This is a genomic window from Azohydromonas sp. (assembly GCF_035325925.1).
In the GTDB taxonomy this organism is placed as follows: domain Bacteria; phylum Pseudomonadota; class Gammaproteobacteria; order Burkholderiales; family Burkholderiaceae_C; genus Calidifontimicrobium.
The window spans coordinates 1-49294 of record NZ_DAOKZA010000030.1 but is presented as its reverse complement, the minus strand read 5'-3'; the positions used below and the strand labels follow the sequence as shown (position 1 = coordinate 49294).

The window sequence follows — 49294 nt, the reverse complement described above, 5'->3', positions numbered from 1 at the left end:
GCGTGATCCGGGAGGGGGTGCTGCGCGAACCCACGCGCGGCGGGCAGGTGTACTCCCTGCACAACGAGGTCGAGACGATCCTCAACCGCCGCGACAAGCTCGCCGAGCTGCTGCCCGAGGCTCGCATCGGCGTCGCGCACGGCCAGATGCCCGAGCGCGAGCTCGAGCGCGTGATGCGCGACTTCGTCGCGCAGCGCCACAACGTGCTGCTGTGCTCGACGATCATCGAGACCGGCATCGACGTGCCGACCGCCAACACGATCGTCATCAGCCGCGCCGACAAGTTCGGGCTGGCGCAGCTGCACCAGTTGCGCGGGCGCGTCGGCCGCAGCCACCACCAGGCCTACGCCTACCTGCTGGTGCCCGACCTGGAAGGCCTGAGCAAGATCGCGGCGCAGCGGCTCGACGCGATCCAGCAGATGGAGGAGCTGGGCAGCGGCTTCTACCTGGCGATGCACGACCTCGAGATCCGCGGCGCCGGCGAGGTGCTGGGCGAGCACCAGAGCGGCAACATGCACGAAGTCGGCTTCCAGCTGTTCAACGAGATGCTCGCCGAGGCGGTGCGCGCGCTGAAGGCCGGGCGCGAACCCGACCTGCTGGGTCCGCTGTCGGGCGTGTTCGGCAGCACCGAGATCAACCTGCACGCCCCCGCGCTGCTGCCCGACAGCTACTGCGGCGACGTGCACGTGCGGCTGTCTCTCTACAAGCGGCTGGCCAGCGCCGACAAGCCCGAGGCGATCGACGCGATGCTCGAGGAGGTCACCGACCGCTTCGGCAAGCTGCCCGCGCAGGGGCAGACGCTGTTCGACACGCACCGCCTGCGCGTGCTGGCGAAGCCCTACGGCGTGGTCAAGGTCGACGCCGGGCCGCAGGTCATCGTGGTCACGTTCCGCCCGAACCCGCCGGTCGACGCGATGAGGATCATCGAGCTGGTGCAGAAGAACCGCGCGATCAAGCTCGCCGGCAACGACAAGCTGCGCATCGAGCGTCCGCTGCCCGACCCGGCGGCGCGCGCGCAAATGGTGCGCGACGTGCTGCGTGCGCTCGGCACGCCGCGCACCGAGACCGCCGCCGCCTGAACGCCGCCGCCCGGCCCTGGCGTGAGTGCGGTTTGCGCTGGCGCAAACCGCTTTACACGCCGGCAACGTGGCCTTGACGAGGTGCACAAGCGCCGTGCGCATCGTCGATGCGTTCTCTCACCACGAGGTCTTCGATCGTGAAACTGCAACGTGAATGGGCCACGCCGCTGGTCATGGGCGCCTTCCTGCTGTCGGCCGTCACCGGCGTGCTGATGTTCTTCCACGCCGACAGCGGATTGAACAAGGTAGTGCACGAATGGCTGGGCTGGGTGTTGCTCGGCGGCGTCGCGCTGCACGCCACCGTCAACCTGGCCGGTGTCAAACGCCATCTCGCCACCGGCGTCGGGCGCGCGGTGATCGCCGGCTTCGCGCTGCTGCTGGCCGTGAGCTTCGTGCCCGTCGGCGGTGGCGACGAGCCGCCTTTCGTCGCTCCCGTGCGCGCGCTGGCCGCCGCGCCGCTGCCGGTGCTCGCGCAGGTCGCCGGCACGACCCCCGACGAACTGCAGCGCAGGCTGGCGACCGCCGGTTACCCCGCCGACGACGCGAGTGCCAGCGTCGCGCAACGCGTGGGCGGCGACACGCGCCGGCAGATCCGTGTGCTGGCCGCCGTGCTCAAGCCGGCCGGCGGTTAACATCCTCGCCCGCCGTCGACCTTGGCAGACGGGCCGCCATGACGATCGAACGCGAACTCACCCCGGGGTTGTTCATCCGCGGCATCGCGCCGCCGCTGCGGCTCGCCGACTACCGGCTGATCGCGTTCGACATGGACTCGACGCTGATCAACATCGAGTGCGTCGACGAGATCGCCGACGCCGTCGGCCGAAAGGCCGAGGTGGCGGCGATCACCGAAGCCGCGATGCGCGGCGAGATCACCGACTACAAGGACAGCCTGCGCCAGCGCGTCGCGCTGCTCGCGGGCGCGCCCGCCGAGGTGCTCGAGCAGGTCTACCGCAACCGGCTGCAGATCAACCCCGGCGCCGACGAGCTGGTCGCGGCCTGCCGCGAAGCCGGACTGGACACGCTGCTGGTGTCGGGCGGCTTCACCTTCTTCACCGATCGCGTGCGCCGCCGGCTGAACCTGGGCTGGTCGCGCGGCAACGTGCTCGAAATCGCCGACGGCCGGCTCACCGGCCGGCTGGTCGACCAGTACTGGGGCGACATCGTCGACGGCGCGATGAAGCGCGCGACGGTGTTCGAGACCTGCTTTCGCAACGGCTACGAGCCGTCGCAGGTGGTCGCGGTGGGCGACGGCGCGAACGACCTCGAGATGATGGCCGCGGTCGGACTGAGCGTGGCCTACCGCGCGAAGCCGAAGGTGCGCGCGCAGGCGCACGTGGCCATCGACATGGGCGGGCTCGACCGGCTGCTCGAGGTGTTCGCGCCCGCATGACGCGGTGCGCCTTCGCCGCGCCATGGCCGCTCGCGTGGGCGTGGCTGCCGGCGCTGGTGCTGTGAACGGCGGCGCCGACGCAGCACGACGTGGACGCGGCCTGGCGTTGCGTTCACCTCGCCCTGACCATCGTCCGCCACGTCTTCGACGACGCGCTGACGGTCACGCCGGCTCGGGCACGCTCGGCAGCCCGGCCAGCGCCATCGCCAGCTCCTTCTCGTCGTACGACTCGTCGGTCAGCTCGCCGGTGAAGTACTTCTGGTACGCCGCCATGTCGAAGTGGCCGTGGCCGCACAGGTTGAACAGGATGGTGTCGGCGCGGCCCTCGCGCTTGCAGCGCAGCGCCTCCTCGATCGCCCCCTTGACCGCGTGGTTGGCCTCCGGCGCCGGCACGATGCCCTCGGCGCGCGCGAACGCGACGCCGGCGGCGAAGCATTCGATCTGCGTGTACGCGGTGGCCTCGATCAACCCGAGCTGCCTCAGGTGCGACACCAGCGGCGCCATGCCGTGGTAGCGCAGGCCGCCGGCATGGAACGGCGGCGGCGTGAAGGTGCTGCCCAGCGTGTGCATCTTCGTCAGCGGCGTCATGTGCGCCGTGTCGCCGAAGTCGTAGGCGTACTTGCCGCGCGTCAGCGACGGGCACGCCGCCGGCTCGACGGCGACGATGCGCGGCTTGGCGCCGCCGCGCAGGCCGTGGCCGATGAACGGGAACGCGATGCCGGCGAAGTTGCTGCCGCCGCCGGTGCAGCCGACCACGACGTCGGGCCAGGCGTCGGCCATGCGCATCTGCTCCATCGCTTCGAGGCCGATGATGGTCTGGTGCATCAGCACGTGGTTGAGCACCGAGCCGAGCGCGTACTTGGTGTCGTCGCGCTGCGCGGCGATCTCCACCGCCTCGCTGATCGCGATGCCCAGGCTGCCCGGGTGGTCGGGGCGCTGCGCCAGCACCGCGCGGCCGTACTCGGTTTCGGTCGACGGCGACGGCAGGCAGCGTGCACCGTAGGTCTCCATCACCGCGCGGCGGTACGGCTTCTGGTCGTAGCTCACGCGCACCTGGAACACCGTCACGTCCATGCCGAACAGCGACCCGGCGAACGCCAGCGACGTGCCCCACTGGCCGGCGCCGGTCTCGGTCGTCAGCTTCTTGACGCCGGCTTCCTTGTTGTAGAACGCCTGCGGCACCGCCGTGTTCGGCTTGTGGCTGCCGGCCGGGCTGACGCCCTCGTACTTGTAGAAGATGCGCGCCGGCGTGCCCAGCGCCTTCTCCAGGCGGTGCGCGCGGTACAGCGGGCTCGGGCGCCACAGGCGGAACACCTCGCGCACCGGTTCGGGGATCTCGATCTCGCGCTCGGTCGACACCTCCTGCGCGATCAGCGCCATCGGGAACAGCGGCGCCAGGTCGTCGGGGCCGATCGGCTTGAGCGTGCCCGGATGCAGCACCGGCGGCAACGGCTTCGGCAGGTCGGCCTGGATGTTGTACCAGTACTTCGGCATCTGGTGCTCTTCGAGCAGGAACTTGGTCTGCATGCTCATGGCGCGGGTCTCCTCGGTGCGAAGGTGGCTGTGGCGGTGGCGCCGGCGTGGCCGGCGCGGACACGCAGTGTCCGGGCACCGCGCAGCGCGCGGCATCGGGAACACCCGCAGCGGCGCGGCCCTCGCGTTGCGCCACGTCAACGCCCGCGCAGATTCGGCGCCGGCGCGCGCGCCGCCGGCAGGCCCCCGACGGCCACGCACAATGCGCCGATGCAGCGCCGCCTCGTGCTCCTGGTGCCCGGGTTCTTCGGCTTCACGTCGGTCGGCGCCGTGAGCTACTTCGAACGTGTCGAGCACACGCTGCGCGCGGCACTGCGCCGCCGCGGCGTCGACGCCCGCATCGTGCGCTGCCGCACGCAGCCCACGGCGTCGATCCCGCGGCGCGCCGATGCGCTGCGTCGCCAGGTGCAGCGCGCCGGCGGACTGCAGGCGACCGAGCTGCATTTCGTCGGCCACTCGACCGGTGGGCTCGACGTGCGCATGCTGCTCGCGCCCGGGGCACGCCTCGGCGACGCCACGGCCACGGCGCGCATCGCCGAGCGCACGCGCAGCGCGACCTCGGTGGCCACGCCGCACCACGGCACACCGCTGGCCAACCACTTCGTCAGCGTGCAGGGCCAGACGTTGCTGCTGCTGCTCAGCGGGCTGGCGACGTCGAGCCAGGGGCGCGGCACGGTGGTCGCCGCGGCGCGTGCACTGTCGGTGGTCGCGCGTCTGGACGACTGGTTCGGCCGCCCCGAGGGCCCGCTCGACCGCATCGCCGAGCAGCTGCTGCGCCACGTGCGCCTCGACCGCAGCGACCCGCTGTGGCGCTACCTCGGGCAGATCGAGCGCGACCAGGGCGCGGTGCTGCAGCTCACGCCCGAGGGCATCGAGCTGTTCGACGCCGCGGTGGCCGACCGGCCCGGCGTGGCCTACGGCTGCATCGTCGCCGGCGTGCCCCGTCCTCGCGAGCGCCTGGCCGGCAAGGATCTGCTCGACCCCGAGTACGTTGCGCTGCGCGCGCTGTTCAGGCTGCTGCACGCGCTGACCGGCCGGCCGCACCCGCGTTACCCGTACCCGAAGCCGGGCACCGAGACGCAGCGCGCGCTCGACCGTGCGCTGGGCTTCAAGGTCACGGCGTCGACGAACGACGGCGTCGTGCCGACGCTGAGCCAGCTGCACGGCCGCGCGCTGCACGTGGCGCGCGCCGACCACCTCGACGTCGTCGGCCACTACACGCTGGCCGGCGGGCGCACCGCCGACTGGCTGCCCTCGGGCGCGGGGTTCACGCCCGAGGGCTTCGATGCCACGTGGGACGCGGTGGCCGCGTCGATCGCGCGGCCGGCCTGAGCGGCCCGCCGCCCGTGCCTACGGCGCGACCGCTTCGGCGGTGTCCCGCCGTGGTGGCGCCGCGACCGCTGGCGCCGCGTGCGCTGCGCCGCCACGCAGTCGGGCCACGACCTGCGCCACCGCGGCGCGGTGCGTGCGGGCGTCGGGGCACTGGGCCGCAGCGACGGCGGCGGCCGGACCGACGAGTCGGGCGAGCGCGTGCGCGAGCGGCGCGGCTTCGGCGGGGATCGAGCTGCGGTGGATGGTGGACATGAGGCTCTCCGTTGGCGAGGAATCGGCGGTCGGCCCGCCCCGCACACGGTCCGGCGCGGCGGCCCGAGGCGTACGATCGGCGCGCGGCGTGTGCGGGGCGTGTGCGGCGCGTGTTCGGGGCGTGCATCGGGCGCGGATGCCGCGTGCGGCAAGCGTCGCGGCGCGCCACACTCGTGACACGGAGGTCGCGATGCGGGGTTTGCATGTGCTGCTGCTCGGGCCCGGCCGCATCGAGCACGACGGCCAGGCGTTGACGCGCGTGCTCGCGCCGAAGCAGCAGGCACTCGTGTTCCTGCTCGCCGAAGCCGGCCGACCACTGCCGCGCGCGCGGCTGGCCACGCTGCTGTGGGGCGGGCTCGACGACGCCGCCGCGCGCGGCAACCTGCGCGGCGCGCTGTACCGGTTGCGGCGCTGGCTGCCCGGCGTGCTCGCGGTCGACGGCGCCGGCGTCGGTTTCGCGCCTGGCGTTCCGCTGCACGTGGACCTGCACGAACTGACGTCGGCGCTGTCGGCACCGTGGCCGCACGGCCGGCGCATCGCGGCCGCGGCGGCGTGGCGCGGCCCGCTGCTCGACGGCTTCGAGGTCGGTGACGCCGACGGATTCGAGGCCTGGCTGTCGACAGCGCGCCGGCGCGCGCTGCACGCCGCGCAGGCGCTTCGCCGCGCACTGCTCGACGAGGCCGAGGCCGGCGGCCGGCACGACGAGGCGCTGGAACACGCCCACGCGCTGCTCGAACTCGACGACGCCGACGAACCGGCGCACATGGCGGTGATGCGCCTGCTTGCCGCACGCGGGCGACGCACTGCCGCCCTGGCCCAGTACGAGGCCTGCCGCGCGGCGCTGCTCGAGCGCCTGGGTGCGCGCCCGTCGGCCGACTGCTACGCGCTGTACACGCGCATCCACGCCGACGTTGCGCCGCCGGCGGCCACCGTCCCGGCGCCGATGGCCTCACGCATCGCTCCCGCCCAGGATCCCGCACTTGCGCTGATCGGTCGCGACGACGACCTCGCGCTGCTGCTCGAGCGCCTCGACGACCCGTCGTGCCGCTGGTTGACGATCGTCGGGCTCGGCGGTGTGGGCAAGACGCGGCTGGCGCTGTGTGCTGCCTCGGCGCGTGCCGCGCGCCACCGCCACGGCGTGCTGCACCTCAGCGCGCGCGACGATGCCGGCGGCGCGCTGCTCGACGCGGCGACGCTGCTGCAGCACGTGACCGGGCGCACCGGCGCCGACCGCGACCGGCCCGGTGCCTTGCTGCTGGTGCTCGACGAGCTCGAGGCGCTGCCGGCGGCGCGCGAACTGGCGCCGGCGCTGCGCGAGCGCGCACCCGGCGTGCAGGTCCTGGCGACGTCGCGCACCCGCATCGGCGATGCGCGCGAGTGGCTCCTGCCGCTCGACGGACTCGCGACCCAACCCCGGCACGCCGACGACCCGTGTTCGTCGGACGCCGCGGCGTTGTTCGTGGCGACGGCGCGGCGGCTGCAGCCGCGCTTCGAGGCCGCCGCGCAGGGCGCGGCGATCGCGCGGCTGTGCCGCCAGCTCGGCGGCCTGCCGCTGGCGCTGGAGCTGGCTGCGCGCCGGGCCTGCGACGCCGGCGTCGACACCGTGCTCGCGCAGCTCGACCGGGGTCGACTGCCGGCCGACACCGATGCCGCCGACGCACGCCACCGCAGCGTCGAGCAGGTGCTCGCCGAGTCGTGGGCGCGGCTGGGCGACGCGGCGCGCGACGCCGCGCTGCGGCTGGCGTGCTTGCCTGCGGGCGTCGACGCCGCGCTCGCCGAGACGGTGGGCGTCGACGCGCAGGCGCTCGCGACGCTGCGCACGCACTGCTGGTTGGCCGTCGACGCGTCGTCCGAGGCGACGATCGACGCCACGCCCGGCGTGCAGCGGCTGGCGCTGCACCCGCTGCAGCGACGCATCCTGCGCGCGCAGCCACCCTGCGCTGCGCTCGAACCTGGGGTGCTCGACGCGCTGGTGCGCCGGCTCGACGAGGTGCTGCCCGTGGTGCCGGCCTTCGGCGGCCTCGCCGACGTCGACGATGCGACACGCTCGCGTGCCGCGGCCGTCGTTGCCGCCAGCATTGGTACCGCGTCGACGCTGGCCGACGCGGCGGCGCGCGCCTGCGAGCGACTGCCGCCACCGCAGCTCGCACCGTGGGTCGACCGCGCCGCGCTGGCGCTCGAGGCCGCCGACCGCCAGGCCGAGGCTGCGGCGCTGTTCACGCGCGCGCTGACGCGCACCGACCTGCCGCCTTGGCTGGCCGTCGCCTGGACGCTTCGGCGCGCCGAGAGCCTGATGGGCGCCGGCGACTCGCGCGCCGCGCTGCGCGACTACCGGCACGCCTACGCGACGCTGGGAATGGCCCCGGAGCACATCGAGAGCGCGCCGTGGGCCGGGCTGGCCACCGCCGCGCTGCGGGTGGCGACGCTGCGCGACTGGCCGGCGGCGGGCCCCGCGCGCGACGCTTTCGCCGCGCTGATGTTGCGCAGCGGCGGCGGCTTCGGCGAGATGCTCGCGTTCTTCCCCGACCCGCAACCCTGGACGCGACACTGGCTGGTCAACACCTGGCTGCTGCGGCGCCTCGGCGCGGGTGCGACGCTGCGGCGCCTGTGGACGGCGATGGCGCTGGGCGGCGCCGGCCGGCTCGGGCTGATGCGCCGGGCACACCGCCGCGCGCAGCGCCTGGAGCGACCGGTCGGAGGGCTCGAACACGCGATGGCCGAGTACGCGCAGGGCATGATCCTGATGCAGCTCGGCGACTGGCGCGGGCTCGTCGCGCGCCTCGACGCGGTCGCCGACGCCTACGGACGCTGGCACGCGCGGCGCTACGAGCTGGGGGTGCGCGCGCTCGCCGGCAAGCTGCTGTTCTTCCAGGGCCGGCTCGCGGAGGCGCATGCACGCTTCGCGCAGCTCGCCGAGATCGCGCTGGCCCGCCCGGGCGACGCCTGGCGCGCCTGGGGCCCGGTGGGCTTGGTCGAGATCGGCCTGTGCCTCGGCGTCGACGACCACACGCTGCAGCGGCAGTACCGACGCGCCGCCGACGCGATGACCGAGATCGAGAACATCGACGCCGCGTACACGCTGCGCCGCCATGGGCTGGCGGCGCGGCTGGCATGGCGGCGTGGCGACGTCGACGCGGCCTGGGCCGCGGTGCGCACCGGCGTCGCGTCGTCGGCCCGCATGCGCTGCGGCTGGTGGGGCCACGAAGGTTACGCCGCCCTCGGCGACACCCTGCTGGCGCTGCAGCGCCATGCGGCGCAGCGCGGCGAGCGCACCGACGTCGCCGACGCCGCCTGGGCCGAGTTCGAACCGGCGCTCGGGCGGCAGGTGCGTCTGTTCGCGCCGGCTGCAATCCTGCGCGCGCGACTGCAAGGCCAGCGCGCCTGCCTGCAGCAGCGCCATGCCGAGGGCGTGCCGCTGCTGCAGCGCGCGTTCGCGCTCGCCGAGGCGCAAGGCATGGGGCTGGAGCAGGCGCGCGCCGCCGAGGCCCTCGCGCAAGAGGCCGCAGGCGACTGGCCCGAGCGTGCCGGGCGGCTTTGGGCGCGGCTGCGCACTGCGCCCGCATGAACCCCGTTCAGCCCTGACCGGTCGACCCGAACCCGCCCTCGCCTCGATGCGACGCGTCGAACGCGTCGACGCGGCGGAAGCGCGCCTGCACCACCGGCACGATCACCAGCTGGGCGATGCGCTCGAGCGGCTCGACGACGAACGGCGCGTGGCCGCGGTTCCAGCAGCTGACCATCAGCGGGCCCTGGTAGTCGCTGTCGATCAGCCCGACCAGGTTGCCGAGCACGATGCCGTGTCTGTGCCCCAGCCCCGAGCGCGGCAGGATCATCGCCGCCAGGTGCGGCTCGCCGATGTGGATCGCGATGCCGGTGGGGATCAGCGCGGTCTGGCCGGGGTCGAGCTTGAGCGGCGCGTCGATGCAGGCGCGCAGGTCCAGCCCGGCGCTGCCCGGTGTCGCGTAGGCCGGCAGCGCGTCAGCCACCCGCGCATCGAGCACCTTCAGGTCGATGGTCGTCACCGCGCCGCCCCCGCGGCCGGCAGCCGGCGCGCGATCTCGACCACCAGCCGCCGCGCCAGCGCCAGCTTGTGGCCGTTGCCGATCTCGTGCTCGCCGTCGGCTTCGACCAGCAGCAGCGCGTTGTGGTCGCGCCCGAAGGTGTCGGGCCCGACGTTGCCGACGATCAGCGGCACGCCCTTGCGCTGGCGCTTTTCGCGCGCGTGGCGCACCAGATCGTGGCTTTCGGCGGCGAAGCCGACGCAGTACGGCGCGTCGGGCAGCCGCGCGACGGTGGCCAGGATGTCGGGGTTCTCGACCATGGCGATCGCCGGCGCGACGTGGCCGTCGGCTTTCTTCAGCTTGTGCCCCGCCGCCTGTGCCGGGCGCCAGTCGGCCACCGCCGCGGTGGCGACGAACACGTCGTGGCGCGGCGCCAGCGGCAGCACGGTGTCGTGCATCTGCTGCGCGCTGCGCACGTCGATGCGGCGCACGCCGCGCGGCGTGGGCAGCGCCACCGGGCCGGCGACCAGCGTGACCTCGGCGCCGGCGTCGGCCGCGGCGCGCGCCAGCGCGAAACCCATCTTGCCGCTGCTGAGGTTGGTGATGCCGCGCACCGGGTCGATCGCCTCGTAGGTCGGCCCGGCGGTGACGAGCACGCGGCGACCGGCGAGCAGCTTGGGCTGGAAGTGCGCGATCAGCGCGTCGCGAAGCTCCTGCGGCTCGAGCATGCGCCCGTCGCCGACCTCGCCGCAGGCCTGGTCGCCGGCCGCGGGCCCCAGGAGCACCGCGCCGTCGGCGGCGACCTGCGCGGCGTTGCGCTGCGTGGCCGGATGCGCCCACATCTCGCGGTTCATCGCCGGCGCCAGCAGCAGCGCGCAGCGCTCGATCGGTCGCGCCAGGCAGGCCAGGCTGAGCAGGTCGTCGGCGCGGCCCTGCGCGAGCTTGGCGACGAAGTCGGCGCTGGCCGGCGCGACGAGGAGCGCGTCGGCGTCGCGCGTCAGGTTGATGTGCGCCATGTTGTTCGGCGCGCGCGCGTCCCACTGGCTGGTGTAGACGGGGCGGTTCGACAGCGCCTGCATCGTCACCGCGGTGACGAACTGCCCGGCGGCCTCGGTCATCACCACCTGCACGGTGGCGCCGGCCTTGACGAGCTCGCGCGCCAGCTCGGCCGACTTGTAGCAGGCGATGCCGCCGCTCAGCCCGAGCACGACGTGGCGGCCGGCCAGTTCGGCGTCGTCGGCGGGTGGGGTCGTCGCAGCGGCGCTCATCGTGGCGCGCACTCTAGCAGCACGCGCCGGCCCTCACCCCGCGCCGGCGCCGCAGCACTTCTTGTACTTGCGGCCGCTGCCGCACGGGCACGGATCGTTGCGCCCGGGCCTGGGCGCGACGCGGATCGGCGCGTGCGTCGGCGCGTGGTCGAGCCAGTACACGCGCAGGTCCTGCACGCAGTAGCAGGCCTCGTCGATCAGGTCGTCGCGATCAAGCGTCTGCCCCGGGTAGCGGTCGGCCAGGTAGGCGTCGAGGTCGGCGCCGGTCAGCGTCAGCGCGATCACGCCCATCAGGCAGTCGTCGTAGAAGCGGCCGTGTTCGGTGGTCCGGTCGGGCTCGGGCCAGTCGCCCGCAAAGGCCTCGAGCGCGTCGACGAAACCGTCGGCCCACACCGTGCCGTTGGCCGGCAGCTGCGCGATCTCGTCGTCGGTGAACCGGCCCTCGGCGGCCAGTTCGGCGCGCACCTCGTCGCTGTAGTCGACGATCAGCGGCGACAGCCGCAACGCCTCGGGGTCGTCGAGCAGGGCCTCGGGGTCGAGCTGGCGCGCGATCACCTGCCAGCGGCCGACGAGGGCGTCCAGCGCCTGCCGGCGGTCGTCGGGGTCGGCGAAGGCGCGGTCGAAGGCGTCGTCGAGCATCGCCGGCAGCCACTGCTCGGGCGGCACCCGGCGCGGGCTGGCGAGCAGCGCGGTCATGAAGCCGTCGACCCACTCGAGCGAGACGTCGTGCTTGAACCCGGCCAGCCGCCGGCACAGCGTGTTCAGGTGCTCGATCTCGGCGTCGCTGCTGTGGGGCACAAGGGCCGTCGCCATGGCGCAGTGTCGCACGCACCGTCACCCCGGCGACGGCCGCGGCGGGTTCGGGTGCAGCCGGGCCATCGCGTGCGCGTCGACGTAGACGCCGTCGCGCAGCGCGTACGCGCGGTGCGTGCCCTCGTGTTCGAAGCCGTACTTGCGGTACAGCGCGATCGCCGGCGCGTTGTCGACGTACACCGTCAGCTCGAGCCGCAGCACGCCGAGCCAGCGGTCGGCGTACTCGCACAGCGCCGCCATCAGCGCCGAGCCGACGCCGCGGCGCTGCCACTCCGGCGCCACGCTGATCCCGAGCATCATCGCGTGGCGGCGCCGCACCGCCGGGCCGACCGGGTCCTCTCCTGCGCTGCCGGCCATCTCGCCGCCGACCTCAGCGACCAGGTGCAGCTCGGCCACCGCCGGACCGCCCGGCTCGGCGAGCCGGGCGCGCCAGAAGTCCGCGGTCGTGTACGGCAGCTGCATCAACCCGGCGTGGACTTCGGGGCGGTTCATCATGCGCTCGAAGGCCTCGGCGTCGCTCGGCCTGGCACGGCGCAGCGTGATCTGCATCGACATGGTCTTCCTCGTGGCCGGGATATGCTGTCACGGTGAGAGGCCTGCTGTCCATCCTCCGCTCGATGCGCCGCCGCGTCGCCGCGGCCCTGCTGCTCGCGGCCGGCGTCGCCGACGCCGCGGTGCTGATCTTCGGCGAGCTGCACGACCAACCCGACCAGCAGCGGCAGGTCGCCGACGAAGTGCGCCGCCGCGCCGAAGCCGGCACGCTCGCGGCCGTGGTGCTGGAGATGGCCGAGCGCGGTCGCGACACCCGCACGCTGCGCGCCGACGCCGACGAGACTCGCGTGCGCGATGCGCTGGGCTGGCGCGGCTGGCCGTGGGAACCCTATGCCGCCATCGTGATGCACGCCGTGCGCGCCGGCGTGCCGGTGATCGGCGGCAACCTGCCGCGCGAAGCGATGCGCGAAGCGATGCGCGACGACACGCTCGACGCGCGCGTCGCGCCGCCGGTGCGCGACCGCCTGGCGCAGGCGGTGCGCGACGGGCACTGCGGCCTGTTGCCGCACAGCCAGGAGCCCGGCATGGTGCGCATCCAGATCGCGCGCGACCTGGCGCTGGCCGCCACCGTCGCCGAGGCCCACGCGCGCGCCGCGCCGGGGCAAGACGTGCTGCTGCTGGCCGGCGCGCAGCACGCGTCGCGCGACCGCGGCGTGCCGCTGCACCTGCCGGCCGACCTGCCGGTGCAGGTGGTGCTGTTCGGCACGCCGGCGGCGGGCCTGCAGGGCGACGACTGGCGCGGCTATGCACCCACGCCGCGGCCCGACCCCTGCGATGCGCTGCGCGAGCAGCTGCGCCGCCGCGCCACCACGCCCTGACCGCGCCTCGGCAGGCCGGCCGCTCAGACCCGCTCGCCGACCCAGCGCGCGACGGACGCCAGCGCGCGCGGCAGTGCCGCGGCGTCGGTGCCGCCGGCCATCGCCATGTCGGGCTTGCCGCCGCCCTTGCCGCCGACCTGCTGCGCGACGAAGTTGACCAGCTCGCCGGCCTTGACCTTGGCGACGCTGTCGGGGGTGACGCCCGCGGCGAGCTGCACCTTGCCCCCGTCGACGGTGGCCAGCACGATCGCGGCGGACTTGAGCTTGTCCTTGAGCTTGTCGAGCGTCTCGCGCAGCGTCTTCGCGTCGGCGCCTTCGAGCGTCGCGGCGAGCACCTTCAGCCCCTTCACGTCGACCGCCTGCGCAAGCAGTTCGTCGCCCTGGGCGCTGGCCAGCCGGCCCTTCAGCGCAGCGATCTCCTTTTCCAGCGCCCGCACCTGCTCGAGCACCGCGGCGACGCGCTGCGGCGTCTCGTCGGGCGTGACCTTCAGCGCCCCGGCCACGCCGTCGAGCGTGCCCTCGAGGCGCTGCAGGTAGGCCAGTGCGTTGTCGCCGGTCACCGCCTCGACGCGGCGCACGCCGGCGGCGATGCCGGTTTCCATCACGATCTTGAACAGGCCGATGTCGCCGGTGCGCGCCACGTGCGTGCCGCCGCACAGCTCGCGGCTCGAGCCGATGTCGAGCACGCGCACCGTGTCGCCGTACTTCTCGCCGAACAGCATCACGGCGCCCAGCTTCTGCGCTTCGTCCATGGCCACGACGCGCGCCTGCGTGGCGGCGTTGGCCAGGATCTCGGCGTTGACGATGGCCTCGACCTGCGCGACCTGCGCCGCCGTCATCGGCGCGTGGTGGCTGAAGTCGAAGCGCGTGCGCTCGTCGTTGACGAGCGAGCCCTTCTGCTGCACGTGGCCGCCGAGCACCTCGCGCAGCGCCTTGTGCATCAGGTGGGTCACGCTGTGGTTGCGCATCGTCTTCGCGCGCCGCTCGGCGTCGACGCGCGCGACGAAGACGTCGCCGAGTTCGACCTCCCCCTCGACGATGCGGCCCTGGTGGCCGTGCACGCTGGCCTGCACCTTGACGGTGTCGTCGACGACGACGCGCGAGCGCGCGTTGCGCAGCTCGCCGCGGTCGCCGACCTGGCCGCCGCTCTCAGCGTAGAACGGCGTGTGGTCGAGCACGATCACGACGTCGTCGCCGGCGCGCGCCTTCACGACCGGCGTGCCGTCGACGTAGATCGCCGTCACCTTGCTGTGCTCGCACATCAGGTGCTCGTAGCCGTGGAACGCGGTGGCATCGCCGCTGTAGTCGAGGCCGGCGGCCATCTTGAACTTGGCAGCCGCCCTCGCCTGCTCGCGCTGGCGCTGCATCGCCGCGTGGAAGCCCGCCTCGTCGACGGTGACGCCGCGCTCGCGGCACACGTCGGCGGTCAGGTCAAGCGGGAAGCCGAAGGTGTCGTGCAGCTTGAACGCGAGTTCGCCGTCGAGTCGCGTTGCGTCGCGCGCCAGCTCGCCCTCGAGGATCTCCATGCCGTTGGCGATGGTCTGGAAGAAGCGCTCTTCCTCCTGCCGCAGCACGTCGGTGATGCGAACCATGTCGCGCCGCAGCTCGGGGTAGGCGTCGCCCATCTCGACCGCGAGCGGCGCGACCAGCGTGTGGAAGAACGGCTTGCGCGCGCCGAGCTTGTAGCCGTGGCGGATCGCGCGCCGGGCGATGCGGCGCAGCACGTAGCCGCGGCCCTCGTTGCCGGGAATCACGCCGTCGGCTACCGTGAAGGCGCAGGCGCGGATGTGGTCGGCGATCACCTTCAGGCTCGGGCTCGCCTTGTCGACCTGCCCGGCGCCCGGGCCGGCGAACTCCACCGCGTTGCGCGCCGCCGCCAGCAGGCGCACGAACAGGTCGATCTCGTAGTTGCTGTGCACGTGCTGCAGCACCGCCGCCAGCCGCTCCAGGCCCATGCCGGTGTCCACGCTCGGCTTCGGCAGCGGGTGCATGACGCCGTCTTCGGTGCGGTTGAACTGCATGAAGACGTTGTTCCAGATCTCGATGTAGCGGTCGCCGTCCTGCTCGGCGCTGCCCGGCGGGCCGCCGGCGACCTCCGGGCCGTGGTCGTAGAAGATCTCCGAGCACGGGCCGCAGGGGCCGGTGTCGCCCATCATCCAGAAGTTGTCGGACATGTAGCGGCCGCCCTTGTTGTCGCCGATGCGCACGATGCGCTCGGCGGGCAGGCCGATGTCCTTGAGCCAGATGTCGTAGGCCTCGTCGTCCTCGGCGTAGACGGTGGCCCAGAGCTTGTCGGGCGGCAGCTTGAAGTGCTCGGTCAGCAGCTCCCAGGCGTAGCGGATCGCGTCCTTCTTGAAGTAGTCGCCGAAGCTGAAGTTGCCCAGCATCTCGAAGAAGGTGTGGTGGCGCGCCGTGTAGCCGACGTTCTCCAGGTCGTTGTGCTTGCCGCCGGCGCGGATGCACTTCTGCGCCGTCGCCGCGCGCGTGTACGGCCGCTTGTCGAAGCCGAGGAACACGTCCTTGAACTGGTTCATCCCGGCGTTGGTGAACAGCAGCGTCGGGTCGTCGCCGGGCACCACCGGCGAGCTGGCGACGACGGCGTGGCCCTTCGACTCGAAGAACTTCAGGAACGTGGTGCGGATCTCGGCGGCTTTCATGGGCGGTCGCGGGCGGGCGGCGCGTGAATGGGGCGTGCCCGGCACGGGCGCGCAAGCGGCGAATTCTAGGCGGCGTGCCCCCCTCGCGCGCCTGCGCCAGAATCGGCCCGAGGCCCGCGGCGGCGCGGGCGCCGGGAACACCACATGCACGACGGCAGCCCCCGCATCCTCGGGTTCGGCACGGCGCTGGTCATCGCGATCGCGGTCGCTCTGGCCGGCTTCGCGGTCGGCCAGGGGCTCGAGCGCTTCCGCATGGCCGACCGCTCGGTCACCGTCAAGGGGCTGGCCGAGAAGGACGTCGACAGCGACTACGCGACGTGGACGCTGGCGTTCCGCCGCGGCGGCAACGAGTTCGGCGCCGTGCAGAAGGCGCTCGCCGACGACCGCGACCGCGTCGTCGCGTTCCTGCGCGACCAGGGTTTCGCCGCTGCCGAGGTCGAGGTGCGCCCGCTGCAGGTGCAGGACCTGTTCGCGCGCGAGTACGCGCAGGTCAACCAGCCGCTGCGCTTCAACGGCGTCGGCCGCGTCGTCGTCAAGACGGCTCGCGTGAGCGCCGTCGAAGCCGCCGCGCTCGCCGTCGATCCGCTGATCCAGGCCGGCGTGCAGCTCACCGCCAACGACGACAGCGGTGCCGCGGGCCCGCGCTACCAGCTGCGCGGCTTCAACGACGTCAAGGCGCCGCTGCTGGCCGAGGCGACGCGCAACGCGCGCGAGCAGGCCGAGAAGTTCGCCGCCGAGGCCGGCGCGAAGCTCGGCGCGCTGAAGAGCGCCAACCAGGGTGTGATCACGATCAGCGCCGGCGACGCACAGGGCTACGACGACGGCACGTCGCGCACGAAGCGGCTGCGCGTGGTCAGCACCTTCGAGTACGAACTGCGCTGAGGCGCTAGAGTGCCGCCTTGGCAGGAGAACCGACGATGGATATGAAGACCTCCCCGCTGTCGACGCTGGCCGACCCGACGCTGCTGAAGACCGACGCGCTAATCGACGGCGCCTGGGTCGCCGGCCGGGCCCGCTTCGACGTCACCGACCCGGCGTCGGGGCACCGTCTCGCCGACGTCGCCAACCTCGGCGACGCCGAGGCGCACGCCGCGGTCGCCGCCGCCGACAAGGCCTGGCCGGCGTGGCGCGCCAAGACCGCGAAGGAGCGCGCCGCGATCCTGATGCAGTGGTTCCGCCTGCTGCACCAGCACGCCGACGACCTCGCTCGCATCATGACCGCCGAGCAGGGCAAGCCGCTGCCCGAGGCGCGCGGCGAGGTCGTCTACGGCGCCAGCTTCCTCGAGTGGTTCGCCGAGGAGGCCAAGCGCGTCTACGGCGAGACGATCCCGACCACCGATGCGACCAAGCGCTACCTGGTGATCAAGCAGCCGGTGGGGGTGTGCGCGGCGATCACGCCGTGGAACTTCCCGATCGCGATGATCACGCGCAAGGTGGCGCCCGCGCTGGCCGCCGGCTGCCCGGTGGTGATCAAGCCGGCCGAGCAGACGCCGCTGTCGGCGCTCGCGGTGGCCGAACTGGCGCAGCGTGCCGGCATGCCCGCGGGCGTGCTCAACGTGCTCACGGCCGACGGCGTGAACTCGGTCGCGATCGGCAAGGTGCTCTGTGCCAGCGACGTCGTGCGGCACCTGAGCTTCACCGGCAGCACCGAGGTCGGGCGCATCCTCGCGGCGCAGTGCGCGCCGACGGTCAAGAAGATCAGCCTCGAGCTCGGCGGCAACGCGCCGTTCATCGTGTTCGACGACGCCGACCTCGACAGCGCGGTCGACGGCGCGATGATCAGCAAGTACCGCAACGCCGGCCAGACCTGCGTGTGCGCGAACCGGCTGTACGTGCAGTCCGGCGTGTACGACGCCTTCGTCGCCAGGCTCGCCGAGAAGTCGAAGACGATCAAGGTCGGCAGCGGCTTCGAGGCCGGCGTCACCCAGGGCCCGCTGATCGACGACGCCGCCGTCGCCAAGGTCGAGGCGCATGTGGCCGACGCGCTGGCCAAGGGTGCCACCGTCGTCGTCGGTGGCACGCGCGCCCCGGGCATGGGGGGGCGCTTCTACACCCCCACCGTGCTCGCCAACGTGACCGGCGACATGCTGTGCGCGCGCGAAGAGACCTTCGGCCCGGTCGCACCGGTGTTCCGCTTCGACACCGAGGCCGAGGCGATCGCGATGGCCAACGCCACCGAGTTCGGCCTCGCGAGCTACTTCTACAGCCGCGACGTCGGGCGCATCTTCCGCGTCGCCGAGGCGCTCGAGTACGGCATGGTCGGCATCAACACCGGGCTGATCTCGACCGCCGAGGTGCCGTTCGGCGGCGTCAAGCAGTCGGGGCTCGGGCGCGAGGGCTCGCACCACGGCATCGACGACTACGTCGAGATCAAGTACCTGTGCCTCGGTGACCTGAACCGATAGCCGCCGCGTGCGGCCGCCCCGACGACGCCCTGCTCAGGCGTCGTCGTTCGCGGCGGTGGCGGCGCCGCGTTCGACGCGGGTCGCGAACCCGGCACGGCCGACGCTGGCCGTGCTGGTGGCCTGGCCGATCGCGCGGCGCAGCAGCGCATCGGCGTCGCGCCCGTGCTCGGGGTAGTCGCTGATGCCGACGCTGACGGCCAGTGCCGCGGTCGTGCCGGCCACCGTGAACGGCTGCTGCAGCGCGGCAGCGAGCTTCTCGGCGACCAGCGCGCCGGCCGCGCGGTCGTCGATCCAGGCCAGCAGCACTGCGAAGGTGTCGCTGCCCATCGACGCGACGACGTCGCTCGCGCGCAGCCCGGCGCGCAACCGCACCGCGGCCTTGCGCCGCAACACGTTGGCCGCCTCGGGCCCGAGGTTCGACGCCACGGTCGCCAGCCCGTCGATGCGCAGCGCCAGCAAGGCCATCGGCGCCGGCTCGCGCTCGCGCAGCGCCAGCAGGTGCGTCATGTGCTCGAGCAACTGCGCGTGGTTCGGCAGCCCGGTGGCGAGGTCGGTCGCGTAGGCCCGGCGCGCGGTGCGCTCGATCGCCTTGCGTTCGATCGCCAGCCGCACCGAGCGCGCGAGCGCCGCCGGCGACAGTGCGTCGCGGCCGATCACGTCCTGCACGCCGCGCGCCAGCAGCTGGGTGGCGCAGGCCGGCGTCGGAGCGGCGCACACCACGACCACCGCGGCGTCGAGCACCGCCTGCGACAGCGCCGGCCAGTGCAGCAGGCGCTGCGCGTCGTCGTGGCCGGCAGTGGCCAGGCACACCGCGTCGAACCCGCGCTCGCCCAGCGCCAGTGCCGCGCCGTCGAGGTCCGCGCAGGCGTGCAACTCGAACGGCCCCCACTCGGCGGCCCGCAGGTCGACCTCGTTGCCGACCATCAGCACCTGGAAGCTACGGTTCACCGGCGTTCCCCGGCGCGGCGCTGCGCCGACGCCGCGCATAAAGGAAGGGCCGCCTGCGGCGGCCCTCGATAGCTGGAGCGGGCGAAGGGAATCGAACCCTCGTATGAAGCTTGGGAAGCTGCCGTTCTACCATTGAACTACGCCCGCGCTGCGTTGCATTTTAGCGCCGTCGCGCCGCCTTGCCGATGCGAGGCATCCCCGATGCCGATGGCGCTAGACTGGTCGCGACTCGACTCGGGAACGACGAAGATGCGCAGGCGGCAATGGTGTGGACGCGGCGTGGCGGCGCTGGCCGGCGTCGCCGCGGCGGGCTGGCTGGCCGGCTGCACGACGGTCGGGCTGCGCGAGCCGGTGCGCGTGAACCTCGTCGCCCTCGACCCGCTGCCCGGCGAGGGGCTGGAGCTGCGGCTGGCGGTGAAGCTTCGTGTGCAGAACCCGAACGACACCGCGCTCGACTACGACGGCGTCTCGCTGACGCTCGACGTGCGCGGCACGACCTTCGCCACCGGCGTCAGCGCAGAGCGCGGGCAGGTGCCGCGCTTCGGCGAGGCGGTGCTGACGGTGCCGGCGTCGGTGTCGGCGTGGGCCGCGGTGCGGCAGGTGATCGGCATCGCCACCGCCGAGGAACTGCCACGCATCGACGTGGCGCTGCGCGGGCGGCTGCACGGCGTCGGCCTCGGCGGCATGCCGTTCGAGTCGTCGGGCGAGATCGACCTGCCCAAGGCGCTCGGCCGCCGATGAGCCCGGCGCCGACCACCCCGCCCGCCCGAAGCGCGCCGCCGCGACGGCCGGTGCGCAGCTTCGTGCTGCGTGCCGGGCGCATCGGCAGCGGCCAGCAGCGCGCGCTCGCCGAACTCGGCCCGCGCTTCGTGCTGCCGATGCGGCCCGGGCCGATCGACCCGCAGGCCGTGTTCGCACGCCGCGCGCCGCTGGTCGTCGAGATCGGCTTCGGCATGGGCCAGGCCACGGCGGCGATCGCCGCCGCGATGCCCGACCACGACTTCGTCGGCGTCGAGGTGCACCCGCCCGGCGTCGGCGCGCTGCTGCGGCGCATCGACGAGATGGGGCTGACCAACGTGCGCATCGTGCAGCACGACGCCGTCGAAGTGCTGCAGCACATGATCGCGCCGGCGTCGCTGGCCGGCGTGCACGTGTTCTTCCCCGACCCCTGGCCGAAGAAGCGTCACCACAAGCGCCGGCTGCTGCAGCCGCCCTTCGTCGCGCTGCTCGCCGAGCGACTCGCCCCCGGCGGCATGCTGCACTGCGCGACCGACTGGCAGCCCTACGCCGAGCAGATGCTCGAGGTGCTGTCGGCCGAGCCGCGGCTGGTCAACACCGCCGACGGCTTCGCGCCGCGCCCCGCGCACCGTCCGCTGACCAAGTTCGAGTCGCGCGGCCTCGGGCTGGGCCACGGCGTGTGGGACCTGCTGTTCACCCGCCGCGCGACCTGACCCCGGGCAGTTCAGCCAGCCTCCGGGGCGCGCCGGTACGGCTCCTCGAAATCGAGAAAGTCATGCTCGGCCAGCGCGTCGCGTTCCCAGGCGGCGACGCCGGGGGCGGCGAACACGCGCGCCACGTAGCCCTGCAGCGCCTCGGGCAGCGGCAGCGCGTAGGTGCGGATGCGCCCGGCCAGCGGCGCGAAGTACGCGTCGGCGGCGCCGAAGTCGCCGAACAGGAACGGCCCGCCGCTGGCGGCCAGCGCGTCGGTCCAGCGCTGAACGATCACGTCGAGGTCGGCGCGCACGCCGGGGTGGTCGACGAGCACGCGCGTGCCGACCTGCGGCAGCCGCGCCTCCAGGTTCTGCGGGCAGGCGCTGCGCAGCGCGGTGAAGCCGGCGTGCATCTCGGCGCACAGGCTGCGCGCGCGGGCGCGCCGCCGCGCGTCGGCGGGCCAGATCGCGTGCTGCGGGAAACGCTCGGCCAGCGTTTCGACGATGGCCAGCGTGTCCCACACGGCGAAGCCGTCGTCGTCGACGAGCACCGGCACCTTGCCGGCCGGCGTGTAGCGCGCCAGCTCGCGATAGAACGCCGAGCCCGGCGCGAAGTCGAAGCGCAGCCGCACCTCGTCGAAGGCGATGCCGAAGTGGCGCATCAGCACCCACGGCCGCATCGACCACGACGAGTAGTTCTTGTTGCCGATCACCAGCTTCATCGCCGTCCCCCTGCGGTCGCCGAGCGGCCACTGTAGCGGCGGCCGGCGCGCTCAGCCACCCCAGTCGACCCAGCCGGTGCCGGCGGTGAGCAGCACGATGCCGCCGAAGACGATGCGGTACCAGGCGAACGGCACGAAGTCGTGCGTCGACACGTAGCGGATCAGCCAGCGGATGCACGCCAGCGCCGCGACGAACGACACCACGGTGCCCACCGCGAACATCGGCAGATCGTCCCAGCGCAGCAGGTCGCGCTGCTTCCACACCGAGTACGCGCCGGCGCCCATCAGCGTCGGGATCCCCAGGTAGAAGCTGAACTCGGTGGCCGCCTTGCGCGAGAAGCCCAGCACCAGCGCGCCGATGATCGTCGCGCCCGAGCGGCTGGTGCCCGGCACCAGCGCCAGGCACTGCAGCAGCCCGACCTTCAGCGCGTCGAGCGCGCGCATGTCGTCGACGGTCTCGACGCGCGCCTGGCGCCGGCCCTCGAGGTCGCGCGCGCCGTACAGGCGCTTGTGGCGCCGCTCGACGACGAGGATCACGACGCCGCCCACCACCAGCGCCACCGCCACCGGCACCGGGTGGAACAGGTGCTGCTTGATCCAGCCGCCGAGGGCCAGCCCGAACACCACCGCGGGCGCGAACGCGATCAGCACGTTCAGCGCGAAGCGCTGCGCCACCGGGTCGTGCCTGAGGCCGGTCGCCGTGGCCATCAGCCGGCGGCGGTACTCCCACACCACCGACAGCATCGCGCCGGTCTGGATCGCGATGTCGAAGGTCTTGGCCGACTCGCCGTGGAAACCGATCAGCGACGCCGTGAGGATCAGGTGCCCGGTCGACGAGATCGGCAGGAACTCGGTGAGCCCTTCGACCACGCCCATCACGGCGGCCTGGGCCAGCAACATCCAATCCACGAGGGCTCCGTGCGGCGGCAAAGCGCGCGATGTTAACCAGCGCCCCGCGACGCGACGGTGACGTCCTGCCACCCGCACGCGGCGACCGTGCACGATTGACCGGGCGACACCCGACAGGGTACATTACTGACCAGTCAGTCAGTAACCCCGTGCCGCCCCCCTCGCCCGTGACCACCGCCACGCCGCGCCAGCGCCGCAAGGACGCGCGCCCGGCCGAACTCCTCGATGCCGCGCTGGCGCTGTTCGTCGAGAAGGGATTCGCGCGCACCCGTGCCGAGGAGGTGGCCGCGCGCGCCGGGGTCTCCAAGGGCACGCTGTACCTGTACTACGCAAGCAAAGAGGAACTGCTCAAGGCGGTGATCCGCGAGCGGCTGTCGGCCGAGATCGCCGCCGGCGCCGGGCAGTTCGAGCGCTTCGCCGGCCCCGCCGCCGAGCTGTTGCGCGAGGTGCTGATCCCCTGGTGGGAGCGACTGCTCGACAGCGAGGTCTCGGGTGTGTTCAAGCTCGTCATCACCGAGGTGCGCCACTTCCCCGACATCGCCGACTTCTACGCTCGCGAGGTGGTCGAGCCCGGCACGCGGCTGGTCGCGCGCATCCTCGAGCGCGGCATCGCGCGCGGCGAACTGCGGCCGGTGGACGTGCCCACCGCCGTGCACTCGCTGGTGCTGCCGATGATCATGCTGTGCCTGCACAAGCACACGCTGGGCGCCTGCGGCGCCGCACCGGTGGGCATCGACCCGCGGCGCTTCATCCGCGACCACGTCGAGCTGACGCTGCAAGGGCTGGTGGTGCGCGAGCCCGCGGGCGCGCACGCCACGCAGCGCCGCCCGCCGGCGCGCGGACGGAAGGCGCTGCGGTGACTGCGGGGCTGCGCCGCGGCGCCGCCGTCGCCGTGCTGCTCGCCGCGGCGCTGGCCGCCGCGCTGTGGCTGCGAGAGCGTCGCGCCGGTGCCCCGGCCCCGCCGGCGGCGGCGACGCCGGCCGTGCCCACGCTCGAGCTCGGCGAGCCCGACGTCGTGCGGGTGCGCCGGCTCGAGCTGGCCCGCGGCGTCGAGGTGGCCGGCGGCCTGCGCGCGGTCGACACCGCCTTCGTCAAGGCGCGCGTGCCGGGCGAGGTGCTGGCCGTCGCGGTGCGCGAGGGCGACGCGGTGCGCCGCGGCCAGGTGCTGGTGCGCATCGACCCGACCGAGTTCGACTGGCGCGTGCGCCAGGCCGAGCAGACCGCCGACGCGGCGCGCGCGCAGCTCGACATTGCACGCCGCGCGCTCGACAACAACCGCGCGCTGGTCGCACAGGGCTTCATCTCGGCCACCGCGCTGGACACCTCGGTGGCCAACCACGCCGCCGCGCAGGCCCACCTGAATGCCGCGCTCGCCGCGGTCGAACTGGCGCGCAAGGCACGCGCCGACGCGACGCTGGTCGCGCCGATCGACGGCGTCGTCGCGCAGCGTCTGGTGCAGGCGGGTGAGCGCGTGCCGGTCGACGCGCGGCTGCTCGAGATCGTCGACGCGTCGCGCATCGAGCTCGAGGCCGCGGTGCCGCCGGCCGAGGCCGCGGCACTGCGCGTCGGCGCCGCCGCGCGGCTGAGCGTCGACGGGCTGACCGCGCCGGTGCTCGCGCGCGTCGCGCGCGTCAACCCCAGCGCGCAGCCGGGGTCGCGCGCCGTGCTCGCCTACCTCGCGCTGCCGTCGCAGCCCGGTCTGCGGCCGGGCCTGTTCGCACGCGGCACGCTCGAGCTCGACCGCCGCGTCGTGCTCGCGGCGCCGGTCTCCGCGCTGCGCGAGGACCGCCCGCAGCCCTACGTGGTGCTGGTCGACGGCGGCCAGGCGGTGCTGCGCACCGTGACGCCGGGGTTTCGCGGGCACCCGACGGCTGCCGACGACGACGCCGGGGAGTGGGTCGAGCTGGTCGACGGCCCGCCCGACGGCACCCCGCTGGTGGCCGGCAGCGTCGGGCTGGTGCGCGAAGGCACGCGGCTCGCCTGGAGCGCGGCCGCGCCCGCGGCAGCGGCCGCGTCGACGCCGCGGCCCTGAGCGCACACACCCATGTGGTTCACGCGCGTCTCGATCGCCAACCCGGTGCTGGCGACGATGGTCATGCTGGCCTTCGTCGTGCTCGGGCTGGTCAGCATCGAGCGGCTGAAAGTCGACCAGTTCCCGAACATCGAGTTCCCGACCGTCGTCGTGCAGGTCACCTACCCGGGCGCGGCGCCGGAGATCGTCGAGCACGAGGTGACGCGGCGCATCGAGGAGTCGCTGAACACGATCGCCGGCATCAACCAGCTGTACTCGCGCAGCTACGAGAGCGCGGCGCTGATCATCGTGCAGTTCAACCTCGACGTCGAAGGCCGGCGCGCGGCCGACGACGTGCGCGAGAAGCTCGCGCTGGTGCGCCCGCTGCTGCCCGACGAGATCGAGGAGCCTCGCGTCTCGCGCTTCGACCCCGAGAGCCGGCCGGTGTGGACCGTCGCGCTGACCTCGCCCGACGACAGCCACGACCAGCAGGCGCTGACCACCTGGGCCGACCAGGTGCTCAAGAAGCGACTGGAGAACGTGCGAGGCGTCGGCGCGGTGACGCTGGTCGGCGCGCTGTCGCGCGAGGTGCACGTCTACCTGAAGCCGGCGGCGATGGAGGCGCTGGGTGTCGGTGTCGACCAGGTGCTGGCTGCGCTGCGCACCGAGACGCAGGAACTGCCCGCCGGCGCGCTGCGCACGCCCGGTGCCGAACGCGCGGTGCAGGTCGACGCGCGGTTGCGTCGCGTCGCCGACTTCGAGCAGATCATCGTCGCGCGGCGCGCCGGCCAGCCCGTGCGGCTGGCGCAGGTGGCCGACGTCGTCGACGGGCCACAGGAAGTCGAGAGCCTGGCGCTGCTCGACGGCCGGCGCACGCTCGCGCTCGACGTGCAGAAGAGCCAGGGCGAGAACACGATCGAGGTCGTGCGCGGTCTCGACGCCGCGGCCGACGCGCTGCGGGCGCAGCTGCCGGCGGGCATCGCGATGCAGGTGGTGCGCGACAACTCGCGCCCGATCCAGGTCGCGGTGAGCAACGTGCAGCGCACGCTGATCGAGGGCGCGCTGCTGACCGTGGGCATCGTGTTCCTGTTCCTCAACTCGTGGCGCTCGACGGTGATCACCGGGCTGACGCTGCCGATCGCGCTGGTCGGCACCTTCGGCGTCATGCACCTGTTCGGCTTCTCGATCAACATGGTCACGCTGATGGCACTGAGCCTGTGCGTGGGGCTGCTGATCGACGACGCCATCGTCGTGCGCGAGAACATCGTGCGCCACGTGCAGATGGGCAAGACGCCGCACGACGCCGCGCTGGAGGGCACCAACGAGATCGGGCTGGCGGTGCTGGCCACGACGCTGTCGATCGTCGCGGTGTTCCTGCCGATCGGCTTCATGGGCGGCATCATCGGCAAGTTCTTCCACGAGTTCGGCATCACCATCGTCGCCGCGGTGCTGATCTCGATGTTCGTCAGCTTCACGCTCGACCCGATGCTGTCGAGCGTGTGGCACGACCCGGCGATCGACCGCGAGGGCAAGCCCTTCGTGCCGCGCGGCCTGTACGACCACACGCTCGGCCGCGTCACGCACGCGTTCGACCGCTTCCAGCACCGCCTCGGCGAGGGTTACGTCGCGCTGCTGGGCTGGTCGCTGCGCCACCGGCTGGCCACGCTGGCGCTGGCCGCGGCCACCTTCGTCGGCAGCCTGGCCGCGATGAACCTGCTCGGCACCGAGTTCGTGCCCAAGGCCGACTACTCGGAGACGGTCGTCAACTTCCACACCCCGGTGGGCTCGTCGATCGAGCTCACCGAGGCGCGCGCGCGCCAGGTCGACGCGATCGTGCGCCAAATGCCCGAGGTGCGCTACACGGTGACGACGATCAACACCGGCGCGGCGCCGGGGCGCATCTACGCGAGCATGTACGTGCGCCTGGTCGATCGCAGGCAGCGCGAGCGCAACGTCGACCAGATGTCGGTGGTGCTGCGCGAGCGGCTGGCGCGCGTGCCCGGCATCACCGTCACGCACGTCGGCCTGCTCGACCCGGTGGGCGGGCAGAAGCCGATCTCGCTGTCGCTGCAGGGCCCCGACCTGGAGGAACTGCGCCGGCTGACGCAGTTGCTGGGCACGCGGCTGCGCGAGATCGCGGGGCTGGTCGACCTGGACACCAGCCTGAAGGCCGACCGCCCGACGGTGGCGGTGCAGGTGCGGCGCGACGCCGCGTCCGACGCCGGGCTGTCGGTCGGTGCGATCACCGGCACGCTGCGCACGCTCGTCGCCGGCCAAGAGGTCGGCACCTGGCGCGCCCCCGACGACCGGAGCTACGACGTGCGCGTGGCGCTGCACCCGCGCGAGCGCGAGTCGGCCGACGACCTGTCGCGCCTGGGGCTGGTCGCCGGCACGAACGCCGACGGCAGCGCGCGCATCGTGCGGCTGTCGCAGGTGGCCGACGTGCGCAGCGCCAGCGGCGCGAACCAGATCAACCGCCGCGACCTCAACCGCGAGGTCGAGCTCACCGCCAACACCGACCGCCGCGGGCTCGGCGAGGTCTCGGCCGACATCCAGCGCGTGCTCGACGCGACGCCGCTGCCGCCGGGCTACAGCTACCGCTTCGGCGGCTCGACGCGCGACATGCGCGAGTCGTTCGCCTACGCGGTGCAGGCGCTGGCGATGGGGGTGGTGTTCATCTACATGATCCTGGCGTCGCAGTTCCGCAGCTTCCTGCAACCGATCGCGCTGATGAGCTCGCTGCCGCTGACGCTGATCGGCGTGGTCGGCACGCTGTGGCTGTTCCGCTCGACGCTGAACATCTTCTCGATCATCGGCGTGGTGATGCTGATGGGTCTGGTGACGAAGAACGCGATCCTGCTGGTCGACTTCGCGATCCGCTCGCGCGAGGCCGGCATGGCGCGCACCGAGGCGCTGCTGCACGCCGCACGGGTGCGGCTGCGCCCGATCCTGATGACCACGCTGGCGATGGTGTTCGGCATGGTGCCGCTGGCGTTCGCGGTCAGCGAGGGCAGCGAGCAGCGTGCGCCGATGGGCCAGGCGGTGATCGGCGGCGTCGTCACGTCGAGCCTGCTGACGCTGGTCGTCGTGCCGGTGATCTACGGCTACCTCGACGATCTCGCGACCTGGATCAAGACCCTGCGCCGTGGCAGGCCGGCGTCAGCCGGCGCTGCCTAAAATCCCAGCTGGCGTCAGAATATACCCTCATAGGTATGCAGATGAACATCGAACAGGCCCGCTTCAACATGATCGAGCAGCAGATCCGCCCCTGGGAGGTGCTGGACCAGGGCGTGCTCGACCTGCTCGGCCTCGTGCGCCGCGAGGACTTCGTGCCGCCGGCGTACCGCGCGCTGGCGTTCGTCGACATGCAGGTCCCGCTGCGCGAACACGGGGCGCGCGGCCAGTGCATGCTCGAACCCAAGGTCGAGGCGCGGCTGCTGCAGGAGCTGCAGCTGCGCCGCGGCGAGAAGGCGCTCGAGGTCGGCGCCGGGTCGGGCCACATGGCCGCGCTGCTGGCGCACCAGGCCCAGCACGTGCACACGCTCGAGATCGTGCCCGAGCTGGCGGCGATGGCGCGCGACCACCTGCGCCGCGCCGCGGTGCGCAACGTCACGGTGCGCGAAGCCGACGGCGCACGCGGGCTGGTCGGCGAGGCGCCGTTCGACGCGATCGTGCTGTCGGGGTCGGTGGCCGAGGTGCCGCAGGCGCTGCTCGACCAGCTCAAGGTCGGCGGCCGGCTGGTGGGCATCGTCGGCGACGAGCCGGTGATGCGCGCGGTGCTGGTGCGCCGCGTCGGCGAGCGCGACTTCGCCCGCGTCGAGCTGTTCGACACCGTCGCGCCGCGGCTGCTCGGCTTCGACGAGCCGCCGCGGTTCCGTTTCTGACGCCGTCGCCCGTGCAGTCGCTGCAGGTCACCGAGCTGGGGCCGTTCGCCGCCGCCGAGGCCCCGCTGCTGCTCGACGTGCGCGAGCCCTGGGAAGTGGCGATCGCGCGGCTCGACCTGCCGCCGGCGACGACGCTGGCGATGCCGATGCGCGAGGTGCCGGCGCGCCTGGCCGAGATCGACCGCCGCCGGCCCGTCGTGTGCATCTGCCATCACGGGGTGCGCAGCGCGCAGGTCGTCGCATTCCTGCAGCGCCAGGGCCACGAGCGCGTGTACAACCTCGCCGGCGGCATCGACGCCTGGTCGACGCGGGTCGACCCGCGCACGCCGCGTTACTGATACCAGCCGAACCTCTCCCGACACAAGGACCGTCCCCATGCGCCGCTTCGCCCCCCGACGCCACCTCGCCCTGCTGGCTCTGGCCGCGGGACTGCTCGCCGGCGTCTTCGCGCCGGCGCAGGCGCAGAGCCTGGTCGAGCTCTACGAGGCCGCGCGCGGCTACGACGCGACCTACCTCGCGGCGCGCGCACAGGCCGACGCCGCGATGCACCGCCGCGCGCAGGCCGACGCGCTGCGCCGCCCGTCGCTGAGCCTGCAGGCGCAGACCGGACGCGGCCTGTCCGACCCGCCGTCGCCGAACGAACCCGACCGCGGCTACGCCAACGTCACGCAGGGCGCGCTCAGCGGCCGCCAGCCGCTGTTCAACCGCGCCAACGACGCGACGATCGAGCAGGCCGAACGCGGCGTCGAGATCGCGCAGGCCGAGCTCGCGCTGGCCGAGCAGGACCTGATCGTGCGCCTGTCGCAGGCCTACTTCGACGTGCTCGTCGCGATCGAGACGCTGGCCACCGCGCAGGCGTCGAAGGCGGCGATCTCCGAGCAGCTCGCCGCGGCCAAGCGCAACTTCGAGGTCGGCACCGCGACGATCACCGACACGCGCGAGGCCGAGTCGCGCTTCGACCTGGCGCGCGCACGCGAGATCCAGGCCGAGAACGACCTGCGGGTCAAGCGCATCGCGCTCGACCAGCTGGTCGGACGCACCGGCGTCGAGCCGAAGGCGCTGTCGCTGCCGGTCGCGCTGCCGGCGACGACGCCGGCGGGCATCGGCGACTGGGTGTCGCTGGCCGAGACCGGGCACCCGCAGGTGCGCCGCGCGCAGCTGGCGCTGGACATCGCCCGCCTCGAGACCGACAAGGCGCGCGCCGGCAAGCTGCCGACCGTCGACGTCGTCGGCTCGCTGCAGCGCGCGCACAACCACGGCGTGTCGGGGCTGGGCACCAGCCTGGGGCGCAGCAGCGGCGGTTTCACCAACGGCCAGATCGGCGTGCTGCTGAACATGCCGCTGTACACCGGCGGGTCGATCGACAACCGCATCCGCGAGACGCTGTCGCTCGAAGAGGCGTCACGCAACAACCTCGAGGCGGCGCGGCGCTTCGTCGCGCAGTCGACGCGGCAGGCGTTCACCGGGTTGAAGTCGGGCGAGGCCGAAGTCGGCGCGCTCGAGGCGGCCGAGTCGTCGAGCAAGCTCGCGCTGGAGGCCACGCAGGTCGGCTACCGCGTCGGCGTGCGCGTCAACCTCGACGTGCTCAACGCGCAGAGCCAGCTGTTCGCGACGCAGCGCGACCTCGCCGCCGCACGCTACAACGTGCTGCTGGCCACGCTGCGGCTGCGCCAGGCCGCCGGCACGCTGCGCGCCGAGGACCTGCAGCCGGTCAACGCGCTGCTGCAGCGCTGAGCCGCCACGCGCGCCGCAGCGCCGGCGCGCGAACGGGCGATACTCGGCAGGCCCCCTTCCCCACCCTGAACGAGGAGCACGCCGATGGCCAGCGAGGGTTACCACGAACCGATCTCGGAGCTCAGCGACGAGACCCGCGACATGCACCGCGCGATCGTCTCGCTGATGGAGGAACTGGAGGCGGTCGACTGGTACAACCAGCGCGTCGACGCCTGCAAGGACCCGGCGCTCAAGGCCATCCTCGCGCACAACCGCGACGAGGAGAAGGAGCACGCCGCGATGGTGCTCGAGTGGATCCGCCGCAAGGACCCGACCTTTTCGAAGGAACTGAAGGACTACCTGTTCACCGAGGGCGAGATCGGGCATTGACCAGGCCACCCCCGCAGCGCCTGCGGCGCCTCCCCCTCGAGGGGGCACCGCCTGCGCACCGGCGAAGCCGGATCCGCGGCGGTCGCTTGACGAGGAGCGGCCTGGATTGGTCGCCGTGCCTTCGGGCACGGCCTCCCCGCGCAGCTCACACCGCCGACTCGCGCGCCGCGTGGCCGTGGCGGCGCACCGGCTCGCGCATCAGCACGAACTCCTCGGCGGCGGTCGGGTGCACCGCGATCGTGCGGTCGAAGTCGCGCTTGGTCGCACCGCAGGTCAGCGCCACCGCGAGGCTCTGCACGATCTCCGGCGCGTCGGCGCCGATCATGTGCACGCCGAGCACGCGCTCGTCGAGGCCGTCGACGACGAGCTTCATGTAGGTGCGCTCGGCGCCGCCGGCGAAGGCGGTCTTCATCGGGCGGAACTCCGACTCGTAGACGTCGACCGGGCCGCGCGCCACCGCGTCGTCCTCGGTCAGGCCGACGGTGGCCAGCGGCGGGTCGGTGAACACCGCGCTGGCCACCGTGCGGTGGTCGACGCGCGTCGGGCGGCGGCCGAACTCGGTGTCGGCGAAGGCGCGACCCTCGGCGATCGCCACCGGCGTCAGGTTCACGCGGTGCGTCACGTCGCCGATCGCCCACAGGCCGGGCACGCTGCTGCGGCTGTCGGCGTCGACCTCGACGGCGCCGCGCGCGTCCAGGCGCACGCCCAGCGACTCGAGCCCCATGCCGGCGGTGTTCGGCCGCCGCCCGGTGGCGTTGAGCGCCGCCGCGGCGCGCAGCACCGAGCCGTCGGTGCGCTGCAGTTCGAAGCCGTGCTCGTCGCGCTGCAGCGCACGCATCGCCACGCCGCCGGCAAGCACGACGCCGCGGCGCTCGAGCGCCTGCGCCAGGCGCCGCCGCAGGTCGGCGTCGAAGCCGCGCAGCGGCAGCGTGTCGCGAAACGCCAGCGTCACGCGCGCGCCCAGACCGGCCAGGATGCTCGCGAACTCGCAGGCCACGTAGCCGCCGCCGATCACCAGCAACGTCGGCGGCACGCGGCGCAGTTCGAGCACCTCGTTCGACGTCATCGCGGTGTCGAGCCCGGCAAAGGCGTCGAACGCCGGCGCGCCGCCGGTGGCCACCAGCACGCGCGGCGCGTGGCACAGGCGATCGCCGATGCGCACGCCGCCGCCGCCGTTGAGCATCGCGCGCCCGGCCACCAGCGCGACGCCGCTGTCGGCGAGCAGCTTGCGGTACACGCCCTCGAGGCGCGCGATCTCGGCGGCCTTCGCGTCGGCCCAGCGGTGCATCTCGAAGCGCCCGCCGACCTCGCTCCAGCCGAAGCCGTCGGCCTCGTGCAGCGTGCGCGCGAACTCGGCCGCGTACATCATCAGCTTCTTCGGCACGCAGCCGCGGATCACGCAGGTGCCGCCGACGCGGTCGGCCTCGGCGATCAGCACCTTCGCGCCGTGCGCCGCCGCGCGCCGGGCCGCGGCGACGCCGCCGGAGCCGGCGCCGATGACGATCAGGTCGTGGCGGTCGTTCGGCATGCGACGCTCCCGGCGGTGGCACGAAGCGGCGATCATCGCCGATCGAACGCGGCTTGGCGACCCGCCGGCCGCGTCGACCCCTCGCTTTCCTGCTTGCCAGCGCGGCGCGCCCGCCTACCATCGGCGCCGACGCCGCACCGATGACCACGAACGCCGCCCCCGCGCCGCCGCTGCGCGACTACCGCCTCGCCGACAACCTGGCCGCCGAGCGCGGTACCGTGTTCCTCACCGGCACGCAGGCACTGGTGCGGCTGCTGCTGATGCAGCGCCGCCTCGACGCCGCGGCCGGGCTGCGCACCGCCGGCTTCGTCAGCGGCTATCGCGGCTCGCCGCTGGGCATGGTCGACCAGCAGCTGTGGAAGGCGCGGGCGCTGCTCGACGCCGCCGGCGTGCAGTTCCTGCCGGCGATCAACGAGGATCTCGCGGCCACCGCGTGCCTGGGCACGCAGCGCGTCGCGCTCGACCCGAACCGCCGCGCCGACGGCGTGTTCGCGCTGTGGTACGGCAAGGGCCCGGGCGTCGACCGCGCGGGCGACGCGCTGCGCCACGGCAATGCCTACGGCGCGTCGCCGCTGGGCGGCGTGCTGGTGGTCGCCGGCGACGACCACGGCTGCGTCAGCTCGTCGATGCCGCACCAGAGCGACCTCGCGCTGCAGGCGTGGGGCCTGCCGGTGCTGCACCCGGCCAGCGTCGCCGAGTACCTCGAGTTCGGGCTGTACGGCTGGGCGCTGTCGCGCTTCTCCGGGGCGTGGGTGGGCTTCAAGGCGATCAGCGAGGTCGTCGAGTCGGCGATGACGGTCGACCTCGACGCGGTGCCGCTGGACTTCACGCAACCGGTCGACTTCGCGCCGCCGATGCCGCTGCATGTGCGCGCCGTCGACCTGCCGTCGCTCGAGATCGAGCAGCGGCTGGCGGCCAAGCTCGAAGCGGTGCGCGCCTTTGCGCGCGTGAATTCGCTCGACAAGCACGTCGTCGCCAGCCCGCGCGCGACGCTGGGCATCGTCACCGTCGGCAAGGCGCATTTCGACTTCATGGAGGTGCTGCGCCGGCTCGACCTCGACCCGAACGCGCTCGCCGCCGCCGGCGTGCGCGTCTACAAGGTCGGGCTGGTGTTCCCGCTGGAACCGACGCGCATGCTCGAGTTCGTGCAGGGGCTCGAGGAGATCCTGGTCATCGAGGAGAAGGCGCCGGTGGTCGAGCGCCAGATCAAGGAACTGCTCTATGCGGTGCCCAACGCGCAGCGCCCGCGCATCGCCGGCAAGAGCGACGCCGAAGGCCGGCCGCTGATCCCGGCGCTGGGCGAACTGCGCCCGTCGCGCATCATGCCGGTGGTCGCCGAGTGGCTGGCGCGGCTGAACCCGGCACTCGACCGCCGCGCGCTGGTGGTCGACTTCACGATGCCGGCGCTGCACTCGAACGCCGCCGACGGCGTGCGCCGCCAGCCGTACTTCTGTTCCGGCTGCCCGCACAACACCAGCACACGCGTGCCCGATGGCTCGCGCGCGCTCGCCGGCATCGGCTGCCACTTCATGGCCAGCTGGATGGACCGCGGCACCAGCGGGCTGATCCAGATGGGCGCCGAAGGCGTCGACTGGGTCGCGCAGTCGCGCTTCACCAGCGAACCGCACGTGTTCCAGAACCTCGGCGACGGCACCTACTTCCACTCCGGGCTGCTGGCGATCCGCCAGGCGGTGGCCGCGGGCACGAACATCACCTACAAGCTGCTGTACAACGACGCGGTGGCGATGACCGGCGGCCAGCCGGTCGACGGCAAGCTCGGCGTGCCCGAGATCGCGCGCCAGGTCGAGGCCGAGGGCGCGGCGCGTGTCGCGGTGGTGTCCGACGACGTCGCGAAGTACCACGGCCACGAGCGCGAGTTCCCGCCCGGCACCACGTTCCACGCGCGCGCCGAGCTCGACGCGGTGCAGCGCGAGCTGCGTGGTGTGCCCGGTGTCACGCTGCTGATCTACGACCAGGCCTGCGCCGCCGAGAAGCGCCGAAGACGCAAGAAGGGCGAACTGCCCGAGGCGCCGCAGCGCGTGTTCGTCAACGAGCGCGTCTGCGAGGGCTGCGGCGACTGCGGGGTGGCCAGCAACTGCCTGAGCGTGATCCCGGTCGAGACCGACTGGGGGCGCAAGCGCCAGATCGAGCAGAGCTCGTGCAACGCCGACTACCGCTGCCTCGACGGTTTCTGCCCGAGCTTCGTCACGCTGACCGGCGCGGTGCCGGCCAAACGCGTGGGCCGGGGCGTCGACGCCGACGCGCTGGCGCGCGAACTGGCGGCGATCCCGCCGCCGCCGCGCTGGCGCTGGACCGGGCCGTTCGACCTGCTGGTGGCCGGCGTCGGCGGCACCGGCGTGGTCACCGTCGGTGCCCTGGTCACGATGGCCGCGCACCTCGAGGGCAAGCAGGCGTCGGTGCTCGACTTCATGGGCTTCGCGCAGAAGGGCGGCGCGGTGCTGTCGTTCGTGCGCATCGCACCAAGCGCCGACCAGCTCAACCAGGTGCGCATCGACACGCAGCAGGCCGACGCGGTGCTCGCCTGCGACATGGTCGTCGGCGCGTCGCCCGACGCGCTGGGCACGGTGAAACACGGCCGCACCGTGTTCGTCGTCAACACGCACGAGCTGGCCACCGCGGCGTTCGTGCGCGACCCCGACGCCAGCCTGCACACCGGTGCGCTGCTGGCCAAGATGCGCCACGCCGCCGGCGCCGACCGCGTGCACGCCGCCGACGCGCAGGACATCGCGCAGCGCATGCTCGGCAGCACGATGCCGGCCAACATCGTGATGCTCGGCGCGGCGTTCCAGCGCGGGCTGGTGCCGCTGTCGGAGGCGGCGCTGCAGCGTGCGATCGAGCTCAACGGCGTTGCGGTGGCCGACAACCGCATCGCCTTCGCGCTGGGTCGGCTGGCGGTGGCCGACCCGGCGGCGCTGCGCCGCCTCGAGGGCGTCGACGCACCGCCGCGCGAGGCCGACACGCTCGACGCGCTGCTCGCGCGGCGCGAGGCCTTCCTCGCCGAGTACCAGGACCGCGCCTACGCGCGCCGCTACCGCGCGCTGGTCGACCGCGTGCGCGCCGCCGAGTCGGCGCTCGGCGCCGACGCGTCGCTGCCGCTGGCCACCGCGGTCGCGCGCGCCTACGCGAAGCTGCTGGCGATCAAGGACGAGTACGAGGTCGCGCGCCTGTACTCCGACGGCGCCTTCGAGCGCGCGCTGCGCGAGCAGTTCGCCGACTGGCGCCGCATCGAGTTCCACATGGCCCCGCCGCTGCTGGCGCGACCGGGCCCCGACGGCCGCCCGCGCAAGCGGCGCTTCGGGCCGTGGCTGCTGCACGCGATGAAGCTGCTGGCCGCCGCGCGGCGCCTGCGCGGGCGTTGGCTCGATCCGTTCGGTCACACCGTCGAGCGCCGGCTCGAACGCCAGCTGGCGCGCGACTACGAGGCGATGGTCGACGGCCTGCTGCCGACGCTGTCGCGCGAGCGCCTGCCGCTGGCCGTCGAGATCGCCGCGCTGCCCGAGCGCATCCGCGGCTACGGCCACGTCAAGCTGGCGGCGGTGGCGAGCGCACGCGCGCGCTGGGGCGACCTGCTCGACCGCTACCACGGGCGCGCCGCCCCGCCCGCCGCGCCCGCGCGCGTGATCGAGGTCGTGTCCGCCGAGCGCCGCTGACGCGCCTTCGCGCCGCGCTGCTGCGCGACAATGCGCACCACGTCACGACAACCCTTCACATCAACCAGGAGTCATCGCATGGACATCGCAGGCAAGGTCTTCATCGTCACCGGCGGCGCGTCGGGGCTGGGCGAAGGCACGGCGCGCATGCTCGCGCGCGAGGGCGGCAAGGTCGTCGTCGCCGACCTGCAGGACGACAAGGGCGCCAGAGTGGCCGCCGAGATCGGCGGCGCCTACGTGCGCTGCGACGTCAGCCAGGAAGCCGACGGCCAGGCCGCGGTCGCCAAGGCCGTGGCGATGGGCAAGCTGATGGGGCTGGTCAACTGCGCCGGCATCGCCCCGGCGGTGAAGACGGTGGGCAAGGACGGCGCACACCCGCTGGCCGTCTACACCAAGACCATCATGGTCAACCTCGTCGGCACGTTCAACATGATCCGCCTGGCCGCGGAGGCGATGTGCAGGAACGCGCCCGAACCCACCGGCGAGCGCGGCGTGCTGATCAGCACGGCCAGCGTCGCCGCCTACGACGGCCAGATCGGCCAGGCCGCCTACAGCGCGAGCAAGGGCGGCGTGGTCGGCATGACGCTGCCGATCGCGCGCGACCTGGCGCGCAACGGCATTCGCAACATGACGATCGCCCCGGGCATCTTCGGCACGCCGATGATGTTCGGCATGCCCAAGGAGGTGCAGGACGCGCTGGCCGCCAGCGTGCCCTTCCCCAGCCGGCTCGGCACCCCCGAGGACTACGCGAAGCTGGTCAAGCACATCGTCGAGAACGACATGCTCAACGGCGAGGTGATCCGCCTCGACGGGGCGATCCGGCTGGCACCGAAGTGACCGCGGTGCGGCGCGGTGACTGAGGTCGGCGCACCGGCGACCGGCGCCCAGACGGCGATCGAGCGCGGCGCGGTCTGGTCGCGCTACTGGGCGCAGGGTGCGCTGCACTCGTGCGCCACCAGCTACGCCGGCAACTACGGCGGTGCGCTGGCCACCTTCTGGCGCGGCGTGTTCGACGCGCTGCCCTCCAGCGCACGGGTGCTCGACATCGCCACCGGCAACGGCGCGCTGCCGCAGCTGCTGCTGCAGTGCCGGCCGCACGACGCCCTGCGCATCGACGCGGTCGACCTGGCGGCGATCGACCCACCCTGGCTGCGCGCGCTGCCGGCGGCGCAGCGCGCGCGGCTGCACCTGCACCCGGGCGTCGCCGCCGAACACCTGCCCTTCGACGACGCCACCTTCGACCTGGTCGTCAGCCAGTACGGTTTCGAGTACGCCGACACCGGCCGTGCCGCGGCCGAACTGCGCCGCGTGCTGCGGCCCGACGGACGCGTCGCGATGGTGCTGCACCACGCGGCGTCGCGCCCGGCGACGTTGGCCGCCGACGAGATCGCGCACATCGACTGGCTGTGCCGGCCCGACGGCCTGCTCGCCGCCGGCGCGCGCCTGCTCGGCCCGATGGCGCGTGCGGCCACCGAAGCCGGCCGGCGTGCGCTGGCCGCCGACCATGGTGCACTCGCCGACCGCGAGCGCTTCAATGCACTGCAGCGCGAGCTGTCGCAGCGGCTGCAGGAAGCCACCTGCCCCGACGTGCTGCACGAGACGCGCGAAGCGCTGGCGCGCCTGTTCGAGTTCGCCGCGCGCCGCGGCGAAGCCGCGGCGACGGCGCAGTGGCATGCGCTGGCCACGCACCTGGCCGACTCGCGCTTGCGCCTGGCCGAACTGCGTGCCTGCGCCCTCGACGAGGCCGCACTGCGGTCGCTGGCCGCATGCATCCGGCCCGGCGCGAAGGCGGTGTTCGAACCGTTGCGCGAGGCGGACTGGCTCATGGGCTGGTCGATGCGCATCGACCCGGTCTGAACGCGCGCCGTCCCGGCGCTCGCGGCGGCACCGCGTCGCGCACCGTCGTCGACAACCGGCAGTGCCCATGAAAAAGGCCCCCGAAGGGGCCTCGTGAGCACAGCCGCCGTGTCAGGCGGCCGCGCAGCGACGGCGGTCCGTCCGATCAGAACTGCTGCGTGTAGCGCACGTACGGCGTGCGGCCGTACGCGTCGTACAGGTAGAAGTTGAACTCGCGACCCTCGAAGTTGATCCGCGTGGGCAGCTTGTCGCCGAGGTTGACGACGCCGACCGCCAGCGAGCCGCCCTTGATCGGGGTCTGCCACGTGAACTGCACGTCGTGCGTCACGTACGAGCCGACCGAGCGCGCGTCGTTGCTGTTCGGCTGGAACTCGTTGCGGCCGATGTAATTGACGTTCCACGAGAAGCCGAACGGACCCATTGCCCAGTTGTTGACCCACATGCCGCGCAGCTTCGGCTGGCCGATCGACCCGTTGAAGTCGAAGCCGCCCTCCTCCCAGCTGAGGAAGCGCGTCAGCCGCAGCTCGCTGCGCAGGCGCCCGGCATTGCCCAGGCCGAAGTTGCCGGCGATGCTGAAGTCGATGCCGTCGGTGTCGATCTCGCCTTCGTTGGCGTAGCCGGCGTCGATGCGGGTGATCACGCCCGCCGCGTTGCGCGTCACGCCCAGCCCCGCCGGGATCGGGCGCGGGTCGGTGCCGTTGTCGCGGTCGGCCAGGTCCTGCGCGGTGATCTCCTTGATCTGGTCGGTGACCTTGATGCGGAAGTAGTCGGCCTTGATGCTGAACGCGTCGGTCACGTCCCAGATCGCGCCGATGACGAATTGCTTCGACTTCTCCGAGTCGAGCGCCGAGTTCGCCTGGATGTAGGTGTTGACCTGGCAGTCGTCCTCGCCGGGGTTGAGCACCGCGCACGACGTGGCGTCGACGATGCTCTCGGCCGAGAACGTGGTCTTCTGCGTCAGGATCGGCAGGCTGGGCGCGCGGAAGCCCTTGCCGTACGAGGCGCGCAGCGCGAGGTTGGGCATCGGCTTCCACTTCAGGCCGACCTTCGGCGAGAAGTCGCTGCCGTAGTCGGAGTAACGCTCGTAGCGCGCCGCCACCGTGGCCTCGAGGGTGTTGCTGATCGGCAGCAGCACTTCGCCGAACAGCGCCTTGATGTTGCGGTCGCCGCCCGAGGAGTTGCCGGCCGAGCCTTCGATGACGCCGGCTTCCGACAGCGAATCGTACAGGTCGTGGAAGGTCTCCTTGCGGTACTCGCCGCCGACGTTGATCATCGCCGCGCCGCCGCCCATCTTGAACAGCTCGAACGTCGCGTTGGCGTACAGCTCCTCGTCGAGGAAACGCGCGTCGCGGGTGATGGTCGCCTTGATCGCGTTCAGCACGTCGGGGTCGTTCCCGCTCGGGTTGAACACGTTGTAGGTGCCGTCGTTGAAGTACTGCTGCGCCAGCGGCCGCACGATGTAATTGCGGCCCAGCTCGTAGTACTGGCTGTCGCTGCGGCGGATGCCGAAGTCGACGTCGACGCCGCCGATGACGCCTTGAACGCCGAGGTTGACGTTGTAGTAGTTGTTCTCGGTGTTGTTGTCGCGCGGGCCGGCGGCTGCGAAGCGGTGGTACAGGTTGACCGGTTCCTGGCCGCGCAGCGGGTTGTTCGGGCTGTCGATGTCGATCGGGATGAAGCCCGGCACCGGCGCGTAGCGTCCGAAGCTCTCGACGCGGCTGACCGACGCGCCCATGTAGCCAGTCCAGTTGTCGCTGATCTGGTAGTCGCCGCGCATGAACACGGCCATGTTCTTGGCCGCGGCTTCGTCGGCAGCGACCTGTGTGAAGTCGAATCGGCAGCTGTTGCCCAGCGTGTAGAAGTTGGGGTCGTTGCAGCCGCCGGGAATGGCGGTGAAGTTGAAGCGATCGCCGAGCACGGGGTCGATGGTGGTGTAGTTGTTGCCGTACACCGACGCACCGCGCGTCACGTTCCAGGGACGCTCGCGCGAGTAGATGATCTCGCGCGTGCTGTACGACGCGCCACCGAGGATGCGGCCCTTGTCGCCCTGGATGCCGATGATCGCGTGCGCCTCGTCGCGGTTGCCACCGTCCACGCGGGGGCGGCTGGCGCCGGCCATCAACTCGATGCCCTGGAAGTCCTTGCGGGTGATGAAGTTGACCACGCCGCCGATCGCATCCGAGCCGTAGATCGCCGACGCGCCGTCGGTCAGGATCTCGACGCGCTCCATCATCGCCATCGGGATGATGTTCAGGTCGACCGAGTCACCGACCATCGGGCCCTTGGCGGCACGGCGGCCATCGATCAGCACGAGCGTGCGTTCCTCACCCAGGCCACGCAGGTTGATGCCGGCGAACGACTGCGCCGACGACCCCGACTGCGGGCGGAAGTTTCCGGTCGACGCGTACGGCACCATGCGCATGAACTCGGCCACCGTGTTCGCGCCGCTGGCGGCGATCTCCTCGCGGCTGATCTGCGTGACCGGCAGCGCACCCTCGGCGTCGACGCGCTTGATGCGCGAGCCGGTGATCTCGACACGCTCCTGCGCCTGCACCATCGCGGGCAGCGACGTCAGCGCGACGGCCCCTCCAATGGCGGCCAGCGCGGCCGCGCTGACCTTGGTCTTCTTGAATGTCATGTGGATAGCTCCTGCAAGGAAGGTTGACCGATAGACCCAGAGGGCCGGCGCGCCATGCATCGGCTTCGTGAACCGGAGTTGGCCGCACCTTGTCCCTGTGTCGGACGATTGTCACGGACTGTGAAACGCGGCACCTCTCAGGGAAACCTCTAGCGCCACGCCGCACGCCGCGGCGCCCCGACGGCCGACCCCGCCCCACCGGGCGAAAACGGCCCGCCGAGCCCCGATTCATGCGGGTTAACGCTGAGGAAACCGGTCAACGACCGGGACCGGTGCGCCACCCTCGCGTACGGGGATTCGTGCCGCGATCCGTCGGCAGCGTTGGTTGATCGCAACACCCAGCGCCGCATCGGCGGGCCTGCCCGCCCTCTCCCCCTCAGTCCCGCAGCGCCCCCACGGACGCATCGAGCCTCGGCACCGCCGCCAGCAGCGTGCGCGTGTACGCGTGCGCCGGGTGCTGCAGCACCGCGGCGCAGTCGCCCTGCTCGACGATCTCGCCGGCGCGCATCACCGCCACCGCGTCGGCGATGTACTCGACGACGCCGATGTTGTGCGTGATGAACAGGTAGGCGAGCCCCATCTCGCGCTGCAGCTCGCGCAGCAGGTTCAGGATCTGCGCCTGCACGCTGACGTCGAGCGCGGACGTGGGCTCGTCGCAGACGATCAGCCGGGGCTGCACCGCCAACGCACGCGCGATCGCGATGCGCTGGCGCTGCCCGCCGCTGAACTCGTGCGGCCAGCGCTCGAGCGCGTCGCGGCGCAGGCCCACGCGATCGCACAGCCCCTCGACCCGCTCGCGTCGCGCCGCGGCGTCCATGCCGGGGCGCAGCGCGAGCAGCCCCTCGTCGAGGATCTCACGCACCCGCAGGCGCGGGTTCAGCGAGGCGAACGGGTCCTGGAAGATGATCTGGATCTCGCCGCGAACGGTGCGCAGCGACTCGCCGTCGAGCGCGAACAGGTCGCGGCCGTCGAACAGCGCGCGCCCGTCGACATGCGCCTGCCGACGCAGCAGTTGCACCAGCGCCTTGCCGGTGGTCGTCTTGCCGCAGCCCGACTCGCCGACCAGCGCCAGCGTGCGCGCCGCCGGCACGTCGAAGCTGACGCCGCGCACCGCCTCGAAGTGCCCTTGCACGCGCTGCAGCAGCCCGCGGCGGATCGGGAAGCGCACGCGCAGGTCGTGCACTTGCAGCAGCGGCGCAGGCGCAACGGCTGTCGCCTCGGGCAGCGCGGCGGCCGTCGTTGCGGCCGCGATCTCCACCGGTCGCGGCCACCCCGGCTCGTAGCGCAGGCAGCGCACGTCGCGATCGCGCTCGACCGGGCGCAGCGCGGGCGTCGTGGTGGCGCACGCCGGCAGCGCCATCGCGCAGCGCGGCGCGAATCGGCAGCCGTCGAAGGCCTGCGTCAGCGGCGGCACGGTGCCGGCGATGGCCGCCAGCGGCCGGCCGCGCTGCTGCGCGTCGGGCAGCGCGCGCAGCAGCGCCTGCGCGTAGGGGTGCAGCGGACGCGCGAAGAACTCGCCCGCCTCGGCGACCTCGACGATCTGCCCGGCGTACATCAGCGCCACGCGCTGCGCCATGCCGGCGACCACCGCGAGGTCGTGCGTGATCAGCAGCAGCCCCAGGCCACGCTCGCGCTGCAGGTCGCGCAGCAGGTCGAGGATCTGCGCCTGGATCGTCACGTCGAGCGCGGTGGTCGGCTCGTCGGCAACGAGGAACCGCGGTTCGGCGGCCAGCGTCATCGCGATCATCACGCGCTGCTTCTGCCCGCCGCTCATGCGAAACGGGTAGTCGTCGATGCGCCGCGCGGCGTCGGGGATGCCGACGCGCTCGAGCCACTCGAGCGCCTTCGCGCGCGCCGCCGCACCGCGCAGCGGGGTGTGCGCCTCGATCGCCTCGACGACTTGGTCGCCGACCTTCATCACCGGGTTCAGGCTGGTGCCCGGCTCCTGGAAGATCATGCCGATGCGCCCGCCGCGCACGCGGCGCATCGCCGACTCGGGCAGCGCCAGCGTGTCGTCGCCGTCGAGCCCGATGCGCCCGCCGGTGACGCGGCCGTTGTCGGGCAGCAGGCGCAGCAGCGCCAGCGCCGTCATGCTTTTGCCGCAGCCCGACTCGCCGACCAGCGCGAAAGTCTCGCCGCGCTCGATCGCCAGGCTCAGCCCGTCGATCGCCTTGACCAGGCCGGTGTCGGCGTCGAGCGCGACGTGCAGGTCGTCGATGTGCAGCATGGTTCAGGCCTTGCGCGCCAGCAGCCGCGGGCGGAACGCGCGCGCCCGCGGGTCGAAGGCGTCGCGCACGCCGTCGGCGAGCAGGTTCGCGGCCAGCACCAGCGTGACCATGAACGCGAACGCGGCGGCGAAGCTCCACCACACCAGCGGGTCGCGGCTCATCTCGCTGCGCGCGAGGTTGATCATGCCGCCGAAGCTGGCCATGCTCGGGTCGACGCCGACGCCGACGTAGCTCAGCACCGCTTCGTACAGCACCAGCGCCGAGAAGTCGAGCACCGTCGTGATCAGCACCAGGTGCACGACGTTGGGCACGATGTGCCGGCGCATGATGCGCGCGTGCCCGACGCCGAAGGCCTGCGCCGCCTGCACGTACTCGAGCTCGCGCAGCTTCATCGTCTCGCCGCGCACCAGCCGCGCCAGCGTGGCCCAGCCGGTCAGGCCCAGGATCAGGCACAGCAGCAGCAGCTTCAGGTCCGAGCGTTCGGCGCCGGTCTCGAACAGCTCGGGGTGCTGGTCGATGAACACCTGCACCATCAGCACGCACGCGGCGATCAGCAGCACGTTCGGGATCGACGACAGCACGGTGTACAGGTACTGGATCGCCTCGTCGACCCATCCGCGGAAGTAGCCGGCGGCCACGCCCAGCCCGACGGCCAGCGGCAGCGTCGCGACGGTGGCCAGCGTGCCGATGACGAACGCCGTGCGCACGCTCTTGAGCGCCTGCACGAGCACGCTGTTGCCGGTGCGATCGGTGCCGAACGGGTGGTAGTGCACCGCCAGCGCCGCCACCGCGCCGCCGAGCGCGAACACCACCGCCAGCGTCGCCAGCGCCGCACGCCACGGCACCTCGGTGTGGCCGGCGGCGATGTCGCGCAGCGCGGCGCCCCACGCGACGCCGCGCCGACGCGCGTGCAGCGTCGCCACCGCGGCGGCGACGCAGAGACCCAGCACGAGGCCGCCCAGCGCGCCGGCGGCGGCGCGCCACGACACGTCGGCCGCCCGCTGCGCGACGGGGTCGGCCAGGTGACGCCCGCCGTGCGCCAGGCGCGGGTGCGCGCGCTCGGTGCGCCCGTCGACCTCGACGGTCTCCTTGGTGAAGCCGTGCGTGGCCAGCGGACGCGAGTAGGTGGTCTCGCGCATCGCGATCGGGCGCGCGAGCACCAGGTCGAGCAGGCTCTCGGTGCGCGTCGAGTGGAACACCGGCGCGTCGGCCGCCGCCCCCGGCGCCGGCGGCAGCGCGCGGCGGAAGTGCACGCTGTCGGCCAGCGCGACGAGCGCGAACATCAAGAACACCACCAGCGCCGCCAGCGCCGGCGCGTCGCGCAGCACCTTGCCCCAGGTCGCGCGCAGGTTGGCGCTGCGCGCGACGTGGCCGAAGTACAGCGCCGCGACCGCGACCAGCGCCCACAGCACGGCGTCGGTCCACAGCAGCACGAATTGCGGCATCGGCGTCACCTCACTGCAGCCGCACGCGCGGGTCGACCCAGGTGTAGGCGACGTCGATCAGCAGGTACGACAGCACGTACAGCACCGAGCCGAGGAAGACCATGCTGCGCACGATCGCGAAGTCCTGCCCGGCGATCGCGTCGATCACGTAGGCGCCCAGCCCCGGGATGCCGAAGAAGCTCTCGAACACCAGGCTGCCGAGGAACACGTAGGGCAGGTACGAGCCGGCACTGGTGATGATCGGGATCAGCGCGTTGCGCAGCACGTGACGGCCGAGCACCAGCGTCTCGGCCAGGCCCTTGGCGCGCGCGGTGCGCACGTAGTCGCGGCCGATCTCCTCGAGGAACATCGCGCGGTACAGCCGCGCCTCGGTGCCCAGCCGCGACAGCAGGCTCAGCAGCACCGGCAGCACGAGGAACTTCACCGCGTCGAGCCCGCCGGCGTAACCCGAGATCGGCACCAGCCTGAGCACGCGCGAAAAGAAGTACTGCCCGACGATGATGTAGAACAGGCTGCTGATCGACAGCATCACCACGCACAGCACGACGCCCCAGAAGTCGATGCGCGAGTGGCGGAAGTACACCAGCAGCAGCGCGAACGCGGTCGAGGCGATCAGCTGCAGCACGAAGATCGGCACCGCCAGCTGCAGGCTCACGACCATGCGCGTGCGGATCTCGTGGCCGATGTCGCTCGACTGCTTGGCATCCGAGCGGCCGAAGTCGAGCTTGAACAGCGTCGCCGAGCGCTCCCAGAAGATCGTCTCGGTGAGCCTGGCGCCGCCCTCGGCCGACGCGTTCCAGTACAGCGGCTTGTCGTAGCCGCGCTCGGACTTCCACTTGTCGATCTGCTCCTGCGTCACGCGCTTGCCGCCGATGTTCAGCCGCGCCATGTCGTCGGGCGTGTTGACGGTGAAGAACAGCACGAAGGTCAGCAGGTTGACCCCGGCGAGCACGAGCAGCGCGTACAGCGCGCGGCGCACGAGGGTGGTCAGCATGGCGGCTGCTCCACGTGGGCCCACCGCTTCGGCTTGCCCTGCGAGAGAGCCCGCGCCGGCAGCGACCGCGCACCGACCGGCGCACGGGACGATCTCACTTCAGTGGCTCCTCCGCGCTTCGCCCGACCCGCGACGCACGAACCCGCGCCATACAGCGATCGTCGCGGATCCGGCTTTGCCGGTCCGCTGGCGGTGCCCCCTCCTCGGGAAGGGGCGCGCGAAGCACGTCGGGGAAGGTTCACTTCAGGCGCCCCCCCTGCCGACGGCCTCGGCCGGCCGCGCCACCGCCCGCTCGCGCTCGACGTGGCTGGCGCGCAGCCGCCAGACGAGCCACAGCGCGCCGACCAGCAGCAGCGACAACGGCCAGTAGACGGGCCGGTTCCACTCGGCCCACTTGCGCGCGCGCAACTCGGGGTCGATGCGGTAGTACATCGCCATGTCGCGGATCAGGATGCTCGGCTTGCCGTTGTGCACCCAGGGCTGGAACGCGCTGGCGGCGTACGGGAAGTAGCCCCAGGCCCAGGGGGCGTCCTCGCGCAGGATGTCGACCATGCGGTCGATCACGGCCTGCTTCTGCGGCCCGTCGTCGAGCGTCTGCATGCGCTTGTACAGCCGGTCGTACTCGGGGTTCGCGTAGTTCGCTGCGTTCTCGCCCTCGTGCTCGGCCTTGCCGTTCGGGCCGTAGAGCAGGAACAGGAAGTTCTCGGCGTCGGGGTAGTCGGCGAGCCAGCCCCACCAGAAGATCTGCTGCTTGCCGGCGAGCATCTTCTCCTGGAACTGGTTGTAGTCGGTGGCGCGGATCTCGAGCTGGATGCCGAGCTTGGCGAACTGGCGCACCATCCAGTCGAGCTCGGCCTTGATCTCGGGCGTGGGCGTGCGCTGGTAGTCGTAGTTCAGCACCAGCGGCCTGCCGGTGAGCGCGTCGCGGCCGTTCGGGTAGCCGGCCTCGGCGAGCAGCGCGCGCGCCTCGTCGAGCGAACGGCGCACCACCTTGCCGCCCTCGAGCTTGTGCGTCACCGGGTTGTGCCCCTCGGGCGTGCCGTGGCGCGAGCCAAACAGCCCCGCGGGCAGCGGCCCGTGCGCGGCTTCGCCACCCTTGGTCAGGAAGATGCGCCCGTAGCCCTCCTCCCAGTCGATCGCGATCGAGATCGCCTGGCGCAGCTTGCGGTTGCGCCGCTGCTGCTCGGGCGTGTCGCCGCGGCCGACCACCGGGTCGAGCCAGTTGAAGCCGAGGTACCAGTTGCTGATGTCGACGGTCCTCGGCAGGCGGAAGCCGCGCTCGGCGTACAGCGCCGCGGTGGCGTCGGAGTCCTGCATGTCGTTGATGAACTCGACGCCCCACTCCGGCCGCTCGATCTCGGGCACGTCGAGGTAGCCCTGCACGAACTTGGCCTTGTGCGGCACCTTCTCGCGCTCGTTGGTCGAGACGATCGCGTCGACGAAGGGCACGGCCTGGCCGCAGTCGGCGAGCAGCCCGGCGTCGCGGTCGGCGGCCTCGCCTTCGCAGGGGTACGGCGTGCCGCGGTAGTGCGGGTTGCGGCGCATCACGTGCCGACGGTCGGTGACCACCTCGGTCATCATGAACGGCCCGGTGCCCACCGGCCAGGTCGCCAGGCTCAGCCCGTTGGCGGCCATGCCCGGCTGGCCGTAGAAGGCGTCGGCCTCCCACGGCACCGGCGCGGTGAAGGTCATCGCCAGCCAGTACTTCCACTGCGGGTACTTGCCGCGGATCTTGATGCGCAGCAGGTGCGGCTCGGGTGCCGTGACGCCTTCGAGCGGCCAGCGGCGGAAGTCGAGGAACGGCTTGTCGAGCGCGGCCGGGTCGAGCCCGGCGCGCAGCTTGGCGTCCTCGGCCTTGATGCGCGCCGCGTACTCCTTCAGCCCGACGACGTACTCGGCGAAGATGCCGAAGATCGGCGCCTCGACCCGCGTCGTCGCGTGGCGCTTGAACGCGTAGACGTAGTCGTCGGCCACCAGCTCGCGCGTGCCCTGGTGCTCGAACTCGAGCGGCGAGCGCCGCGCGCCGACGTCGCCCGGCTTCAGCGCGTGGTAGCGGTGGCGGCCGGACTCGTCCCTGGCGAACGCCGGGTGCGGCGCGTAGCGGATGCCGCGCCTGATGCGGATGTCGTAGACGCTGAACGCGATGTGCTCGGGGTCGGCGTCGTGCGGCAGCGCGCGGCCCGCGGCGTCGAGGTACTGCGGCTCGGTCACCGCCTCGGCGGTCTTGGCCACCAGCGTGTACGGGCGCTTCAGGTAGTGGTAGCCGTACAGCGGCTCGTAGATCTGGTAGGTGTACGGCGTCTCGTTGTTGCTGTACGAGGTGGTCGGGTCGAGCGTGCGCGGGCTGCGTTCCTGGAACGCGTTGAGCAGCGTGTTCGACGACGCGGTGCCGCGCGGGTGCGGGCTGTTGTCGCAGCCGGCGAGCAGGCCGGCGCAGGCGGCCAGCGCGACCAGCCAGCGCATCACGCGTGCCCCCAGGCCAGCCAGGCCTGGCGCCGCTCGACCACCAGCTGCGCGCGCCGGCCCACCGGCAGGCAGACCTTGGTGCGTGGCACGTGGCCGATCGGCAGCCCGGTGACGATCGGCGTGCGCGTGACCGAGCGCAGGTGCGCCAGCATCGCGCGCAGCCCGTAGCCGCGGTCCAGCGGCGAGGCCTTCCAGCCGCCGAGGTCGCCGACCAGCAGCGCGCGCTGCGCGTCGAGCACGCCGGCCTGGTGCAGCTGCAGCAGCATGCGCTCGACGCGGTACGGGTGCTCGGCGACGTCCTCGACGAACAGCAGCCCGTCACGCACGCGCCGCCCCGGCCAGTGGCGCGTGCCCAGCAGCGACACCAGCACCGTCAGGTTGCCGCCCCACAGCGGGCCGCTCGCGTCGAGGCCGTCGAGGCCGGCCGCGGTGCGGAAGCCCACGGCCTCGAGCTCGCTGGCCATCGCCTCGGCGAAGCAGCCCACGGTGACCTCGTCGGTGCCGCCGTCGGCGTCGCTGCGGCCGAAGTCGTCGAGCGCCAGCGGTCCGCTCCAGCCCGACACCCCCGCGTGCGCCCACAGCGCCAGGTGCAGCGCCGTCAGGTCGCTGTAGCCGACCCAGCGCGTACCGCGCCCGACGCTGGCGGCCACGCGTGCCCAGTCGATCGCGTCGAGCAGGCGCGTCAGCCCGTAGCCGCCGCGCGTGGCCAGCGCGACGCGCGGCGCCGCGTCGGCGACGCGGTGGATCGCCGCGAGACGCGTCGCATCGTCGCCGGCGAAGCGCATGTGGCGCGCCAGCGCCGCGTCGTCGATCAGCACGTCGAAACCCAGCGCCGTCAGCCGGCGCGCGGCGCGGCGCAGCGCGGGCGCGCTCGCGACCACGCCCGACGGCGAGAACAGGGTCAGGCGGCTCACCGGTCGACGGGGTCGTCGGGCGGGAACAGATCGCCCTCGATGACTTCGCCGGTGGGGATCGGCGCGTCGTCGTCGGCGCCGTCGCGCGCCGTCGGCAGCGTGTCGGCGGCGGCACGCAGCGCACGCTGGCGCGCGCGGCGTTCGGCGAAGAAGTCGCGCAGTAACTGGCCGCAGTCGCCCGCCAGCACGCCGCCGCGCACCGCGGTGTGGTGGTTCAGCCGATCCTCGGCGAACAGGTCGACCACCGAACCGGCGGCGCCGGTCTTCGGGTCCCAGGCGCCGAACACGACGCGCTCGAAGCGCGCGTGCATCAGCGCCATCGCGCACATCGCGCAGGGTTCGAGCGTGACGTACAGCGTGCAGCCGGGCAGCCGGTAGTTCTCGAGCAGTGTCGCGGCGTGCCGCAGCGCGACGATCTCGGCGTGCGCGGTCGGGTCGTGCGTGGTCACCGGGCGGTTGTAGCCGGTGGCGACGACCTGCATCCCGGCGTCGGTGCTGCGCACGATCACCGCACCGACCGGCACCTCGCCGGCCAGCAGCGCGTTGCGCGCCTGGTCGATGGCCAGACGCATGCCGATCTCGTCGGCCTCCAACGGCGAAGACGGCGCCATCGACTACCCGGCCTCGACGACGCGTGCCCGGCACGCGGCGCGGCGCCGCGCGCGGCGCCGGCATCCGACGGCGCGCCACGCGTCGACCCGGCCGCGGCCGCCGTCGAGCGCGGCCAGCGCGGCGTCACGGTCTGCCGCCGGCAGGCTGCCGAGCCCGACGCCCGACTCGACCACCATGCCGGCGAGTCGCCGCAGCGCGGACAAGGTGCGCATCGCGTCAGTCGGTGCCGGACGCACGGTTCGCGCCTTGCTGCAGCGCGCGCGATACGTCGTCGGCGACCTGGCGCTGCAGTTGCCGGGCGCCTTCGGCCACCGTCGGCGGTGGCGCCGGCGCGGCCGGCGCGGTCGCACCGGGGGCGGCGGCGGGCGCCGGCGTGCGCAAGGTGCCGACGGCCTGCAACTGCTGCTTGGCCAGCAGCATCACCACCGCCGCGGCGACGAGCAGGCTCAGCACGCCGACGATCAATCGCATCGCCCGCTCACGCACGTCGCGGCGCCAGCCGCCCTGCACGGGGGCTGCCCACAGGTCGTCTGCCTCGGCATCATCGGCTCTCCCTCTCGACCCGCGGCAGACGATCACGACACGCCGGGGCCGGTCGACGACATTCTGGCAGAGCCGCCCGCGCGCCGGCGGACCGTGTCACCCACCGCTGGGCCGGACGCGACGCGAACAGACCGCGCCCCGCGGCCGGCGCCGCCGTCTCGGGCGCCCGTCAGTACAGGCGCGGCGGGCACATGGTCACGGCGTGAACCCCGGCGGCGTCGAACCTCGTCTAAACAGTCCGCCCTGAACAACCCCGTCGACCCGCATGAACACTCGCTGTCCGGGGTCGGT

The 49294-nt window shown here is 72.9% G+C and carries 39 protein-coding genes and 1 tRNA gene; 20 read left to right on the top strand and 20 right to left on the bottom strand.

What is annotated here, in order from left to right; translation table 11 throughout:
• The 3 genes from PKC53_RS12270 to serB form a co-directional block, all read left to right on the top strand.
• Positions 1-1079: TRCF domain-containing protein (locus PKC53_RS12270; protein ID WP_324428951.1), on the top strand; the 1079-nt coding region annotated here is incomplete at its 5' end.
• A 137-nt stretch (positions 1080-1216) separates the two neighbouring features.
• A complete protein-coding gene (locus PKC53_RS12265; RefSeq protein WP_324428949.1) occupies positions 1217-1711 on the top strand; it encodes a DUF4405 domain-containing protein in 495 nt (164 codons plus the stop codon).
• Between the two features lie 38 nt (positions 1712-1749).
• Positions 1750-2469, top strand: a complete 720-nt coding sequence (serB, locus tag PKC53_RS12260; protein ID WP_324428947.1) for a phosphoserine phosphatase SerB — start codon at positions 1750-1752, stop codon at positions 2467-2469.
• A 162-nt stretch (positions 2470-2631) separates the two neighbouring features.
• On the opposite strand, the gene PKC53_RS12255 is transcribed toward serB, so the two are convergent.
• Entirely contained in the window at positions 2632-4002 is a 1371-nt protein-coding gene (locus PKC53_RS12255) for a TrpB-like pyridoxal phosphate-dependent enzyme (protein ID WP_324428945.1), read from the bottom strand.
• Positions 4003-4212: 210 nt separating this feature from the next.
• Between PKC53_RS12255 and PKC53_RS12250 the strand changes: the two genes are divergently transcribed.
• Both PKC53_RS12250 and PKC53_RS12245 read left to right on the top strand, forming a co-directional pair.
• Entirely contained in the window at positions 4213-5334 is a 1122-nt protein-coding gene (locus tag PKC53_RS12250) for a hypothetical protein (RefSeq protein WP_324428942.1), read from the top strand.
• 442 nt (positions 5335-5776) lie between these two features.
• Entirely contained in the window at positions 5777-9151 is a 3375-nt protein-coding gene (locus tag PKC53_RS12245) for a BTAD domain-containing putative transcriptional regulator (protein ID WP_324428940.1), read from the top strand.
• Between the two features lie 7 nt (positions 9152-9158).
• Here the strand turns inward: PKC53_RS12245 and dut are convergent, their stop codons facing one another.
• Genes dut through PKC53_RS12225 form a run of 4 tightly spaced genes read right to left on the bottom strand, consistent with a single transcriptional unit; the run spans position 9159 to position 12223 of the window.
• The gene (gene dut / locus PKC53_RS12240; protein WP_324428937.1) at positions 9159-9608 is read right to left on the bottom strand and encodes a dUTP diphosphatase; all 450 of its coding nucleotides are present in this window, start codon (positions 9606-9608) and stop codon (positions 9159-9161) included.
• On the bottom strand, positions 9605-10855 hold the full coding sequence (gene coaBC, locus PKC53_RS12235) for a bifunctional phosphopantothenoylcysteine decarboxylase/phosphopantothenate--cysteine ligase CoaBC (RefSeq protein WP_324428935.1): 1251 nt from the start codon (positions 10853-10855) through the stop codon (positions 9605-9607). Before coaBC ends, dut begins: the two co-directional genes overlap by 4 nt.
• Before the next feature lie 33 nt (positions 10856-10888).
• Positions 10889-11668: a UPF0149 family protein gene (locus PKC53_RS12230; protein WP_324428933.1), complete on the bottom strand. Its 780-nt coding sequence runs from the start codon at positions 11666-11668 to the stop codon at positions 10889-10891.
• A gap of 21 nt (positions 11669-11689) precedes the next feature.
• On the bottom strand, positions 11690-12223 hold the full coding sequence (locus PKC53_RS12225; RefSeq protein WP_324428932.1) for a GNAT family N-acetyltransferase: 534 nt from the start codon (positions 12221-12223) through the stop codon (positions 11690-11692).
• A 32-nt stretch (positions 12224-12255) separates the two neighbouring features.
• On the opposite strand from PKC53_RS12225, the gene PKC53_RS12220 reads away from it, so the two are divergent.
• Positions 12256-13038: a ChaN family lipoprotein gene (locus PKC53_RS12220; RefSeq protein ID WP_324428931.1), complete on the top strand. Its 783-nt coding sequence runs from the start codon at positions 12256-12258 to the stop codon at positions 13036-13038.
• A gap of 23 nt (positions 13039-13061) precedes the next feature.
• On the opposite strand, the gene alaS is transcribed toward PKC53_RS12220, so the two are convergent.
• The gene (gene alaS / locus PKC53_RS12215; RefSeq protein WP_324428929.1) at positions 13062-15695 is read right to left on the bottom strand and encodes an alanine--tRNA ligase; all 2634 of its coding nucleotides are present in this window, start codon (positions 15693-15695) and stop codon (positions 13062-13064) included.
• Between the two features lie 144 nt (positions 15696-15839).
• Here alaS and PKC53_RS12210 point away from each other — a divergent pair, with 144 nt between their 5' ends.
• Positions 15840-16577 carry an SIMPL domain-containing protein gene (locus PKC53_RS12210; protein ID WP_324428927.1) on the top strand — a complete coding sequence of 246 codons (738 nt, stop codon included), beginning with the start codon at positions 15840-15842 and terminating at the stop codon, positions 16575-16577.
• A 35-nt stretch (positions 16578-16612) separates the two neighbouring features.
• On the top strand, positions 16613-18100 hold the full coding sequence (locus PKC53_RS12205) for an NAD-dependent succinate-semialdehyde dehydrogenase (protein ID WP_324428925.1): 1488 nt from the start codon (positions 16613-16615) through the stop codon (positions 18098-18100).
• A 33-nt stretch (positions 18101-18133) separates the two neighbouring features.
• On the opposite strand, the gene PKC53_RS12200 is transcribed toward PKC53_RS12205, so the two are convergent.
• Both PKC53_RS12200 and PKC53_RS12195 read right to left on the bottom strand, forming a co-directional pair.
• On the bottom strand, positions 18134-19048 hold the full coding sequence (locus tag PKC53_RS12200) for a GGDEF domain-containing protein (protein WP_324428923.1): 915 nt from the start codon (positions 19046-19048) through the stop codon (positions 18134-18136).
• Positions 19049-19121: 73 nt separating this feature from the next.
• Positions 19122-19195: transfer RNA gene (locus tag PKC53_RS12195), tRNA-Gly, on the bottom strand.
• 54 nt (positions 19196-19249) lie between these two features.
• On the opposite strand from PKC53_RS12195, the gene PKC53_RS12190 reads away from it, so the two are divergent.
• Complete coding sequence (locus PKC53_RS12190; RefSeq protein WP_324428921.1) at positions 19250-19789, top strand: LEA type 2 family protein; 540 nt, start codon at positions 19250-19252, stop codon at positions 19787-19789.
• On the top strand, positions 19786-20499 hold the full coding sequence (gene trmB, locus PKC53_RS12185; protein ID WP_324428919.1) for a tRNA (guanosine(46)-N7)-methyltransferase TrmB: 714 nt from the start codon (positions 19786-19788) through the stop codon (positions 20497-20499). Before PKC53_RS12190 ends, trmB begins: the two co-directional genes overlap by 4 nt.
• Before the next feature lie 11 nt (positions 20500-20510).
• Here trmB and PKC53_RS12180 read toward each other — a convergent pair whose 3' ends face one another.
• On the bottom strand, positions 20511-21200 hold the full coding sequence (locus PKC53_RS12180) for a glutathione S-transferase family protein (protein ID WP_324428917.1): 690 nt from the start codon (positions 21198-21200) through the stop codon (positions 20511-20513).
• Between the two features lie 51 nt (positions 21201-21251).
• Positions 21252-22109, bottom strand: coding sequence for an undecaprenyl-diphosphate phosphatase (locus PKC53_RS12175; RefSeq protein ID WP_324428915.1), 858 nt, complete (start codon positions 22107-22109; stop codon positions 21252-21254).
• Between the two features lie 167 nt (positions 22110-22276).
• On the opposite strand from PKC53_RS12175, the gene PKC53_RS12170 reads away from it, so the two are divergent.
• The 7 genes from PKC53_RS12170 to PKC53_RS12140 all read left to right on the top strand — a co-directional run bounded on the left by PKC53_RS12170 (position 22277) and on the right by PKC53_RS12140 (position 30107).
• Positions 22277-22969, top strand: a complete 693-nt coding sequence (locus tag PKC53_RS12170; protein WP_324428914.1) for a TetR/AcrR family transcriptional regulator — start codon at positions 22277-22279, stop codon at positions 22967-22969.
• Positions 22966-24141 carry an efflux RND transporter periplasmic adaptor subunit gene (locus tag PKC53_RS12165; protein ID WP_324428912.1) on the top strand — a complete coding sequence of 392 codons (1176 nt, stop codon included), beginning with the start codon at positions 22966-22968 and terminating at the stop codon, positions 24139-24141. The genes PKC53_RS12170 and PKC53_RS12165 overlap by 4 nt, the downstream gene beginning before the upstream one ends.
• A 12-nt stretch (positions 24142-24153) precedes the next feature.
• Complete coding sequence (locus PKC53_RS12160; RefSeq protein WP_324428910.1) at positions 24154-27297, top strand: efflux RND transporter permease subunit; 3144 nt, start codon at positions 24154-24156, stop codon at positions 27295-27297.
• A gap of 41 nt (positions 27298-27338) precedes the next feature.
• Positions 27339-28004, top strand: coding sequence for a protein-L-isoaspartate O-methyltransferase (locus PKC53_RS12155; protein WP_324428908.1), 666 nt, complete (start codon positions 27339-27341; stop codon positions 28002-28004).
• Between the two features lie 11 nt (positions 28005-28015).
• On the top strand, positions 28016-28342 hold the full coding sequence (locus tag PKC53_RS12150) for a rhodanese-like domain-containing protein (RefSeq protein WP_324428906.1): 327 nt from the start codon (positions 28016-28018) through the stop codon (positions 28340-28342).
• 37 nt (positions 28343-28379) lie between these two features.
• A complete protein-coding gene (locus PKC53_RS12145) occupies positions 28380-29738 on the top strand; it encodes a TolC family outer membrane protein (RefSeq protein WP_324428904.1) in 1359 nt (452 codons plus the stop codon).
• Positions 29739-29822: 84 nt separating this feature from the next.
• Entirely contained in the window at positions 29823-30107 is a 285-nt protein-coding gene (locus PKC53_RS12140; protein WP_324428903.1) for a ferritin-like domain-containing protein, read from the top strand.
• 145 nt (positions 30108-30252) lie between these two features.
• Here PKC53_RS12140 and gorA read toward each other — a convergent pair whose 3' ends face one another.
• Positions 30253-31635, bottom strand: coding sequence for a glutathione-disulfide reductase (gene gorA / locus PKC53_RS12135; protein ID WP_324428901.1), 1383 nt, complete (start codon positions 31633-31635; stop codon positions 30253-30255).
• Between the two features lie 140 nt (positions 31636-31775).
• Between gorA and PKC53_RS12130 the strand changes: the two genes are divergently transcribed.
• From PKC53_RS12130 to PKC53_RS12120, 3 genes are all read left to right on the top strand, one after another.
• On the top strand, positions 31776-35306 hold the full coding sequence (locus PKC53_RS12130) for an indolepyruvate ferredoxin oxidoreductase family protein (protein WP_324428899.1): 3531 nt from the start codon (positions 31776-31778) through the stop codon (positions 35304-35306).
• A gap of 78 nt (positions 35307-35384) precedes the next feature.
• Complete coding sequence (locus PKC53_RS12125) at positions 35385-36143, top strand: 3-hydroxyacyl-CoA dehydrogenase (RefSeq protein ID WP_324428897.1); 759 nt, start codon at positions 35385-35387, stop codon at positions 36141-36143.
• Positions 36144-36158: 15 nt separating this feature from the next.
• The gene (locus PKC53_RS12120) at positions 36159-37163 is read left to right on the top strand and encodes a class I SAM-dependent methyltransferase (RefSeq protein WP_324428896.1); all 1005 of its coding nucleotides are present in this window, start codon (positions 36159-36161) and stop codon (positions 37161-37163) included.
• Positions 37164-37308: 145 nt separating this feature from the next.
• Here the strand turns inward: PKC53_RS12120 and PKC53_RS12115 are convergent, their stop codons facing one another.
• The 9 genes from PKC53_RS12115 to PKC53_RS12075 form a co-directional block, all read right to left on the bottom strand.
• Positions 37309-39801 (bottom strand): TonB-dependent receptor, encoded by a 2493-nt coding sequence (locus tag PKC53_RS12115; RefSeq protein WP_324428894.1) that lies wholly within the window; start codon positions 39799-39801, stop codon positions 37309-37311.
• 376 nt (positions 39802-40177) lie between these two features.
• Positions 40178-42028, bottom strand: a complete 1851-nt coding sequence (locus PKC53_RS12110) for a dipeptide ABC transporter ATP-binding protein (protein WP_324428892.1) — start codon at positions 42026-42028, stop codon at positions 40178-40180.
• Between the two features lie 3 nt (positions 42029-42031).
• Positions 42032-43474, bottom strand: a complete 1443-nt coding sequence (locus PKC53_RS12105; RefSeq protein ID WP_324428890.1) for an ABC transporter permease — start codon at positions 43472-43474, stop codon at positions 42032-42034.
• Between the two features lie 10 nt (positions 43475-43484).
• Positions 43485-44468, bottom strand: coding sequence for an ABC transporter permease (locus PKC53_RS12100; protein WP_324428888.1), 984 nt, complete (start codon positions 44466-44468; stop codon positions 43485-43487).
• 243 nt (positions 44469-44711) lie between these two features.
• Positions 44712-46931 carry an ABC transporter substrate-binding protein gene (locus PKC53_RS12095; protein WP_324428953.1) on the bottom strand — a complete coding sequence of 740 codons (2220 nt, stop codon included), beginning with the start codon at positions 46929-46931 and terminating at the stop codon, positions 44712-44714.
• Positions 46931-47848, bottom strand: coding sequence for an LD-carboxypeptidase (locus PKC53_RS12090; RefSeq protein ID WP_324428886.1), 918 nt, complete (start codon positions 47846-47848; stop codon positions 46931-46933). The genes PKC53_RS12095 and PKC53_RS12090 overlap by 1 nt, the downstream gene beginning before the upstream one ends.
• Positions 47845-48459, bottom strand: coding sequence for a tRNA adenosine(34) deaminase TadA (tadA, locus tag PKC53_RS12085; protein ID WP_324428884.1), 615 nt, complete (start codon positions 48457-48459; stop codon positions 47845-47847). Before tadA ends, PKC53_RS12090 begins: the two co-directional genes overlap by 4 nt.
• A 3-nt stretch (positions 48460-48462) precedes the next feature.
• Complete coding sequence (locus PKC53_RS12080; protein WP_324428882.1) at positions 48463-48672, bottom strand: hypothetical protein; 210 nt, start codon at positions 48670-48672, stop codon at positions 48463-48465.
• Between the two features lie 4 nt (positions 48673-48676).
• Entirely contained in the window at positions 48677-48931 is a 255-nt protein-coding gene (locus tag PKC53_RS12075; RefSeq protein ID WP_324428880.1) for a hypothetical protein, read from the bottom strand.
• Positions 48932-49294: the final 363 nt, after the last annotated feature.

Excerpts from the sequence above, each read along its gene's own strand:
- serB (WP_324428947.1), top strand. The coding sequence starts at position 1,750 with ATGACGATCGAACGCGAACTCACCCCGGGGTTGTTCATCCGCGGCATC.
- PKC53_RS12255 (WP_324428945.1), bottom strand. The coding sequence starts at position 4,002 with ATGAGCATGCAGACCAAGTTCCTGCTCGAAGAGCACCAGATGCCGAAG.
- PKC53_RS12250 (WP_324428942.1), top strand. The coding sequence starts at position 4,213 with ATGCAGCGCCGCCTCGTGCTCCTGGTGCCCGGGTTCTTCGGCTTCACG.
- PKC53_RS12245 (WP_324428940.1), top strand. The coding sequence starts at position 5,777 with ATGCGGGGTTTGCATGTGCTGCTGCTCGGGCCCGGCCGCATCGAGCAC.
- coaBC (WP_324428935.1), bottom strand. The coding sequence starts at position 10,855 with ATGAGCGCCGCTGCGACGACCCCACCCGCCGACGACGCCGAACTGGCC.
- PKC53_RS12230 (WP_324428933.1), bottom strand. The coding sequence starts at position 11,668 with ATGGCGACGGCCCTTGTGCCCCACAGCAGCGACGCCGAGATCGAGCAC.
- PKC53_RS12225 (WP_324428932.1), bottom strand. The coding sequence starts at position 12,223 with ATGTCGATGCAGATCACGCTGCGCCGTGCCAGGCCGAGCGACGCCGAG.
- alaS (WP_324428929.1), bottom strand. The coding sequence starts at position 15,695 with ATGAAAGCCGCCGAGATCCGCACCACGTTCCTGAAGTTCTTCGAGTCG.
- PKC53_RS12210 (WP_324428927.1), top strand. The coding sequence starts at position 15,840 with ATGCACGACGGCAGCCCCCGCATCCTCGGGTTCGGCACGGCGCTGGTC.
- PKC53_RS12205 (WP_324428925.1), top strand. The coding sequence starts at position 16,613 with ATGGATATGAAGACCTCCCCGCTGTCGACGCTGGCCGACCCGACGCTG.
- PKC53_RS12190 (WP_324428921.1), top strand. The coding sequence starts at position 19,250 with ATGCCGATGGCGCTAGACTGGTCGCGACTCGACTCGGGAACGACGAAG.
- trmB (WP_324428919.1), top strand. The coding sequence starts at position 19,786 with ATGAGCCCGGCGCCGACCACCCCGCCCGCCCGAAGCGCGCCGCCGCGA.
- PKC53_RS12180 (WP_324428917.1), bottom strand. The coding sequence starts at position 21,200 with ATGAAGCTGGTGATCGGCAACAAGAACTACTCGTCGTGGTCGATGCGG.
- PKC53_RS12160 (WP_324428910.1), top strand. The coding sequence starts at position 24,154 with ATGTGGTTCACGCGCGTCTCGATCGCCAACCCGGTGCTGGCGACGATG.
- PKC53_RS12155 (WP_324428908.1), top strand. The coding sequence starts at position 27,339 with ATGAACATCGAACAGGCCCGCTTCAACATGATCGAGCAGCAGATCCGC.
- PKC53_RS12145 (WP_324428904.1), top strand. The coding sequence starts at position 28,380 with ATGCGCCGCTTCGCCCCCCGACGCCACCTCGCCCTGCTGGCTCTGGCC.
- PKC53_RS12140 (WP_324428903.1), top strand. The coding sequence starts at position 29,823 with ATGGCCAGCGAGGGTTACCACGAACCGATCTCGGAGCTCAGCGACGAG.
- gorA (WP_324428901.1), bottom strand. The coding sequence starts at position 31,635 with ATGCCGAACGACCGCCACGACCTGATCGTCATCGGCGCCGGCTCCGGC.
- PKC53_RS12130 (WP_324428899.1), top strand. The coding sequence starts at position 31,776 with ATGACCACGAACGCCGCCCCCGCGCCGCCGCTGCGCGACTACCGCCTC.
- PKC53_RS12125 (WP_324428897.1), top strand. The coding sequence starts at position 35,385 with ATGGACATCGCAGGCAAGGTCTTCATCGTCACCGGCGGCGCGTCGGGG.
- PKC53_RS12115 (WP_324428894.1), bottom strand. The coding sequence starts at position 39,801 with ATGACATTCAAGAAGACCAAGGTCAGCGCGGCCGCGCTGGCCGCCATT.
- PKC53_RS12110 (WP_324428892.1), bottom strand. The coding sequence starts at position 42,028 with ATGCTGCACATCGACGACCTGCACGTCGCGCTCGACGCCGACACCGGC.
- PKC53_RS12105 (WP_324428890.1), bottom strand. The coding sequence starts at position 43,474 with ATGCCGCAATTCGTGCTGCTGTGGACCGACGCCGTGCTGTGGGCGCTG.
- PKC53_RS12100 (WP_324428888.1), bottom strand. The coding sequence starts at position 44,468 with ATGCTGACCACCCTCGTGCGCCGCGCGCTGTACGCGCTGCTCGTGCTC.
- PKC53_RS12095 (WP_324428953.1), bottom strand. The coding sequence starts at position 46,931 with ATGCGCTGGCTGGTCGCGCTGGCCGCCTGCGCCGGCCTGCTCGCCGGC.
- tadA (WP_324428884.1), bottom strand. The coding sequence starts at position 48,459 with ATGGCGCCGTCTTCGCCGTTGGAGGCCGACGAGATCGGCATGCGTCTG.
- PKC53_RS12080 (WP_324428882.1), bottom strand. The coding sequence starts at position 48,672 with ATGCGCACCTTGTCCGCGCTGCGGCGACTCGCCGGCATGGTGGTCGAG.
- PKC53_RS12075 (WP_324428880.1), bottom strand. The coding sequence starts at position 48,931 with ATGCGATTGATCGTCGGCGTGCTGAGCCTGCTCGTCGCCGCGGCGGTG.